At 57.8% G+C, this 53,622-nt stretch carries 65 protein-coding genes, 4 tRNA genes and 1 rRNA gene; 55 read left to right on the forward strand and 15 right to left on the reverse strand.

Annotation, left to right across the window (positions count from 1 at the left end):
- Positions 1-161: 161 nt before the first annotated feature.
- Positions 162-277 (forward strand): 5S ribosomal RNA (gene rrf, locus BM155_RS14960).
- Positions 278-737: 460 nt separating this feature from the next.
- Positions 738-1,640 (forward strand): aldo/keto reductase, encoded by a 903-nt coding sequence (locus tag BM155_RS14965; protein WP_074904005.1) that lies wholly within the window; start codon positions 738-740, stop codon positions 1,638-1,640.
- A 105-nt stretch (positions 1,641-1,745) separates the two neighbouring features.
- On the opposite strand, the gene BM155_RS14970 is transcribed toward BM155_RS14965, so the two are convergent.
- On the reverse strand, positions 1,746-2,693 hold the full coding sequence (locus BM155_RS14970; RefSeq protein WP_067150947.1) for a hypothetical protein: 948 nt from the start codon (positions 2,691-2,693) through the stop codon (positions 1,746-1,748).
- Between the two features lie 149 nt (positions 2,694-2,842).
- Here BM155_RS14970 and BM155_RS14975 point away from each other — a divergent pair, with 149 nt between their 5' ends.
- The 12 genes from BM155_RS14975 (at position 2,843) to tuf (ending at position 11,895) form a co-directional block, all read left to right on the forward strand.
- Complete coding sequence (locus BM155_RS14975; RefSeq protein WP_083421224.1) at positions 2,843-4,291, forward strand: alpha/beta hydrolase; 1,449 nt, start codon at positions 2,843-2,845, stop codon at positions 4,289-4,291.
- Entirely contained in the window at positions 4,288-5,040 is a 753-nt protein-coding gene (locus BM155_RS14980; RefSeq protein ID WP_067150949.1) for an ABC transporter ATP-binding protein, read from the forward strand. The genes BM155_RS14975 and BM155_RS14980 overlap by 4 nt, the downstream gene beginning before the upstream one ends.
- Positions 5,041-5,075: 35 nt before the next feature.
- Positions 5,076-6,221: an ABC transporter permease gene (locus BM155_RS14985; RefSeq protein ID WP_254773209.1), complete on the forward strand. Its 1,146-nt coding sequence runs from the start codon at positions 5,076-5,078 to the stop codon at positions 6,219-6,221.
- A gap of 22 nt (positions 6,222-6,243) precedes the next feature.
- Entirely contained in the window at positions 6,244-7,359 is a 1,116-nt protein-coding gene (gene alr, locus BM155_RS14990; protein WP_254773210.1) for an alanine racemase, read from the forward strand.
- A 2-nt stretch (positions 7,360-7,361) separates the two neighbouring features.
- Positions 7,362-8,372 carry a bifunctional biotin--[acetyl-CoA-carboxylase] ligase/biotin operon repressor BirA gene (gene birA, locus BM155_RS14995; RefSeq protein ID WP_083421225.1) on the forward strand — a complete coding sequence of 337 codons (1,011 nt, stop codon included), beginning with the start codon at positions 7,362-7,364 and terminating at the stop codon, positions 8,370-8,372.
- A complete protein-coding gene (locus BM155_RS15000) occupies positions 8,362-9,099 on the forward strand; it encodes a type III pantothenate kinase (RefSeq protein ID WP_074904008.1) in 738 nt (245 codons plus the stop codon). The genes birA and BM155_RS15000 overlap by 11 nt, the downstream gene beginning before the upstream one ends.
- A 42-nt stretch (positions 9,100-9,141) precedes the next feature.
- Positions 9,142-9,843: an SPOR domain-containing protein gene (locus tag BM155_RS15005; RefSeq protein ID WP_067150960.1), complete on the forward strand. Its 702-nt coding sequence runs from the start codon at positions 9,142-9,144 to the stop codon at positions 9,841-9,843.
- A 162-nt stretch (positions 9,844-10,005) separates the two neighbouring features.
- Positions 10,006-10,081: transfer RNA gene (locus BM155_RS15010), tRNA-Thr, on the forward strand.
- 110 nt (positions 10,082-10,191) lie between these two features.
- Positions 10,192-10,275 (forward strand) — tRNA-Tyr (locus BM155_RS15015).
- 78 nt (positions 10,276-10,353) lie between these two features.
- Positions 10,354-10,427: transfer RNA gene (locus BM155_RS15020), tRNA-Gly, on the forward strand.
- A gap of 61 nt (positions 10,428-10,488) precedes the next feature.
- A tRNA-Thr gene (locus BM155_RS15025) sits at positions 10,489-10,563 on the forward strand.
- Positions 10,564-10,701: 138 nt separating this feature from the next.
- On the forward strand, positions 10,702-11,895 hold the full coding sequence (gene tuf, locus BM155_RS15030; protein ID WP_067150963.1) for an elongation factor Tu: 1,194 nt from the start codon (positions 10,702-10,704) through the stop codon (positions 11,893-11,895).
- 89 nt (positions 11,896-11,984) lie between these two features.
- Here tuf and BM155_RS15035 read toward each other — a convergent pair whose 3' ends face one another.
- A complete protein-coding gene (locus BM155_RS15035; protein ID WP_074904010.1) occupies positions 11,985-12,461 on the reverse strand; it encodes an aminoacyl-tRNA deacylase in 477 nt (158 codons plus the stop codon).
- A 197-nt stretch (positions 12,462-12,658) separates the two neighbouring features.
- Here BM155_RS15035 and rpsJ point away from each other — a divergent pair, with 197 nt between their 5' ends.
- The 30 genes from rpsJ (at position 12,659) to BM155_RS15185 (ending at position 27,879) form a co-directional block, all read left to right on the forward strand.
- Positions 12,659-12,970, forward strand: coding sequence for a 30S ribosomal protein S10 (gene rpsJ, locus BM155_RS15040; protein WP_010133849.1), 312 nt, complete (start codon positions 12,659-12,661; stop codon positions 12,968-12,970).
- 111 nt (positions 12,971-13,081) lie between these two features.
- Positions 13,082-13,717: a 50S ribosomal protein L3 gene (rplC, locus tag BM155_RS15045; protein WP_067151003.1), complete on the forward strand. Its 636-nt coding sequence runs from the start codon at positions 13,082-13,084 to the stop codon at positions 13,715-13,717.
- An 18-nt stretch (positions 13,718-13,735) separates the two neighbouring features.
- The gene (gene rplD / locus BM155_RS15050) at positions 13,736-14,350 is read left to right on the forward strand and encodes a 50S ribosomal protein L4 (RefSeq protein WP_067151006.1); all 615 of its coding nucleotides are present in this window, start codon (positions 13,736-13,738) and stop codon (positions 14,348-14,350) included.
- Entirely contained in the window at positions 14,347-14,643 is a 297-nt protein-coding gene (gene rplW / locus BM155_RS15055) for a 50S ribosomal protein L23 (RefSeq protein ID WP_067151009.1), read from the forward strand. The genes rplD and rplW overlap by 4 nt, the downstream gene beginning before the upstream one ends.
- Before the next feature lie 13 nt (positions 14,644-14,656).
- A complete protein-coding gene (rplB, locus tag BM155_RS15060) occupies positions 14,657-15,481 on the forward strand; it encodes a 50S ribosomal protein L2 (protein ID WP_067151012.1) in 825 nt (274 codons plus the stop codon).
- A gap of 37 nt (positions 15,482-15,518) precedes the next feature.
- Complete coding sequence (rpsS, locus tag BM155_RS15065; protein ID WP_067151015.1) at positions 15,519-15,797, forward strand: 30S ribosomal protein S19; 279 nt, start codon at positions 15,519-15,521, stop codon at positions 15,795-15,797.
- 15 nt (positions 15,798-15,812) lie between these two features.
- The gene (rplV, locus tag BM155_RS15070) at positions 15,813-16,145 is read left to right on the forward strand and encodes a 50S ribosomal protein L22 (RefSeq protein WP_067151018.1); all 333 of its coding nucleotides are present in this window, start codon (positions 15,813-15,815) and stop codon (positions 16,143-16,145) included.
- A 19-nt stretch (positions 16,146-16,164) separates the two neighbouring features.
- Positions 16,165-16,845 (forward strand): 30S ribosomal protein S3, encoded by a 681-nt coding sequence (gene rpsC / locus BM155_RS15075; protein WP_067151021.1) that lies wholly within the window; start codon positions 16,165-16,167, stop codon positions 16,843-16,845.
- Positions 16,846-16,856: 11 nt separating this feature from the next.
- Positions 16,857-17,270 carry a 50S ribosomal protein L16 gene (gene rplP, locus BM155_RS15080; RefSeq protein ID WP_067151024.1) on the forward strand — a complete coding sequence of 138 codons (414 nt, stop codon included), beginning with the start codon at positions 16,857-16,859 and terminating at the stop codon, positions 17,268-17,270.
- The gene (gene rpmC, locus BM155_RS15085; RefSeq protein WP_067151026.1) at positions 17,270-17,476 is read left to right on the forward strand and encodes a 50S ribosomal protein L29; all 207 of its coding nucleotides are present in this window, start codon (positions 17,270-17,272) and stop codon (positions 17,474-17,476) included. The genes rplP and rpmC overlap by 1 nt, the downstream gene beginning before the upstream one ends.
- 2 nt (positions 17,477-17,478) lie before the next feature.
- Positions 17,479-17,742 (forward strand): 30S ribosomal protein S17, encoded by a 264-nt coding sequence (rpsQ, locus tag BM155_RS15090; protein WP_067151029.1) that lies wholly within the window; start codon positions 17,479-17,481, stop codon positions 17,740-17,742.
- Between the two features lie 46 nt (positions 17,743-17,788).
- A complete protein-coding gene (rplN, locus tag BM155_RS15095) occupies positions 17,789-18,157 on the forward strand; it encodes a 50S ribosomal protein L14 (protein WP_067151032.1) in 369 nt (122 codons plus the stop codon).
- A 23-nt stretch (positions 18,158-18,180) separates the two neighbouring features.
- Positions 18,181-18,492 (forward strand): 50S ribosomal protein L24, encoded by a 312-nt coding sequence (rplX, locus tag BM155_RS15100; protein ID WP_067151035.1) that lies wholly within the window; start codon positions 18,181-18,183, stop codon positions 18,490-18,492.
- Positions 18,493-18,523: 31 nt separating this feature from the next.
- Positions 18,524-19,063: a 50S ribosomal protein L5 gene (gene rplE / locus BM155_RS15105; RefSeq protein WP_067151038.1), complete on the forward strand. Its 540-nt coding sequence runs from the start codon at positions 18,524-18,526 to the stop codon at positions 19,061-19,063.
- Positions 19,064-19,072: 9 nt separating this feature from the next.
- Complete coding sequence (rpsN, locus tag BM155_RS15110; protein WP_067151041.1) at positions 19,073-19,378, forward strand: 30S ribosomal protein S14; 306 nt, start codon at positions 19,073-19,075, stop codon at positions 19,376-19,378.
- A gap of 23 nt (positions 19,379-19,401) precedes the next feature.
- Positions 19,402-19,794, forward strand: a complete 393-nt coding sequence (gene rpsH, locus BM155_RS15115; protein WP_067151044.1) for a 30S ribosomal protein S8 — start codon at positions 19,402-19,404, stop codon at positions 19,792-19,794.
- 12 nt (positions 19,795-19,806) lie between these two features.
- On the forward strand, positions 19,807-20,340 hold the full coding sequence (gene rplF / locus BM155_RS15120; protein ID WP_067151046.1) for a 50S ribosomal protein L6: 534 nt from the start codon (positions 19,807-19,809) through the stop codon (positions 20,338-20,340).
- A gap of 13 nt (positions 20,341-20,353) precedes the next feature.
- A complete protein-coding gene (rplR, locus tag BM155_RS15125; protein ID WP_067151049.1) occupies positions 20,354-20,704 on the forward strand; it encodes a 50S ribosomal protein L18 in 351 nt (116 codons plus the stop codon).
- Between the two features lie 10 nt (positions 20,705-20,714).
- Positions 20,715-21,221, forward strand: coding sequence for a 30S ribosomal protein S5 (gene rpsE / locus BM155_RS15130; protein WP_067151052.1), 507 nt, complete (start codon positions 20,715-20,717; stop codon positions 21,219-21,221).
- Positions 21,222-21,259: 38 nt separating this feature from the next.
- A complete protein-coding gene (gene rpmD, locus BM155_RS15135) occupies positions 21,260-21,445 on the forward strand; it encodes a 50S ribosomal protein L30 (RefSeq protein WP_067151055.1) in 186 nt (61 codons plus the stop codon).
- Between the two features lies 1 nt (position 21,446).
- Positions 21,447-21,881: a 50S ribosomal protein L15 gene (gene rplO / locus BM155_RS15140; protein ID WP_067151058.1), complete on the forward strand. Its 435-nt coding sequence runs from the start codon at positions 21,447-21,449 to the stop codon at positions 21,879-21,881.
- 11 nt (positions 21,882-21,892) lie between these two features.
- Positions 21,893-23,239: a preprotein translocase subunit SecY gene (gene secY, locus BM155_RS15145; RefSeq protein ID WP_067151062.1), complete on the forward strand. Its 1,347-nt coding sequence runs from the start codon at positions 21,893-21,895 to the stop codon at positions 23,237-23,239.
- Positions 23,240-23,281: 42 nt separating this feature from the next.
- Positions 23,282-23,398 carry a 50S ribosomal protein L36 gene (gene rpmJ, locus BM155_RS15150; RefSeq protein WP_010133825.1) on the forward strand — a complete coding sequence of 39 codons (117 nt, stop codon included), beginning with the start codon at positions 23,282-23,284 and terminating at the stop codon, positions 23,396-23,398.
- A 407-nt stretch (positions 23,399-23,805) separates the two neighbouring features.
- A complete protein-coding gene (rpsM, locus tag BM155_RS15155) occupies positions 23,806-24,162 on the forward strand; it encodes a 30S ribosomal protein S13 (protein ID WP_067151065.1) in 357 nt (118 codons plus the stop codon).
- Between the two features lie 71 nt (positions 24,163-24,233).
- Complete coding sequence (gene rpsK, locus BM155_RS15160) at positions 24,234-24,623, forward strand: 30S ribosomal protein S11 (RefSeq protein WP_067151067.1); 390 nt, start codon at positions 24,234-24,236, stop codon at positions 24,621-24,623.
- A gap of 14 nt (positions 24,624-24,637) precedes the next feature.
- Complete coding sequence (rpsD, locus tag BM155_RS15165) at positions 24,638-25,258, forward strand: 30S ribosomal protein S4 (RefSeq protein ID WP_067151070.1); 621 nt, start codon at positions 24,638-24,640, stop codon at positions 25,256-25,258.
- Positions 25,259-25,298: 40 nt separating this feature from the next.
- Positions 25,299-26,303 (forward strand): DNA-directed RNA polymerase subunit alpha, encoded by a 1,005-nt coding sequence (locus BM155_RS15170; protein ID WP_067151073.1) that lies wholly within the window; start codon positions 25,299-25,301, stop codon positions 26,301-26,303.
- Positions 26,304-26,400: 97 nt separating this feature from the next.
- Positions 26,401-26,796 (forward strand): 50S ribosomal protein L17, encoded by a 396-nt coding sequence (gene rplQ / locus BM155_RS15175; RefSeq protein WP_067151076.1) that lies wholly within the window; start codon positions 26,401-26,403, stop codon positions 26,794-26,796.
- Between the two features lie 74 nt (positions 26,797-26,870).
- Positions 26,871-27,131, forward strand: coding sequence for a YeaC family protein (locus BM155_RS15180; RefSeq protein WP_067151079.1), 261 nt, complete (start codon positions 26,871-26,873; stop codon positions 27,129-27,131).
- Positions 27,132-27,249: 118 nt separating this feature from the next.
- Positions 27,250-27,879 (forward strand): hypothetical protein, encoded by a 630-nt coding sequence (locus BM155_RS15185; protein WP_074904013.1) that lies wholly within the window; start codon positions 27,250-27,252, stop codon positions 27,877-27,879.
- A gap of 91 nt (positions 27,880-27,970) precedes the next feature.
- Here the strand turns inward: BM155_RS15185 and BM155_RS15190 are convergent, their stop codons facing one another.
- From BM155_RS15190 to uvrA, 5 genes are all read right to left on the reverse strand, one after another.
- Positions 27,971-29,425 carry a pectin acetylesterase-family hydrolase gene (locus BM155_RS15190; RefSeq protein ID WP_074904016.1) on the reverse strand — a complete coding sequence of 485 codons (1,455 nt, stop codon included), beginning with the start codon at positions 29,423-29,425 and terminating at the stop codon, positions 27,971-27,973.
- 273 nt (positions 29,426-29,698) lie between these two features.
- Positions 29,699-30,652, reverse strand: a complete 954-nt coding sequence (locus BM155_RS15195) for a 5-oxoprolinase subunit C family protein (RefSeq protein WP_074904018.1) — start codon at positions 30,650-30,652, stop codon at positions 29,699-29,701.
- On the reverse strand, positions 30,649-31,377 hold the full coding sequence (pxpB, locus tag BM155_RS15200; RefSeq protein ID WP_074904020.1) for a 5-oxoprolinase subunit PxpB: 729 nt from the start codon (positions 31,375-31,377) through the stop codon (positions 30,649-30,651). Before pxpB ends, BM155_RS15195 begins: the two co-directional genes overlap by 4 nt.
- On the reverse strand, positions 31,374-32,126 hold the full coding sequence (locus tag BM155_RS15205; RefSeq protein WP_074904023.1) for a LamB/YcsF family protein: 753 nt from the start codon (positions 32,124-32,126) through the stop codon (positions 31,374-31,376). Before BM155_RS15205 ends, pxpB begins: the two co-directional genes overlap by 4 nt.
- A 40-nt stretch (positions 32,127-32,166) precedes the next feature.
- Entirely contained in the window at positions 32,167-34,992 is a 2,826-nt protein-coding gene (gene uvrA / locus BM155_RS15210; RefSeq protein ID WP_074904026.1) for an excinuclease ABC subunit UvrA, read from the reverse strand.
- A 151-nt stretch (positions 34,993-35,143) separates the two neighbouring features.
- On the opposite strand from uvrA, the gene BM155_RS15215 reads away from it, so the two are divergent.
- The 4 genes from BM155_RS15215 (at position 35,144) to BM155_RS15230 (ending at position 39,375) form a co-directional block, all read left to right on the forward strand.
- Positions 35,144-36,550, forward strand: a complete 1,407-nt coding sequence (locus tag BM155_RS15215) for a mannose-1-phosphate guanylyltransferase/mannose-6-phosphate isomerase (protein WP_067151100.1) — start codon at positions 35,144-35,146, stop codon at positions 36,548-36,550.
- Between the two features lie 138 nt (positions 36,551-36,688).
- Positions 36,689-37,858 carry an MFS transporter gene (locus tag BM155_RS15220; protein ID WP_067151103.1) on the forward strand — a complete coding sequence of 390 codons (1,170 nt, stop codon included), beginning with the start codon at positions 36,689-36,691 and terminating at the stop codon, positions 37,856-37,858.
- 104 nt (positions 37,859-37,962) lie between these two features.
- Positions 37,963-38,505: a single-stranded DNA-binding protein gene (gene ssb / locus BM155_RS15225; protein WP_067151105.1), complete on the forward strand. Its 543-nt coding sequence runs from the start codon at positions 37,963-37,965 to the stop codon at positions 38,503-38,505.
- 15 nt (positions 38,506-38,520) lie between these two features.
- On the forward strand, positions 38,521-39,375 hold the full coding sequence (locus tag BM155_RS15230; RefSeq protein WP_067151108.1) for a sugar nucleotide-binding protein: 855 nt from the start codon (positions 38,521-38,523) through the stop codon (positions 39,373-39,375).
- A gap of 76 nt (positions 39,376-39,451) precedes the next feature.
- On the opposite strand, the gene fabB is transcribed toward BM155_RS15230, so the two are convergent.
- Both fabB and fabA read right to left on the reverse strand, forming a co-directional pair.
- Positions 39,452-40,678: a beta-ketoacyl-ACP synthase I gene (gene fabB / locus BM155_RS15235; RefSeq protein WP_074904029.1), complete on the reverse strand. Its 1,227-nt coding sequence runs from the start codon at positions 40,676-40,678 to the stop codon at positions 39,452-39,454.
- Positions 40,679-40,760: 82 nt separating this feature from the next.
- Positions 40,761-41,285, reverse strand: a complete 525-nt coding sequence (gene fabA / locus BM155_RS15240) for a 3-hydroxyacyl-[acyl-carrier-protein] dehydratase FabA (RefSeq protein WP_067157329.1) — start codon at positions 41,283-41,285, stop codon at positions 40,761-40,763.
- A 280-nt stretch (positions 41,286-41,565) separates the two neighbouring features.
- Between fabA and galU the strand changes: the two genes are divergently transcribed.
- Both galU and BM155_RS15250 read left to right on the forward strand, forming a co-directional pair.
- Positions 41,566-42,423 carry a UTP--glucose-1-phosphate uridylyltransferase GalU gene (gene galU / locus BM155_RS15245; protein ID WP_067151114.1) on the forward strand — a complete coding sequence of 286 codons (858 nt, stop codon included), beginning with the start codon at positions 41,566-41,568 and terminating at the stop codon, positions 42,421-42,423.
- Complete coding sequence (locus BM155_RS15250; protein ID WP_067151117.1) at positions 42,424-43,773, forward strand: phosphohexomutase domain-containing protein; 1,350 nt, start codon at positions 42,424-42,426, stop codon at positions 43,771-43,773. It begins immediately after the preceding gene.
- A 54-nt stretch (positions 43,774-43,827) separates the two neighbouring features.
- Here BM155_RS15250 and ispB read toward each other — a convergent pair whose 3' ends face one another.
- A complete protein-coding gene (ispB, locus tag BM155_RS15255; protein ID WP_067151120.1) occupies positions 43,828-44,790 on the reverse strand; it encodes an octaprenyl diphosphate synthase in 963 nt (320 codons plus the stop codon).
- 229 nt (positions 44,791-45,019) lie between these two features.
- On the opposite strand from ispB, the gene rplU reads away from it, so the two are divergent.
- The 5 genes from rplU to BM155_RS15280 all read left to right on the forward strand — a co-directional run bounded on the left by rplU (position 45,020) and on the right by BM155_RS15280 (position 48,925).
- Positions 45,020-45,331 (forward strand): 50S ribosomal protein L21, encoded by a 312-nt coding sequence (rplU, locus tag BM155_RS15260; RefSeq protein ID WP_067151123.1) that lies wholly within the window; start codon positions 45,020-45,022, stop codon positions 45,329-45,331.
- A gap of 17 nt (positions 45,332-45,348) precedes the next feature.
- Positions 45,349-45,606: a 50S ribosomal protein L27 gene (gene rpmA / locus BM155_RS15265; RefSeq protein ID WP_067151126.1), complete on the forward strand. Its 258-nt coding sequence runs from the start codon at positions 45,349-45,351 to the stop codon at positions 45,604-45,606.
- Positions 45,607-45,777: 171 nt separating this feature from the next.
- The gene (gene cgtA / locus BM155_RS15270; RefSeq protein WP_074904032.1) at positions 45,778-46,974 is read left to right on the forward strand and encodes an Obg family GTPase CgtA; all 1,197 of its coding nucleotides are present in this window, start codon (positions 45,778-45,780) and stop codon (positions 46,972-46,974) included.
- Positions 46,975-47,095: 121 nt separating this feature from the next.
- On the forward strand, positions 47,096-48,229 hold the full coding sequence (proB, locus tag BM155_RS15275; protein ID WP_074904035.1) for a glutamate 5-kinase: 1,134 nt from the start codon (positions 47,096-47,098) through the stop codon (positions 48,227-48,229).
- A gap of 84 nt (positions 48,230-48,313) precedes the next feature.
- Positions 48,314-48,925, forward strand: coding sequence for a hypothetical protein (locus BM155_RS15280; protein ID WP_067151135.1), 612 nt, complete (start codon positions 48,314-48,316; stop codon positions 48,923-48,925).
- A gap of 92 nt (positions 48,926-49,017) precedes the next feature.
- Here the strand turns inward: BM155_RS15280 and rpsT are convergent, their stop codons facing one another.
- The 5 genes from rpsT to BM155_RS17335 form a co-directional block, all read right to left on the reverse strand.
- A complete protein-coding gene (gene rpsT, locus BM155_RS15285; protein WP_067151139.1) occupies positions 49,018-49,284 on the reverse strand; it encodes a 30S ribosomal protein S20 in 267 nt (88 codons plus the stop codon).
- 128 nt (positions 49,285-49,412) lie between these two features.
- Positions 49,413-51,437: an ATP-binding protein gene (locus BM155_RS15290; protein WP_067151142.1), complete on the reverse strand. Its 2,025-nt coding sequence runs from the start codon at positions 51,435-51,437 to the stop codon at positions 49,413-49,415.
- A gap of 154 nt (positions 51,438-51,591) precedes the next feature.
- The gene (pdsR, locus tag BM155_RS15295) at positions 51,592-52,281 is read right to left on the reverse strand and encodes a proteobacterial dedicated sortase system response regulator (protein ID WP_067151145.1); all 690 of its coding nucleotides are present in this window, start codon (positions 52,279-52,281) and stop codon (positions 51,592-51,594) included.
- Between the two features lie 262 nt (positions 52,282-52,543).
- Positions 52,544-53,242, reverse strand: a complete 699-nt coding sequence (locus tag BM155_RS15300) for an OmpA family protein (protein ID WP_067151147.1) — start codon at positions 53,240-53,242, stop codon at positions 52,544-52,546.
- A gap of 156 nt (positions 53,243-53,398) precedes the next feature.
- Positions 53,399-53,566, reverse strand: coding sequence for a hypothetical protein (locus BM155_RS17335; RefSeq protein ID WP_156481411.1), 168 nt, complete (start codon positions 53,564-53,566; stop codon positions 53,399-53,401).
- Between the last annotated feature and the right edge of the window lie 56 nt (positions 53,567-53,622).

Below are 53,622 nucleotides of genomic sequence, written 5' to 3' on the forward strand. Positions count from 1 at the left end.
GTGTGAAGAGACGCACAGAGACTTGCGGTGTATTACTACAGTTTGTTTCACCGACTTATTTGGGTTGGCTGTCAGCGCTGAGAGATCAGCGAGGCAAACGGACAGTCAAACGGCAAGGCAGAGCAAAAGCTCATAAGACCGGAGCCACCCAAGCCAGTTTGCCTGACGACAATAGAGTTGTGGAACCACCTGATCCCATGCCGAACTCAGAAGTGAAACGCAACATCGCCGATGGTAGTGTGGGGCTTCCCCATGTGAGAGTAGGTCATCGTCAGGCGCCAAATCGAAAGGCCACCCAACTGGGTGGCCTTTTTTTATGCCCGAAATCCACAGCCTTAACAAACCTGCAAAAATCTGCACGGCCTGTTTGATAACCTCCTGCACAAACCGCCCTTACCTCCCGCAGGCGCGAGCAAAAAACCACCGCTGCTTTTTTATGCGCCTCCTGGGAAGTGGCGTAACGCCTTGATTTAACGGGGATATCCAGTAGTTATACACAAGTCTGTCCATGTCTTCTGTTAGTAACCGGGATGTCATGGAGCAGTTGTGGGTGGAGAGGACAGGGGGCGATGTTTTTTTACGCGCTTAGTGACTGGCGGCATAAAATCGGGGGCTGGGGACAACTATCCCATAGTTATACACAGCTCTGTCCATGGTTTTTGTGAGTAACAGAGATTGTGGCGAATAGTTGGCCTGCGCCATCAACAGGAAAATTCAACTCAGCGATCTATACACATATGCAGCGTATCAACTCTTCTATAGACCAAACCTTTTCTATGTCCCGGATCGCCATGGGACTCTGGCGGCTTGCTGACTGGAACTACACCCCGCAGCAGACCGTAGAATTACTTGAGCGGGTGCTCGAACTGGGTATTACAACCTTTGACTTGGCGGATATCTATTGTGATTACCGCTGCGAACAGCTGTTTGGAGAGGCGCTTAAGCTCAAACCGCAACTGCGCGGGGAGATGGAAATTGTTTCCAAGTGCGGCATTAAGCTGATGGGTGAAAACAATAACTATGCGCTAAATCACTACGACACCAGTGCGGCTCATGTCACTGCCGCTGCTGAGTCCAGCCTGAGCAAGATGGGAATAGAGTGCTTGGACTTGCTGCTCATTCACCGTCCGGATCCGCTAATGGATGCCGAGGTGCTGGCAGAGGCCCTGGACAAGCTGATTACCGAAGGTAAGGTGCGTGCCGTGGGTGTTTCCAATTTTTTGCCCCACCAGACACAGTTGTTGCAATCACGCTTGTCAGCGCCCCTGTTGGTCAATCAGATAGAGGTGTCACTATTACACAGCACGCCCATGTTTGATGGCCTGCTGGATTACTGTCAGCGTGAGCGTGTGATCCCCATGGCGTGGTCTCCTTTCGCAGGTGGTGCACTGTTTACCGGCGATTCTGAGGCCGCCCGGCGGGTTCAGACCTGTCTGGAGGAATTGTCACAAGAGCTGGGGATGGAGGCACAGCAGCTGGCGCTTGCGTGGCTGCTGAGACACCCGGCAAATCTCGTTCCAGTTCTGGGGAGCGGTAAAATTGACCGCCTGCGGATGTCCGTTGCTGCATTGGGAATGGAAATACCGAGGGAGGCGTGGTTCCGCTTGTTGCGTGCTGCCCGCGGCCGGGACGTGGACTAACCGTTATATCCTACCGGTCCCTAACCTACATCTGGGGGACTACAGGGATGTGATTTGTGCCCGGGGCGAAATTTAACCCCCGGGCGCTTGTAAATTACAGGGGCGTCAATAGGCGTTTTCAGGCATCAGGTCATAGTTTTCCCCCTGCAGCTCAAACTCTTCCAGGGGCGCTAGGTGTGACGGCACCAGATAGCGGCGCAGGAGCCGCTCACCGCGCCAATCCATCACGTCCAATGTATCCCCTTGCATCTCCCGCAGAAGTGTTTCGAACTCAGTCATTGCGGTGCTGATCAGGGGCTGATAGTCCAACTGCTCGCCGAGCTTGATAAACCGGTACTCCTCCCCGGCTTGCTCGATACGCAGCCAGGCTTCGCCGCTGAGTTTTTCCACCTCGCCGATAATCAAAGGGCCTTGCTGGTCGTGGAACAACGGCACCAAGTCGGTAAGGCACTCCATTTCGACCGGTCTGCCTACCCATACCCAGCCGGAAAGGCCGATGCGACTCAGTTTCCATTCACTCAGCCACACGGTCTGCTCGTCGTCGATGCGGAATTCGCTGTATTCCTTTTGGCCGGAGCGGTTGTCAAAAGTAATTTCCGCGTTGGGGTTATCCTTGCGGAAGTTGTGCAACTGTTGAGTCATCTCGTAATTGACTTCCCAGTGCTTCTTCAGTCTCCATTGAATCGGATACTGGCCCCACTCGACGATGTACTCCTCCCGTTCCCGCACTGTTTCTGCCACGCGCCAGAATGCGCCATCAATCAGAATGCATGTGTCCCCGGGCTTGCTACCGGGAGCGATGATGCTGCACTCGGGGGAGGGATCTGAGGCGTTGACCACGTGCTCTCCGCGCCCTTCGATCACCTCATACCAGGGGAAGCCATGGCGGAGAGGCGGCGGGAATGCCAGCGGCGGCCGGCCATCCAGCAGGCGGCGGAAGAGCACCGATTTCTCAATTTCCAGGTCCGACAGGGTATAGCCTTCTTTATGGGTGATCTGCCCCCAAGTAAAAGCTGCGCGGATAAGTTGTTTTTCTCTGTCTGAAAAGCTCATGGGTGCTAGCGATGCAAGATCGTAAAGCAAAACCTTACCACTGCAAGCCCCGCTGTGCGAATGGTGTTGGGGGGGCTGCGACCTGTGGCGACAGAAACGGCCCAAATTGGATAGACTGCGCTCCTTCAGAAGGCTCAGAGGGAGAGAGTATGCTGCTATGGAAACGATGTTTGTTTAAGGCAGCCCAGTTACTGTTTGCTTTTGGGTTGTCGGCTCTGGCCTGGGCCGAGGCCGATTCCCCTTTCCAGACCTGTTACCTGGATGGTTGGAGCAATTCACTGCGCTGCTATCTGGTGGCCGTCGGAGAAGGGGAAAGCGGGAGTGAGCTGGCCGTAATGGTAGCGCCCGCTGTTAACGAAGTGGGACGGGAGCCGCTTTATTTACTCGCAGGGGGGCCGGGGCAGGCTGCCAGTGATCTGGCCCCCCTGTTGAATGTGTTTCGCAAGGTCAACCGCGAACGGGCAATTGTGATGGTAGATCGCCGCGGCGCGGGACGCTCCGGTGCTTTCAGTTGCGGCTTAAAAAGAGATATGCCCGCAGACTTGCAACAATTCTCCCGGCGTTTGGCGGACTGTTATCTCGAGCGCGCTGAATTTGCTAATTCGCTCAGCAGCCGACAGACCGTGGAGGACCTGGAGCGGGTGAGAAGCTATCTTGGGCACGGGCGCATCGCTCTGTGGGGCGGCTCTTGGGGCACGAGGACAGCGCTGCTGTATCAGCAGTGGTATCCAGATTCCCTGAGCGCGTTGGTGCTCGATGCTGTAGCGCCGATCGAGACCAAGGTTTTTCTGACCGCGACGGCTGCCGAGCGCGCTTTGCGTCAGCTGGAAAAAGACTGTGAACGGGACCGGGTGTGTGCCGGGTTCGGTGACTGGCGCGGGGCTCTCGATAGGTTGTTGGACAACTGGGGGGAGTTGGAAGCGACACATTTTCCTGATCCGCTCACGGGTGCACCGCTGGAAACACCCCTTACCCGTTGGATGCTCGCCAACGCCATCCGCACGGCGCTCTATCAGCCCACCGCCGCCGCACAGCTGCCCTATGCACTTTACCAGGCGGAGCGCGGTAATCTGTTGCCACTATCCGGTGTCGCCGGGCAATTTCTCGACAATGCAGACTCCATGTCGATGGGCCTCACTTTCTCCGTGGCCTGTGCCGAAGAGTTGAGCCGTATCACGACCGATGAAGTGGCCGCGGACAGTGCGGATTCCTTTCTGGGTACGGCTTTTTACGATTTGTTCGCGACCGGGTGTGAAGCATGGCCGGTGGATTCCAAGCCCTATGAAAAGCCCCAAGTGCGCGAGCAACCAGTATTGTTGATTTCCGGTGAGGCGGACCCGATAACACCCCCCTATTACGCAGAGCGACAACTCGATTACCTGGTCAACAAGCAGCATTTGGTTGTTGCCGGCGGCGGTCATATCAATACGCCCCGCGGATGTATTCCGGACTTGATTGCACAGTTTCTCGATGCACCCTTCGAGCCATTGGCGCAGGACTGTGTAGCCGAAATCCGGCGGCCGCCATTTATGGCCGGTGCTTTTGGGCCGGCACTGGGAGTTATCGGCGGGCAGGAACCGCGGGGAGGGCAGTTGTGATTGAAGTAAATGCTGTCAGTAAAGATTTCGGCGGCCGCAAGATTTTGCGTGACCTTAGTTTCACCGTTCCTGACGGGCGGATCACCGCGCTCCTCGGTGCCAATGGTGCGGGAAAAACGACCTGCCTGCGCATTATTGGTGGCCTGCTGCGGGCGGACTCGGGAGATGTGCGGCTGGGCGGCATTGATGTGGGACGCGATCCGATGGCCGCGCGCCGGCAGTTGGGTGTGGTCGGCGATCGCGAAGGGCTCTATGAGCGGCTCACCGTTGCCGAGTATCTGTCGTTGTTCGCCACGATACAGGGACTTTCCGGTGGAGTGCGCGATAAAGCGTTACAGGCGGTGCGGGAAGAGCTGGAATTGGATGATTTGTGGCATAGGCGCACGCGCGGTTTTTCCCAGGGCGAGCGCATGAAAGTTTCTCTGGCGCGGGCAATGGTCCATCAGCCCCAGCATTTGATATTGGATGAACCCACACGCGGTTTGGATGTATTGGCGGCGCGCTTACTGAGAAAAACCTTGCTCCAGCTGCGCGACCGCGGTACCACCATCCTGTTCTCCAGCCACGTGATGTCCGAAGTATCCGAACTTTCAGACCAAGTATTGGTGATGAGTGCCGGGAGAATCGTCGGCGGCGGTACCCCTGCGGAATTATTGGCGCAAACCGGCTGCGGCAACTTGGAAGATACTTTTGTCACCCTGGCCTATGGCACCGCTGGCGGGCAGAAGGAGGGCGCTCCCGCATGTTGAGAGGGGCTTGGTTTTCGTCCCCGATGGGGGCATTGGTGCGCAAAGAATTTCTGGAGACATGGCGCGACAAACGCGCCCTGTGGATGGCGGTGAGCTTTTCGCTGATTTTTCCGGTAATGCTATTTGCTTTCACCACCTACATGGTGAAACAAAGCACGGAGGAGCCGACCCGTATGGCTTTTCTGGGGGGAGACAGGGTGCCGTTACTGGCCGAGCGGCTCAGTGATGACCAATTCCAGGTTGAGGTATTGTCGGAAGGGAAGCCACGTGAGCTGCTTGAGAGCGGTTATGATCTGGTGCTGGAGCTGAGCGAAGATTTTGTTGAAGACTATGTGTCCCTCCGCTCAGCAAAAGTATATCTATACCTGGACAGCGCCGATATTGCCTCCGGGCGCGCCCAGGGCCGCTTGCAGGAGCGGCTGGGGAAACTGCAACAGTTGGTGGTCAGCCAGCGCTTGTCTGCCCGCGGCGTGGCGCAGCAGCTCCTCAGCCCCTGGAATCTGCAGGTGCGCGACGTGAGTACTCCGTCCAGTCGCGGTGCCATTATCCTGGCGGCGGTGCCGGGGCTTTTGATCCTCACGCTGTTCGTGGCCAGCCTCGCCACTTCAGTGGACACTTCGGCCGGTGAGCGCGAACGGTTGAGCCTGGAAACATTGCTTTTGCAGCCACTGCCCGGTTGGCAGCTGGTGGCGGCCAAGGTGCTGGCGGTAGCGAGCATGGGGTGGATGGGTGCGCTACTGGCGCTGGCGGCACTGGTCTCATTGATGCCGATGATGCCGTTGGCGGAGTTGGGAATACAGCAGGCGGCCACCGTCGGCTCCGCCCTTGGCATGGGGTTGCTGCTTTTGCCGCTGGCACTGTTGGTGGCGGTGGTGCAAATACTTCTGGCATTGCGCTCCAATTCCTTTAAAGATGCCCAGACCCAGCTCTCCATACTGCAAATAGCCCCAGCCATGTTGTTGGTGGTGCTGGACGTCTCCGGTGTGCAGCTGGAGAGCGGGGTATGGCAGCTTGTACCGCTGGTGGCCCAGCAACAATGGCTCAAGGCGCTCTTGGTGGGAGATCCGATTTCCCTGCCCTTGGTACTGGCGGGATCACTGGTGAGTCTGCTGATGGCAGTGTTTGCTGTCGCTTTAGGCGCTCGGGCGCTGAGGCGGGAGCGTTTGTTGAATACGGGGTGAAGAGATGAATGCGGAATGCAGTTTGGGAACCGACGCGCGCGAGGGGGTGTTGACGATCGATTTGCGGGCGATCGGCGACAACTACCTGCATCTCCGCGACAGTCTGGCCCCCGGTAGCCGCTGCGGCGCCGTGGTTAAGGCCGATGCTTACGGCCTGGGTATGGTGGAAGTGGCGCCGGAGCTCTACCGGCAGGGCTGCCGGGACTTTTTTGTCGCTACCCAGACCGAGGGAGAGGTTTTGGGCAAATGTCTGGGGGATGATGTCAATATCGTGGTGCTGACTGGTGTCCGCCCCGGCTGCGAAGCGGCCTGTGCCCGGGCAAGACTGATCCCCGTCCTTTTCACTGTGCAGCAGCTGCGGGATTGGGTGGCAGTCTCTGAGCGGATTGGTGTGGCCGCGCCCTGCGCGCTCAAGTTTGATTCCGGAATGACCCGGCTGGGAATGACCGAAGAGGAATTCGAACAGCTGCTTGAGGAGCGCGAACTTTTGCAGACGGCGGATATTCGTCTTGTGCTCAGCCACTTGGCATGTGCCGATGACCCGGATCATCCACAAAATGCACTGCAGTTACGCCGATTCAAAATGGCTGCCGAGCGGCTGCGGACGCTGTGCCCGGATGTACGCCTGAGCCTCGCCAATTCCTCGGGCATTTTCCTCGGCGACGCCTATCACTTCGATATTGCCCGCCCCGGTTGCGCACTCTATGGCGTCAACCCGCTTCCGGGTTCGCCCAATCCGATGCGGCCCGTGGTGACCTTGCAGCTGCCGGTGTTGCAGAAGCGTCATCTGAGCAGTACGTGCCAAGTTGGCTACGGCGCTACGCAGCAAGCGGTGGCTGGAAGCTGTCTGGCTGTGGCGCGCGGCGGCTATGCCGACGGTATACTGCGGGCACAAAGCGGGCGCGGTTGCGGCTGGGCCTGCGGTCGACGCCTGCCGATGATCGGGCGGGTGTCTATGGATTCCACCATTTTCGATATCAGCGCGCTGAGCGAAAACGAGCGGGACTCCCTGCAATATATCGAAGTGTTGAACAAGCGGTTGACTGTCGATGAAGTGGCCGGCTATGCCGGCACCATTGGCTACGAGATTCTGACCAGCCTCGGCAGCCGCTACCATCGCCGTTACCTGAGAAGCTAACATTGGCCAATTCAAATCTAAAAACTCCTCTGCAACAGTTGCGCCCGGTGCTCAATTTGCTCGCCGATGGTGAGGTGCACTCCGGTGAAAGTCTCGGTGCCGCTTTGGGCGTGAGCCGTGCCGCGGTGTGGAAACAACTGCAAAAACTGACCCATTACGGCTTGTCACTGGAATCGGTCAAGGGGCGCGGTTACCGCTTGCCGGGGGGCTTGGATCTGCTGTCCCCAGAGGCTATTGAAGCCGGATTGGATAGCGCTACCCGCAACCTGCTGAGGGAGCTGCTCGTGCGGGACGAAGTGGATTCCACCAACGCCCGGTTGCTCGCGCGGCTGGAGGAGAATAGAGGGCACGGTGTGGCGATGTTCGCGGAGCGTCAGACCGCCGGGCGGGGACGCCGTGGACGCAGCTGGATCAGTCCATTTGGCGGCGGTATCACTCTTTCTGTCGGCTGGCAGTTCAGTGGCGGAGTGCAGCAGCTGGAAGGACTGAGTTTGGCGGTGGGGGTCGCCCTGGCGCGGGCATTGGGGGAATTCAATGTGCCGGATGTGCGCCTGAAATGGCCAAATGATGTCTGGTGCCGCGGGCGCAAACTGGCCGGCGTATTGTTGGAGTTGTCCGGCGATCTCACTGACCGATGTGCAGTGGTGGTGGGGGTGGGACTGAATGTCGGGTTACGCGCGGAAAACGTCGAGGCAATCGACCAGCCGTGGATAGATTTAAACAGTGTTTGTCCCGGTGTGGATCGCAACCGTCTTGCGGCGGTGATGCTGAACCATCTGTTGCCTTTGCTGCACACCTATCCCGAGCGGGGATTTGCTGCCTACAGGAATGAGTGGTTGGCGCTGGATCAGTTCGCCGGTCAACCGGTACGGCTTGTTTCCGCCAGCCGCGACTGGTGTGGAACAGCTGCTGGTGTTGACGAAACTGGTGCGCTGGTGCTGGAGGTGGATGGTGAGCGACGCTCTTTCCATGGCGGTGAAGTTTCCCTGCGGCGGGAAAGGCATGATACTTGAGGTGGATCTCGGCAATACCCGAGGCAAGTGGCGGCTGATTTCTGACGGTGAAGTGGAGGCTCGCGGAACTTTGTCCACCGCCGACTTGTGTCGCGGCCGTCTACCGGAAGGGTGGCGGGCGCTGCACCCAAAGCGCGTACGCGCTGCCAATGTCGCCGGTGCCAGAGCGGCAGAATCTCTTGCACAAGGTGTGCGCCAGCTTTTCGGGTTGCCGGTGGAATTCGCCCGTGTCGAGACCCACTGCGCCGGTGTTACTTGCGGTTACCGGGATGTCCGGCGACTGGGGGTGGATCGCTGGCTGGCGGTGCTCGCTGCCCACGAGAAAGACCCGCGTGCCGCGCTGATTGTGGACTGCGGCAGCGCCGTGACCCTGGATTTGCTGGATAATGGCGGCCGTCATCTCGGCGGTTATATCGTCCCGGGCCTTAAATTGATGCGCCGTGCACTGTACAAGGATACAGACGCGGTCAAGGTTCCGGAAATGCCGGTTCAGGATCTGCCACTGGCACCGGGGCAGGATACACAAGAGGCGGTCAACCGCGGTCTGCTTCTGATGGTACTGGGCACGGTAGAACTGGCGCTGTGTGAATTGCGCCGCATATGCGGGCAAGAGCCTTTGTTGTGGCTGACTGGTGGCGATGGCCAGCTATTGTCCCCTTTGTGTCAGAAAGAGCACCGGCTGGTGCCTGAGCTGGTGCTCGATGGCTTGTCTCTTACCAACCCCTAATCCGTCCATAAGGAAAGGGGTCGACTGCGAATACAGAAGTTTATGCGCTGGATAGTTCTCGCTTTGTTGTTCGCCAATATCGGCCTTTACGCCTGGTTCCAGATGGCTGCCAACTCTGCCTCAAAACCGGTCGGCTCAGATCGGCAGTCTGTGCAGACACAGGGGGCGCCTATTCAGCTTGTCCGCGAGGTAGCCACTGATCAGCTAAAGCCCATAAGGGAAAAGCGGAAGCCTGAACGAAAGGGGGCGCCGCCGGCTTCTGAGGGTACGCTCTGCACACTGCTCGGACCCTTTACAGAAGAGTATCAGGGGCTGAATATTGTCGAGCGCCTTGCAGCTTTGCAGGTGGACGGTCGTCTGCGGGAAATCGAAATGCAGGGGCAGATGCGTTATTGGGTATTCCTTGCCCCGCTCGGATCCAAGCGCGAAGCCTTCAACAAGCTGCGAGAACTTCAGGCGGCCGGAGTGGACAGTTATGTGATCCCTAAGGGATCGCTGACAAACGGCATCTCCTTTGGAATTTTCTCCGAGCGCGCGCGTGCAGAGTCACTGAAGCGCAAGCTGCGCCAACAGGGAATCGACGCACAGAGCCGCGAGGAGCCTGAAACTTACCTGGAGCGCTGGGTAGTGCTATCTCCGGGCGCGGCTGCGGGACTGGCAGAAAGCTTCTGGGCGCAACTGCAATCGGAATACCCGGAACTGGACCGGCGCCAAAACTTATGCAGTGAGGTAATTGACGACTGATATCCGGCTCGGTGCTGTAGTCCGATCGCCGCTCTACGCCTTGAAATTCTGTCGCGTTTCTTTTCGTTGCCAATTTAGTGTTGCTTGTCGGCAAAACATCCCCTAGAATCCCGCCTCCATCTGAGGGGCGACTATAAAGTTGTCTTCTCGGTGAGGAACAAAGCTGGCGTAGCTCAGTTGGTAGAGCAGCTGACTTGTAATCAGCCGGTCGGGGGTTCGACTCCTCTCGCCAGCTCCAATTTTGTTCTAAGTGCTGCAGCACTTTAAATTTTGCGGGTAAGTCCGTGAATTTGAAGGAAAAATTGTTGACAGCACCGAGAGGCGTGTAGAGAATACACGCCGCCTTAAGCAGGGGTTCCCGAGTGGCCAAAGGGATCAGACTGTAAATCTGACGCGCAAGCTTCGGTGGTTCGAATCCACCCCCCTGCACCATATTTTGATGCTCTGGAGCTTTGGTTTCGGGGTGTCGCCAGCGGAAGGCTGCGGCCTTTTGCATGGGGTTTCCCGCATGCGGGCATAGTTCAATGGTAGAACCTCAGCCTTCCAAGCTGATGATGCGGGTTCGATTCCCGCTGCCCGCTCCACTTTAGTGTGGGACGCTTTTCCGCTGGGTCGGGCCGAATGGTTCGAGTGTGTTGATGATAAGCTCATGTAGCTCAGGGGTAGAGCACACCCTTGGTAAGGGTGAGGTCGGCGGTTCAAATCCGCCCATGAGCTCCATTTTTTATGTGGCCGCAGGGGCAGGTGTCTCTGCGGCTATTTGTATCCGGGTTTTGTATCCTTTGCTGGGTCGTCCCCGGGTGCGCCTGTTCTTTAGGTAGGTGTGCTGGTTTTGTCCGCCTATATTGGGAGGCTGCAATGGCAAAAGAAAAGTTTGAACGTTCCAAGCCCCACGTAAACGTGGGCACCATCGGTCACGTTGACCACGGTAAAACCACCCTGACCGCGGCGCTGACCCGCGTGTGCTCTGAAGTGTGGGGCGGCCAGGCGGTAGCCTTCGACGGTATCGATAACGCACCGGAAGAGCGCGAGCGCGGTATCACCATTGCCACCTCTCACGTGGAATACGAGTCCCCGACCCGTCACTACGCCCACGTTGACTGCCCGGGACACGCCGACTACGTGAAAAACATGATTACCGGTGCTGCGCAGATGGACGGCGCCATCCTGGTTTGCTCTGCAGCTGACGGCCCCATGCCGCAGACTCGTGAGCACATCCTGCTGTCCCGTCAGGTAGGCGTACCCTACATCGTGGTATTCCTGAACAAAGCCGACATGGTCGACGACGAAGAGCTGCTGGAACTGGTGGAAATGGAAGTTCGCGAGCTTCTGGACCAGTACGAGTTCCCGGGAGACGACACTCCGATCATCGTTGGTTCCGCTCTGATGGCGTTGAACGGCGAAGACGACAACGGCCTGGGCACCAGCGCTGTGAAGAAACTGGTGGAAACTCTGGACGAATACATTCCGGAGCCGGAGCGCGCTGTTGATCAACCGTTCCTGATGCCGATCGAAGACGTGTTCTCCATCTCTGGCCGCGGTACCGTGGTAACTGGTCGTGTAGAGCGCGGTGTTCTGAAAACTGGCGACGAAATCGAAATCGTCGGTATCCGCGAAACCACTTCCACCACCTGTACTGGTGTTGAAATGTTCCGCAAGCTGCTGGACGAAGGTCGTGCTGGTGAGAACATTGGCGCCCTGCTGCGCGGCACCAAGCGTGACGAGGTAGAGCGTGGTCAAGTACTGGCCAAGCCGGGCTCCATCACTCCGCACACCAAATTCCAAGCGGAAGTGTACGTGCTGTCCAAAGACGAAGGTGGTCGTCACACTCCCTTCTTCAAAGGCTACCGTCCGCAGTTCTACTTCCGTACCACAGACGTAACTGGTGCGGTAGAGCTGCCGGAAGGCACCGAGATGGTAATGCCGGGTGACAACGTTCAAATGACCGTTACCCTGATCGCGCCGATTGCGATGGAAGAAGGTCTGCGCTTCGCGATCCGCGAAGGTGGCCGTACCGTTGGTGCCGGCGTTGTATCCAAGATCATCGAGTAATTTCTCGCTTTTGATCTGAATAAAAAGCCGCAGCGGAAACGCTGCGGCTTTTTTGTTGCTTTTTCGATGCGCTCGCTAGGACTAAGGTGCTAGGGCCAGTCTTTACTCAGATCACAACTGCGGCAGTCGGAGAACAATCTGGCAAAGTGTGCTCCATCCATTTCGACCAATTCCTCGTGGTCACCGGCTTCAAAGTAGACGGTGTCGCAGTGACGCAGGCTGCTGTCGAGCAGTGTAGTGATGCCGTATGCCTGTCCCAGCGGCGGTAGTGCGCCCAATTCACAGTCCGGGAAAGCGCGCCCAAGCTCTGCTTCCGGTACCATCTCCAGGTGTGGGCGACCAGTTTCCTCGTGGAGGGCGCGCATATCGAGGCTGCTGCTCGCGGGAATCACGGCCAATACGTAACCTTGTTCGTCCTTGAGTAATATGGCCTTGGCTACCTGTTCTTCCCTTACGTGTGCGGCGTGTGCGCTTTCGCGGCTAGTGCGGCTGTGGGGATGTTGGATTAGTTGATAGTCGACTAATTGGTCGCGTAGAAACTGACTGACTTTGGCTGCTATGGTCATAACACTGGCCCTCGCTCCGCTACTGCTGTCTGTGCACAATAAAGTGTAGTTTGGCGTCGTCCGCATTCCGTAATCACAAAAACAGGCACGCCTGTTGACAGCTCTCTGTTCCACCCGTACAATCCGCGCTCCTTTTCGCCCGCCCTCGGGGCTGCGTAAAAGGACGTTCTTTAGTTTTAACGTTGGAGTTTGATTCCATGCAGGGTCAACGCATCCGAATTCGCCTGAAAGCGTTCGATCACAAGCTGATCGATGCGTCTACCCAGGAGATTGTCGAGACGGCCAAGCGTACCGGTGCTCAGGTCCGCGGTCCCATTCCGCTGCCGACTCGCAAAGAAAAGTACACTGTGCTGATTTCTCCGCACGTCAACAAAGATGCGCGTGATCAGTACGAAATTCGTACCCACAAGCGTTTGCTGGACATTGTTGAGCCGACCGAGAAAACCGTCGACGCGCTGATGAAGCTCGATTTGGCGGCTGGTGTAGAGGTTCAGATCAGTCTCGGCTGACTTTTTATAACTAACCACCGAATCCCGAGCGAAAAAGGTTCGGGTAGTGTAACGCTCTGAAACTGGGCGGCCGCAGTGGGTTAAAGCCCCGTGCACTGAGAGGTTGAAAAGATGACTATAGGTATTGTCGGCCGCAAAAGCGGCATGACTCGCATCTTCACTGAGGATGGCGTTTCGATTCCGGTTACCGTGATTGAGGTAACTCCGAATCGCGTCACTCAAGTGAAAACCGTGGAAACTGATGGCTATGCTGCTGTTCAGGTGGCAGTTGGTAGTCGCAAGGCTTCCCGTGTCTCCAAGCCCCAGGCGGGCCACTTCGCCAAAGCCAATGTAGAGGCTGGCGCTGCACTCTTCGAGCTGCGTATTGATGGTTCTGAAGAGTCCTTCGAAATCGGTTCCGAGATCACACTCTCCGGCTTTGAAGCTGGTCAGAAAATTGACGTGACCGGCACTTCCAAAGGTAAAGGTTTTCAGGGCGCCGTTAAGCGCTGGAATTTCCGTACCCAAGACGCAAGCCACGGCAACTCTCTGTCACACCGTGCTCCCGGCTCTATCGGTCAGTGTCAGACCCCGGGTCGTGTGTGGAAAGGTAAGAAGATGGCTGGCCATCTGGGTAACGAGCGCGTCACCGTGCAGAATCTGGAAGTGGTTCGCGTTGATGCGGAGCGCAACCTGCTGCTGGTTAAAGGTGCTGTCCCTGGTGCGCCGGGTGGCAATGTTATTGTTCGTCCGGCAGTAAAAGCCTAAGTCTGAGGGGAATTAGATATGGAACTGAATATCGCTACTCCCGAAGGCGCTAAAGGCACTGTAGCTGTCTCTGAAGTGACTTTCGGGCGTGAGTTTAATCAGGATCTGGTGCACCAGGCGGTGGTGGCTTTCATGGCCGGTGCTCGTCAGGGCACTAAGGCGCAAAAGAATCGCTCCAGTGTGTCTGGTGGCGGCAAGAAGCCCTGGCGCCAAAAAGGTACTGGTCGCGCCCGTGCCGGTACTATCCGCAGTCCGCTGTGGCGTTCCGGTGGTGTGACCTTTGCCGCCGAGCCGCGCGATCACAGCGTTAAGCTGAACAAAAAGATGTACCGCGCGGCACTGCGCTGCATTCTGTCCGAGCTGGCCCGCCAGGAGCGCCTGGTTGTGGTTGAATCTTTTGATGTGGACGCGCCTAAAACCAAACAACTGGTGGCGAAACTCGCTCAGTTCGATCTGTCCGACGCTTTGATCGTGACTGAAGAAGTGAGTGAAAACCTCTACCTGGCTGCGCGCAATCTGCACAAGATCGACGTTCGCGATGTGCAGGGCATCGATCCGGTAAGCCTGATTCGCTTTGATAAAGTCGTGGTTACCGTTTCTGCGCTGAAGAAAATTGAAGAGGTGCTGGGATGAACCAAGAGCGACTCTACAAAGTATTGCTGGGCCCGGTAATTTCCGAAAAGGCTGCTGTATTGGCGGATGCCGCCAACCAGGTGGTTTTCAAGGTGAGCACCGATTCCACCAAAGCCGAGATCAAGGCCGCGGTAGAAAAACTGTTCAATGTTTCCGTTGAGCAGATTCGCACCGTGAACGTTAAGGGCAAAACCAAGCGTACCCGCTACGGCATCGGTCGTCGCAACGATTGGAAGAAAGCCTACGTTCGTCTGGCCGAAGGCAGCGATATCAACTTTGAAGCTGCTGAGTAAGGGGGACAGTTAGATGGCAATTGTAAAAGCAAAGCCGACCTCTGCCGGCCGTCGTCACCTGGTCAAGGTAGTCAATGCGGAGCTGCACAAAGGTGCGCCTTATGCACCTCTGGTAGAGAGCAAGAGTAAAACTGGCGGGCGCAATAACGCCGGTCGTATTACCACTCGTCATATCGGCGGTGGGCACAAGCACCACTACCGTGTTATCGATTTCAAGCGCAACAAGGACGGGGTTCCGGCCAAAGTTGAGCGCCTGGAATACGATCCGAACCGCAGTGCGCACATCGCCCTCATCTGCTACGCAGATGGTGAGCGCCGCTACATTATTGCGCCGAAAGGTTTGAAAGCTGGCGCTACCGTGCAGTCAGGTGACGCCGCGCCAATTTCTGTAGGCAACACCTTGCCGCTGCGCAACATTCCGGTTGGTTCTGTGATTCACGCTGTTGAGCTGAAGCCGGGTAAGGGCGCTCAGTTGGCCCGTTCCGCCGGTGCTTCCGTGCAGCTGGTTGCGCGTGAAGGTCAGTACGCGACCATCCGTCTGCGCTCTGGTGAGATGCGTAAAGTGTTGGCCGAGTGTCGGGCGACATTGGGTGAAGTGAGCAACTCCGAGCACAGCTTGCGCAAGTTGGGTAAAGCCGGTGCCAAACGTTGGCGCGGTGTTCGTCCTACCGTGCGCGGTGTGGCGATGAACCCGGTGGATCACCCGCACGGTGGTGGTGAAGGCCGCACTTCCGGTGGTCGCCATCCTGTGACCCCGTGGGGTGTTCCCACCAAGGGCAAGAAAACGCGCAAGAACAAGCGCACCGATAAGATGATTGTACGTCGCCGCGGCAAGTAAGCCGCGCGATGTCTGAGCAGCTAGAGAGGAATCGACAGTGCCACGCTCATTAAAGAAAGGTCCCTTCATTGATCTGCATTTGATCAAGAAGGTGGAGGCGGCGATTGAGTCCAATGATCGTCGACCGATTAAAACCTGGTCCCGCCGTTCCATGATTATGCCGGAAATGGTTGGGCTAACGATTGCCGTGCACAACGGTCGTCAACACGTCCCGGTACTGATCAACGAAGAAATGGTTGGTCACAAGCTGGGTGAGTTCGCCGCTACCCGCACTTACCGCGGTCACGCTGCGGACAAAAAAGCGAAGAAGCGCTAAGCCGAGGTTAGTGAGATGGAAGTAGCAGCAAAATTACGCGGTGCTCGTCTGTCCGCACAGAAAGCGCGCCTGGTTGCCGACCAGATTCGCGGTAAAGGAGTCGAAGAGGCCCTGGATATTCTGGCGTTCAGCAACAAAAAGGGCGCGGCGATTGTCAAGAAAGTATTGGAATCGGCCATTGCCAACGCCGAGCACAATGAAGGTGCTGACGTTGATGAGCTGAAGGTGTCCACGATCTTTGTGGATGAAGGTATGACCATGAAGCGCATCAAGCCGCGCGCAAAAGGCCGTGCCGACCGTATTCTTAAGCGTACTTGTCACATCACTGTGAAAGTGGCCGAGAAATAAGAGAGCAGGCGAGAAAACCATGGGACAAAAAGTACATCCTACCGGCATTCGTCTGGGTATCGTTAAAAAGCATACCTCTGTCTGGTATGCCGGCAGTGACGAGTACGCAGACAAGCTGTACACGGATCTGAAAGTTCGCGAATACATTCGCAAAAAGCTGGCCCACGCTTCTGTGAGCCGTATCGAGATCGAGCGTCCGGCGAACACCGCACGTGTGACAATTCACACAGCACGCCCGGGTATTGTGATCGGTAAAAAAGGTGAAGACGTGGAGCGTCTGCGCAACGAAGTAAGCGCGCAGATGGGGGTTCCGGTTCACATCGACATCGAAGAAGTGCGCAAGCCAGACCTGGACGCAGCTCTGGTTGCCCAGAACGTCGCCCAACAGCTGGAGCGCCGTGTAATGTTCCGTCGTGCTATGAAGCGCGCGGTACAAAACGCCATGCGCCAAGGTGCCGAAGGTATCAAAATTCAGGTAAGTGGCCGTCTCGGTGGTGCGGAAATTGCCCGTACTGAGTGGTATCGCGAAGGCCGTGTGCCGCTGCACACCCTGCGTGCAAACATCGACTACGCCACTGCCGAAGCGATGACTACCTACGGCATCATCGGTATTAAGGTTTGGATCTTCAAAGGTGAAGTTATCGGCGATGAAATTCCCGATGAAAAGCCGGCGAAGACCCGTAAGAAAGCTTCTAAATAAGGGGTACGCAGATGCTGCAACCGAAGCGTACAAAATTCCGCAAGGTTCAGAAAGGTCGCAATCGCGGTCTTTCTCAGCGCGGCTCCAAAGTGAGCTTTGGTGAGTTTGGGCTCAAGGCTGTCGACCGCGGTCGTATTACTGCGCGTCAGATTGAGGCGGCTCGCCGCGCAATGACCCGTCACGTCAAACGTGGCGGAAAAATCTGGATTCGCGTGTTTCCGGACAAGCCCATTACCGAGAAGCCCCTCGAAGTGCGTATGGGTAAAGGTAAAGGTGGCGTTGAGTATTGGGTGGCTCAGATCCAGCCGGGCAAGGTTCTCTATGAAATGGAGGGTGTGTCCGAAGAGCTGGCTCGCGAAGCTTTCGCTCTGGCCGCGGCCAAGCTGCCTATTAAGACAACTTTCGTTAAGCGTTCGGTGATGTAATGAAGACTGCAGATCTACGCGAAAAGTCAGTTGAAGAGCTGAACCAGGAACTGTTGAACCAGCTCGAGGCTCAGTTCAAGCTTCGCATGCAAAAGTCCACCGGCCAGCTGACACAGACTCATCTGCTGAAGCAGACTCGTCGCGACATTGCTCGCATTAAGACTGTGTTGACCCAAAAGGCAGCACAAGAGAGGGCAGGTAACTAATCATGGCAGAAGCAAAATTAAAGCGTACTCTGACCGGTAAGGTTGTGAGTGACAAGATGGATAAAACCATCACCGTTTTGATCGAGCGCCGTGTTAAGCACCCGATCTACGGCAAAATTGTGAGCAAGTCCACAAAGCTCAAGGCGCACGACGAGAACAATGAGTGCAACATCGGTGATGTTGTAACCATCGAAGAGTCCCGTCCGCTGTCCAAGACCAAGTCCTGGGCCTTGCAGAAGATTGTAGAGCGTGCGGCGAAGGTTTAACCCCTAGCGCATTGACTGCCGAATTTTAAAGTTTCGGAGAGAGACAATGATTCAAGCGGAATCCTACTTAGAAGTAGCAGACAACAGTGGGGCTCGCCGCGTCATGTGCATCAAGGTGCTGGGCGGCTCCCATCGTCGTTATGCAGGCGTGGGTGATATCATCAAGGTTACCGTAAAGGAAGCCATTCCCCGCGGTAAAGTGAAGAAAGGTCAGGTAATGAACGCTGTTGTGGTTCGCACCAAAAAAGGGGTGCGTCGCGCAGATGGCTCACTGATCAAGTTTGACGACAATGCAGCGGTGCTGCTGAACCAGCAACTTGCTCCGGTCGGCACCCGTATTTTTGGCCCGGTAACTCGCGAGCTGCGCGGTGAGAAGTTCATGAAGATCATCTCGCTGGCACCAGAAGTTATCTAAGCCCAAAGCGGAGAGACAGAGTTATGCGCAAGATCAAGCGTGACGACGAAGTGATCGTTATCGCCGGTCGCGACAAAGGCAAGCGCGGTACCGTACGCAAAGTACTGCGGGATGGCCGTCTGATTGTTGCTGGCGTGCAGATGATCAAAAAACATCAGAAGCCCAATCCCCAGCTGGGTATTGCCGGAGGTATAGTGGAAAAGGAAGCACCGATTGATGCTTCCAACGTGGCTATCTTCAATCCCAATACCCAAAAAGCTGATCGGGTAGGCTTTAAAGTACTGGAAGACGGCTCTAAGATTCGCGTCTTCAAATCCAGCGGTGAAGCCATCTAAGGCTTTAGGCGCAGAAGCAGGTTAGTAGATCATGGCAAAGCTTAAAGAGCTCTACACGAAAGAACTCGCGCCCAAGCTGAAAGAAGAGCTGGGGCTCGACAATGTGATGGCAGTGCCGCGCATCACCAAGATCACCATCAATATGGGTGTTGGTGAAGCTGTTGGTGATAAGAAAGTGCTGGAGCACGCCGTCAATGATATGACGGCTATTGCCGGCCAGAAGCCCATTATCACCAAGGCGCGCAAATCTATCGCGGGCTTTAAAATCCGCGACGGTTGGCCGATCGGCTGTAAGGTAACTCTGCGCGGAGAGCGCATGTATGAGTTCCTGGAGCGCCTGATTGATATCGCCATTCCGCGTATCCGCGACTTCCGGGGAATCAGCCCGAAGCAGTTTGACGGTCGCGGTAATTTTTCCATGGGCGTTAGCGAACAAATCATCTTCCCGGAAATTGACTACGACAAAGTGGACAAACTCCGTGGACTGGATATTTGTATTACCACGACAGCGGCTAATGACGACCACGGTCGCGCGCTGCTGAAAGCATTTAATTTCCCCTTCAAGGGTTAAGAGGATTCCATGGCGAAGAAATCCATGATTGCGCGCGAAGTGAAGCGCGCTCGAACCGCAGCTAAGTTCGCGCAAAAGCGCGCAGAGCTGAAGGCGATCATCGCCAGTGCCACTGCTTCCGATGAGGAAAAGTGGGAGGCTCAACTCAAGCTGCAGAAACTGCCGCGCGATGCAAGCCCGGTGCGCCAGCAACGCCGCTGCCGCATTACTGGTCGCCCCCACGCTGTTTACCGCAAGTTCGGCCTGTGCCGTAACAAGCTGCGCGAAGCGGCTATGCGTGGTGATGTTCCCGGCCTGGTCAAATCCAGCTGGTAAAAAGGCTTGAGGAGTCGTAACAAATGAGTATGCAAGACCCGTTGGCAGATATGCTGACCCGCATCCGCAATGCCCTGGCTCGCGGAAAGGCGGACGTCACTCTGCCTTCATCGAAGTTGAAAGTTGCCGTGGCCAAGGTCCTGAAGGATGAAGGCTACATCACTGACTACGCCGTAAGCGAAGGCGCAAAGGCAGAACTGACCATTACCCTGAAATATTTCCAGGGCAAACCGGTTATTGCCGAGCTCGACCGTGTTTCCCGCCCGGGCCTGCGCGCTTACTCTGGCAAGAAATCTCTGCCGACCGTACGCGGTGGCCTTGGCATCGCGATTGTCTCCACCTCCAAAGGTGTAATGACAGATCGTGCCGCTCGTCAGGCCGGCGTCGGTGGCGAAGTGCTTTGCACTGTATTCTAAGCGGGGGTTGATATGTCTCGAGTAGCAAATAATCCGGTTGTTATCCCCGCTGGTGTGACCGTCAATCTGTCGGGTCAGGATATCGCTGTAAAAGGCGGTAATGGAAACCTGAGCATGCAGATTCACCAGGACGTAGAAGTGAATCAAGCTGACAATCAGCTGACTTTCGCTGCGCGCAGCGGCTCTAAGCAGGCCAAAGCGCTGGCGGGTACCACTCGTGCTCTGGTCAACAATATGGTTGTCGGTGTCAGCCAAGGGTTTGAGAAGAAGCTGCAGCTGATCGGCGTCGGTTACCGTGCAAAGGCGTCTGGTAAAACCCTGAATCTTGTTCTCGGTTTTTCCCACCCGATCGACTATCAGTTGCCTGAAGGTGTGACCGCTGAAACTCCGAGCCAGACTGAAATAGTACTCAAGAGCAGCAACAAACAGTTGCTGGGGCAAGTGGCTGCAGAGATCCGCGCTTTCCGTCCGCCGGAGCCTTACAAAGGTAAGGGTGTCCGCTATGCTGACGAGCGCGTGTATCGCAAAGAGGCCAAGAAGAAGTAAGTAGGGCATAGATATGAACGTTAAGAAAGCATCTCGCTTGCGTCGTGCACGTCGTGCCCGCGCTAAAATCCGCGAGCTGGGCGCCGTTCGCCTGACCGTGAACCGCACCCCGCGCCACATTTATGCACAGATCCTGTCTGCTGAAGGCAACAAGGTACTGGCCACCGCCTCTACCCTCGACAAGGAGCTGCGCGCAGGTAAAACCGGCAACGTTGAAGCTGCGACCGCGGTTGGCAAGCTGATTGCCGAGCGTGCCAAGGCTGTCGGTGTAGAAAAGGTCGCCTTCGATCGCAGTGGCTTTAAATACCACGGTCGCGTCAAGGCTCTGGCTGATGCGGCCCGCGAAGCCGGTTTGAAATTCTAAGGGTTGAGTTATGGCTAGAGAGAAAGACAAAAGCAACGACGAAGGCCTGCAGGAAAAGCTGGTCCAGGTCAATCGTGTTGCCAAGACTGTTAAGGGTGGTCGGATCTTTGCCTTCACCGCACTGACCGTGGTTGGTGATGGTAATGGACGGGTCGGTTTCGGCCGCGGAAAGGCTCGTGAGGTTCCGGTTGCTATTCAGAAGGCAATGGAAGCTGCGCGCCGCAATATGATCCAAGTGGAATTGAATGGTGACACTATTCAATACGCCACCAATGGTCGCCACGGCGGTTCCAAGGTATACATGCAGCCGGCCTCTCAGGGTACCGGTGTTATCGCCGGCGGTGCCATGCGCTCCGTTTTAGAAATGGCCGGTGTTCACAACGTGTTGGCCAAGTGCTACGGCTCTACCAACCCGGTGAACGTGGTTCGCGCAACTTTCAGTGCTCTGGCGCAGATGCAGAGCCCGGAAGATGTTGCTGCCAAGCGCGGAAAATCAGTCGAAGAGATCCTGGGCTAATAGCGGCTCAGACCATAGGTTATTAGTGGGTTGAGACCATGGCTAAGAAGACCATTAAAGTCACCCAGACCAAGAGTGTGCACGGACGCCTGAAAAACCATCAGGCGTGTGTCGCAGGTCTGGGACTGCGCCGCATCGGTCACACTGTGGAGGTGGAAGACACCCCCGCTGTGCGCGGCATGATTAACAAAGTAAGTTATATGGTTAAGGTTGAGGAGGCATAAGATGCGTCTAAATGAACTGTCTCCTGCAGAAGGCCACAAACAGAGTGCCAAGCGCGTTGGCCGCGGAATTGGCAGCGGTCTGGGTAAAACCGGCGGCCGTGGCCACAAGGGTCAAAAGTCGCGCTCCGGCGGAAAAGTGCGTCCGGGCTTTGAAGGCGGTCAAATGCCGTTGCAGAAGCGCCTGCCGAAGTATGGTTTCACCGCGCGGGTTTCCCGTTACACTGCGGAAGTCCGCCTAGCGGAGCTCGCCAAGGTGGATGCGGATGTAATCGATTTGGCAGCACTGAAGAATGCCGATATTATCGGCCACCATATCAAACGCGCCAAAGTGTTCCTTTCCGGCGAGCTGACCAAGGCAGTTACTGTCAAGGGTCTGAGCGTCACCAAAGGTGCAAAAGCGGCCATCGAAGCCGCTGGCGGTAAAGTAGAAGACTAATCGAGGCCCCAATGGCAAGACCAGGATCCGGTGTAAATCCCCTGGGCAACAGCAAGGGATTGGGCGAGCTTTGGGCTCGCCTTCGTTTTCTGTTCCTCGCGATACTCGTTTATCGTGTTGGTACACATATTCCGGTCCCCGGTATTGACCCGGAAAAGCTGTCGAATTTGTTTAATCAGAACCAGGGCACTATTCTGGGTCTGTTTAACATGTTCTCCGGTGGTGCATTGGAACGGATGAGTATACTGGCACTGGGTATCATGCCGTATATCTCTGCCTCCATTATCATGCAGCTGATGACCGCGGTGACGCCTTCTCTGGAAGCACTGAAAAAAGAGGGGGACGCGGGAAGACGCAAAATCAACCAATACACTCGCTATCTGACAGTGGTGTTGGCTCTGATTCAGGGGATCGGTATGACGTTTGGTCTTGCCGGTCAAAACCTGGCGTATTCTGCGGAACCGGCATTTGGCTTCTATTTTGTCGCAGTGACATCGCTGGTCACCGGCGCCGTCTTTATGATGTGGCTTGGTGAGCAGATTACCGAGCGCGGCGTCGGCAACGGTATTTCCATGTTGATCTTTGCCGGTATCGTTGCCGGACTGCCGAGTGCGATTGGTCAGGCCTTCGAGCAGGCCCGTCAAGGCGAGTTGCACATCCTGTTGTTGTTGGCCATCGGTTTTGTTGCTGTGGCGGTAGTGTACTTTGTCGTGGTGATGGAGCGCGGTCAGCGCCGTATTACGATCAACCACGCCCGCCGCCAAGCCGGTCGTTACTCTGCCGCACCAGCTGCTCAGTCCAGCCACCTGCCGCTTAAGGTGAATATGGCCGGCGTGATTCCGGTTATCTTTGCCAGCAGTATTCTGTTATTCCCGGCGACCCTGGCACAGTGGTTCGGGCAAGGGGGTGAAGGTCTCGGTGCCGAGATCCTCCAATGGATGGCGTTGCAGCTCGGGCCTGGGCAGCCGCTGAACATTATTCTGTTCGCGCTGTTGATTGGCTTCTTCTGTTTCTTCTACACGGCGTTGATGTTTAACCCGAGTGAAGTGGCAGATAACCTGAAGAAATCCGGTGCCTATGTACCCGGTATTCGCCCCGGTGAGCAAACGGCACGCTATATCGATAGCGTTCTGACTCGCCTTACTTTGGTGGGTGCCGTATATATCGCGCTGGTTTCCCTGCTGCCGCAGTTTTTGGTGGTGGGTCTGAATGTTCCCTTCTACTTGGGGGGTACATCACTGCTGATCGTTGTCGTCGTAGTGATGGACTTTATGGCACAGGTTCAGTCGCACCTGCTGTCGCACCAATACGAAGGATTGATGAAGAAAGCAAATCTGCAGAGTTACGGTCGTCGCTGATCGCGTCATCCGTCCGCAGCTTTATTGGATTGAGGTAAGGTCATGAAAGTACGTGCGTCTGTTAAAAAGATCTGCCGTAACTGCAAAATTGTACGTCGCAAGGGTGTTCTGCGCGTTATCTGCAGCGCTGAGCCGCGTCATAAGCAGCGTCAAGGCTAATCGTGGGCGGGCTTTCCCGCTCGCTTCTTTATAGGGCTGTGCTGCGTTCTTTACTGTGGGTGCAGTCCAGATGGTATGTTACAGGTGTTCACCAAGATGGCATGCCGGCAGTAAAATAGGCCGATATCGCGGTTTCGCGGTATCGGCAAACCTCCCTTTTTAAGGGCGGGTTGGGGCAGGGTAAATATGAACTCTGCCCCTATCAGGGGGCGTTGACTGTCGTCTGTATCCTCTTCGGGGATCCCGAAGAGGGTGCGGGCTATTGCAATTTGGTGTCTGAAAAGCTATTCTTGCGCGCCTTTTTGGGGTGGCGCAGCCGGTTTTTTAGTCGCTGTCAGCGCCGAATCTAAAGCTGAGTCACGCACTTATTCACAGTAAGTGGCTCCCAATACGTGGAGTATGCCTCTATGGCACGTATTGCTGGTGTCAATGTACCAGACCACAAGCATGCCGTGATTTCCCTAACCCATATTTACGGGGTTGGTCGTACCACGGCGAAGTCTATTTTGGCAGCGGTAGGTATCGCTGAATCCACCAAAATCCGCGATCTGTCTGAAGAGCAGCTCGAGTCTATCCGCGGTGAAGTCGCAAAGCTTACCGTTGAAGGTGACCTGCGACGCGAAGTGTCCATGAACATCAAGCGTTTGATGGACCTGGGTTGTTACCGTGGCCTGCGCCACCGTCGGAACCTGCCGGTCCGCGGCCAGCGCTCCAAGACTAATGCCCGTACCCGCAAGGGGCCGCGCAAGCCGATTCGCAAGTAAGCGCGATATCGCGGTTTAACACGCCTCCTTTTTGAGTAGAGGCGACTTGATACAGGATTTAGGATACTGGTATGGCTAAGCCAAAAACTACTGTTCGCAAAAAGGTCAAAAAGACCGTTGTCGACGGTGTTGCCCACATCCACGCATCGTTCAACAACACGATCGTGACAATCACTGATCGCCAGGGTAACACTTTGAGCTGGGCCACTGCAGGTGGCTCCGGTTTCCGCGGCTCTCGTAAGAGCACCCCGTTTGCAGCCCAGGTTGCCGCCGAGCGCGCAGGTACTGCGGCTCAGGAATACGGCCTGAAAAACCTCGACGTCGAAGTGAAGGGCCCTGGCCCCGGCCGCGAATCCGCTGTTCGCGCGCTGAACAACTGCGGCTTCAAGATCACCAATATCACCGACGTGACGCCGATCCCGCACAATGGTTGTCGTCCGCCCAAGAAGCGTCGCGTGTAAGAGGGGGCTGACAAATGGCACGTTATATTGGACCGAAATGTAAGCTTTCCCGCCGGGAAGGTACCGACCTGCAGCTGAAAAGCGGCGTTCGCCCGCATGACTCCAAATGTCGTGCGGAATCCAAACCGGGTCAGCATGGCGCCGGCCGTGGCCGCCTGTCTGATTACGGTGTGCAGCTGCGTGAAAAGCAAAAAGTGCGCCGTATTTATGGTGTATTGGAAAAGCAGTTCCGCAACTACTATAAGGAAGCGGCCCGTTTGAAAGGTGCAACTGGTGAGAACCTGCTGCAGCTGCTGGAAAAGCGCCTTGACAACGTCGTTTACCGCATGGGCTTTGGTTCCACTCGGGCCGAAGCGCGTCAGCTGGTTTCCCACAAGGCGATTCTGGTGAATGGCCGTACAGTGAATATCCCCTCCTACCAAGTACAGGCGGGCGATGTCATCTCTGTACGCGAAAAAGCTAAGAAACAGCTGCGCATCCAGAATTCCGTTTCTCTCGCCGCCCAACGTGGTGACGTCGAGTGGGTGGACGTTAACGCGAGCAAGCTGGAAGGCACTTTCAAGCGCGTTCCGGATCGTGTTGATCTGCCGGCAGAAATTAACGAAAACCTTATTGTGGAACTTTACTCCAAGTAATCCTCCACTTTAAGGAAAGCAACTGTAAACAGGTATGGCTATGCAGACTGCTGTCAACGAGTTTTTGACACCGCGTCGTATTGACGTCACCGAGTACTCTCCTAACCATGCAAAGGTGGTTTTGGAGCCCCTGGAGCGTGGCTTCGGCCACACTCTAGGTAACGCACTGCGTCGCATCCTGCTGTCCTCCATGCCGGGCTGCGCTGTCACCGAAGTAGAAATTGACGGTGTCGAGCACGAGTACAGCGCGATTGAAGGGGTGCAGGAGGATGTGATTGAAATCCTGCTCAACCTGAAAGAAATCGCCGTTGTCATGCACGGTAAGGATCAGGCGGTGCTGAGCCTGAGCAAAAAGGGCCCGGGTGCGGTGACTGCCGGAGATATCCAGGTTGATCACGATATCGAAATCGTAAACCCCGAGCACGTGATCGCCAATATCACTGGTGATGTGGAACTCAGCTTGCGTCTCACGGTGGCTCGCGGCCGTGGCTATCAGCCCGCCGATGCCCGCCGGGATGATGAGGAAGAGACTCGTGCAATCGGTCGTCTGCAGCTGGATGCCTCCTACAGCCCCGTTCGCCGCGTTGCCTACAGCGTGGAGTCGGCCCGTGTCGAGCAGCGTACCGACCTGGACAAACTCGTACTGGATCTTGAGACCAATGGTACTTTGGATCCGGAAGAGGCTATCCGACGCGCCGCTACCATTCTCCAGCAGCAGTTGGCGGTGTTTGTGGATCTCGAGGGCGAGAAGGAAGCGCAACCCAAGTCCGAGGAGCCAGAGGTGGATCCGGTGCTGTTGCGCCCGGTTGACGACCTCGAACTGACCGTGCGTTCGGCCAACTGTCTGAAGGCAGAGAACATCTACTATATCGGTGATCTGATTCAGCGCACTGAAGTAGAACTGCTCAAGACGCCGAACCTGGGCAAGAAGTCCCTGACAGAGATCAAGGACGTTCTCGCCTCCCGCGGTTTGTCCCTCGGTATGCGTCTGGAGAACTGGCCGCCGGCCAGCCTCAAGGGTGACAGTAAGCTGAGCCCCCTGTAAGCAGAGTTAATAATCAACCCGAGCGGTGCCACGGCTACGCGACACCGCTCCAGCACGACTTGCTGTGACAGCAACAAAGGTCGTAAGGAATTGAGTCATGCGTCATCGCTATAGTGGCCGTAAATTCAGCCGTACCAGCGCTCACCGCAAGGCCATGTTCAAGAACATGACCGCTTCACTGGTGGAGCACGAACTGATCAAAACCACACTGCCAAAAGCCAAGGAGCTGCGCCGCGTTGCGGAGCCGCTGATCACACTGGCGAAGAAAGACAGTGTTGCGAACCGCCGTTTGGCTTTCGCACGTATCCGCGATAAGGATGCCGTGCGCAAGCTGTTCGAAGAGCTGGGTCCTCGTTATGAGTCCCGTCCGGGCGGCTATATCCGCATTCTCAAATGCGGTTTCCGCGCGGGGGACAAAGCGCCGATGGCCTACGTCGAGCTGGTGGATCGCCCTCAGGTAGAGGAAGACGCTGCAGAAGCTGCTGAGGGTTAATTCCCTCAGGTGGTTTCGCGCCAAGGAGGCCGGTCTGTGACCGGCCTTTTTTGTATGTCAGTGAGGTACCGCTTATGTCCTTTGAAGAGTTGCTCAACAATCTCAATCCGGAGATTATCGGCAGTCTCAAGCGCGCTATAGAGCTGGGCAAGTGGCCCAATGGCGTTGTGTTGACCGAGGAGCAGCGCAAGCTGTGTGTGGAGGCCGTTGTGACATGGGAACGGGGCAACCTGCCGCCTGAGGCCCAGGTTGGTTACGTCCCTCCTAAGGATTCCCCATGCGGTGACAAGGATGAAGCACAGACATTACAGTGGATTTCGGTGACTTCGGATTAGTAACAGAGTGTCGTAGCGTCCCCGAGGCGTTGGTTTTTCCCCTCCAAGTAAAAGATTGGTTGCCTGCTTGAGCCCACGGAGTACACTGTTCGCGCCATACTGAAGCGGGAACAAGACAATGCATAAGAAAGTCCGGCTGTATGTAGGTTTCGTCTTTATCTTATTGTTGATCGCTGTTGCCTGGCGATACTTTTCTTTTTCTCAGATTTTTTCCTCTGTTGTAGTCGCTGAGTCGAATGGTGCGGCCCCCCGTGACAACATTCGGTCCGAATTCGCGGCGCCCGAGCGGGATGCGCTACTGAGGCTTTTGTCTGATCCTCGGATTCAAACCTATTTTCAGCGTCAAGAAGATAAGTTGAGATTATCGGCGTATTTTCTCTCTGAAGAGGGAAGTCCCACTGATGAGGAGGCTTGGCGGCTGATTGAGTCGATAGAGCAGGACGGGCGGATTCTTGCCTACGAGGCCATGGCGTTGAAACTAGCTTGGCTCGAGCGTAACAGCAAGAACAAGACAGAGTTTGATGCCGCGGCCGAGGCAATGGTGAAGGAGTATCGGCAGAAAGCAATGCAAAGCGCGGAAGAATACGATCCCTATAAGGACGTACCGGGTTTTGCCGAGTATAAGGAGGCGGAGCGGCGCATAGTGCAGGAGGTGCAACAAATGACCTCATTTCCGAATGGTATGAGTCGGCACGAATATTTGCGCCATAGGCTGCAGGAGGCGCGGGAGGAAGCCTATGGTCGTTGAATTGTGTGTCAAAATCTATGGCAGTGGTATTCGAGCTCCATCAATGACTCAGAAAAAAAGCGCGGCAAATGCCGCGCTTTTTGTTTACGGCTTATAAGAGACCGTCTACCAAGTCGTAGAACCAACTGTGATTGTTTTCAAAATCCGATACTTTATCGGTTTCATAGGCGCGTATCATGGCGCCGCCCTGATAGTTGACAATGTTATTGAGAAAATCACGCAGAACTAGACCGTGCTCGGCAATCTCACCATACTCGAGATCGAGGATGGTAGTGCAGTGACTTTCGTTAAAATCCCTAAACATCGGGAAGTAGTAGCCCCAGTTGCTTGTTTGATCCAAAAGTGGAATCAGGTTGTTGTGAGTGTCCCACTGCCACTTTTCCCTTAATTTATTCAGGCGGGATTCCCCATTTGGATCGCTGTAAATATCTTCGTGGAAGCGTTCGTAAGAATAGGATGAAAAGTTACCATCGGCGAGAAAATGTGTGATTCCCAGCCGATCTTCGGGGAACTTGTCTGACAGAGCCTTATAGAGTGAGGCCAGTTCGTTACTGTTAAAACCGGGTGTAATACTGCTGAGAAAATTAATCGGATTTGTTTCTCTGGGATCACCTCCGGCGGTGTAGGTAGTCCAGGACCGCAATACTTCCTTGTGCAGGGGTACGGAGGGGTAGGACGCAATATCATCACTGTTTAACGGTGCGTGGAACAACGGGCCTGAATCATCGATCAGGTAGCCGTAGGTCGCATCCATATCTGCGCGCAACTTAGAATAGTTGAGCAAAGCGCCAATACTGCCCGCGCTGCAGCCTGCCGCCAATACTTGCTCAGGTTTTTGCAAATTGTTTTTTACCCAGGAAACGACTGCCTGCACATTGCGAAGACCGTTATGGTGCCATATGAGATCTGGGTTTTGGCCTGTGGGATCTTGGTAAATTTCCGTCTTGTCTCCCACATAGATGTCACCGGTGCAATAGGGAACATACACTAGGTTCCACTCTCCGGTTTTGAACTGATTGTAGGGGTGGTGAGTGTAGATCAGGGGGGAGACTGCCGCAGTGGCCAGGTTGGCGGTATTCTGAAAATCCAGCAGATTGATGTTTTGCACATAGTTGTCTGGGATTCCATTGGGATTGCGTGCGCCGCGAATACCCGCTTGCCCTGAGCAACTTTCATAGTCCCAGCAGGCGCCGCCGCCCTCAAAGTAAAAAATGGTATTGCTGGTATCCGGGACCCGGTAGACAAAAAATTTATAGGGCGAGCCGTTGCCGCACATTGCGCCGGTGCTGATTGGAACATCGACTTTTTGCCAGTTGTCATAGTCGCCCGGGTCGAAGCCGTCGTCGAAATCCGGGTCGTGCAGGCTCAACGGATACATGCCCTGTGCTTGCTCCGGTGTCACTGGGGCATTGGCTTTAGGTGGGTTAAACAGATTGCCCAGTGTGGTCCAAAAACCATAATCCCCGGGTTCGGCCAGGGCATGTGCGGACAGAATCAGTGAGCTGGCGGCCAGTGCCAGCGACGACGGACGGAGAATTTTTATCATTATTGATCCCCTTCGGTTGGTTGACATTATTTTTCTGGACTTTGTCCAATTGATAATGCTGCGTCGTACCACTGGGACAATAAAAATCACCCTCGACTAATTCAATCGTGGACGCGGTCCAAACTCTTTTTTGGGTGAAACGCACAGAGGGTAGTGAAGCGGCTGCGGCGGGTCCAGCAATTTTCGCGCAGGAACCATTTGGTCATCGTAGACTTAGCAGTCCGCTGTTTGCTGGGTGAACTGTGTCACAAAAGTTGTTTGACGCGCGGTGAATTAATCCGAAGCGCTATGACATGAGTATTCGGCAGTCAACTGGTTGAGCAACGCGGATTTGCCCGCGAGAATCTCGTGCGCCCGGGCCAGGGAAACCTTTTCAAAGCTGATCCGGTCATTGGCTTTAAGTTGGCCGAGCAGATGTTGGTCGGCACTGATGACATGGGCGATACGCGGATAGCCACCTATGGTCTGACCTTCGACAAAGGCAATAATCGGGTCGCCATCTGGCGGAACCTGTATTGTACCCGGGCACAGCCCGGAGGAGATTATTTGGGTCCTGGCTGCGCAGTGCAGGGGTTCTCCGGTCAGGCGAATACCCATGCGATTGCTTTGCGGGGTGACCCTGAAAGCCTGCGTGTAAAAGCGTTCCAAGGTCTCTCCGGAGAACAGCGTTTCCTCAGCGCCGGCGACGACGCGCAGCCGGGGATGGCCGGTGTATCTGAGCCGGTGTTCTTCCCGCAGCTGACGGTCGGCGACAGTGCGGGTTTCTTCAAAACGGATCAAATCTCCCTTTTTCAGGGGCTGTCCTCCGCAGCCGCCGAAGCCCGACTGGAGGTGTGTGGAGAAACTGTCGAATATCCGTGTCAGTGCCATCTGGCCGGCAAAAGCGATATAGGCCCGGGTACCGCTGAGGAGTTGTCCGAAGTTGAGGACACTGCCGCGCCGGGCTTGGATCACCTGATCGTTTTCGACGCTCTCACCGTCGAGGGTTAGTGTGAAGCGGGCACCGGTAACCACCAGGGATATATCGCATTGAAACTCGAGACGGGGGCCGATCAGGGTGACTTCCAACACCGGGTTGTGTGGCGGATTGCCCAGCAGCAGATTGCCCAGGCGAGCCGCCAATGGATCCGCGGCGCCGCCCTGAGAAACCCCGTAGCGCATCATGCCTGTGCGGCCGAGGTCCTGCACACTGGTTTGCAGCCCCGCATCGATAAACCGAATACTCACGCCGCAGGCTCCTGTGGCCGGGTTGAAAAAGTGTCTGGGTCGAAGCGCTCGAACGCTTCGCTGTCGATGGGGTAGAACTCAATTCTGTCGAGTGGTTCGGCAACGAAAGGCCGGTTGTGTCCGGGGCGGAAAAGCGCAACTGGGGTGCGGCCGATAATTTGCCACCCTCCCGGAGTGGCCTGGGGATAAATCCCGGTCTGGCTACCGCCGATGCCGACAGAACCAGCGGGCACACGAAGCTCCGGTGTGGCCTTACGCGGACAGTGCAACAGCGGATCCAGTCCTCCCAGATACAGGAATCCCGGCGTAAAACCCAGCATATGCACCAGGTATCGCGGCGCTGTGTGCCGCGCGATTATCTGCTCTGCGGACAGCCCGGTGTGCGCGCTGACCGCTTGCATATCCGGTGCAAACTCAGGCGCGTAGCAGACGGGGATACGTATCAGGCGTGACTGATCCGACTTTGATGCCGACACTTCGGGATGACGGTTGGCTAAGATTTCAAGCCGCGCCGAAAGTTGTGGACTGTCGCATAACAGGGGATCGTAGCACACGGTCAGGCACTGGTAAGCGGGGATCAGCTCCCGGACACCCTGCCATTGCTGTGCCTCTATTGCTTGTGCGAGAGCTGTGATGTGCCTGCTGAGCGCTTCACTTGGTTCCGCGTCAAAGCGGATGTCCAGAGCGCTGTCGCCATTGGTGACAATGGAAAAAGCGGCCTTCACTGGCGCACCTCTATTCCCCGTGAGCGCAAAAATTGCAACAGCGCCAGCGCTATTTCGGGCGCCTTGGGGTGATCACCGTGCAGACAGATACTGTCTACCGGAAACTGCAGCGGTGCCTGCCGGTAGGATTCAAAGGGCAACCCCCGGGCCAGGCGCAGAGCCTGCTCCAGGCATTGATCCAGGTCTGCAATCACGGCGTTTTCCAGGTGCCGCGGCGCCAATCTGCGTTTGTCCAGGTAGCGGCGGTCGAGAAACCCCTCGCGAATAAAGGGATGCCCGTGTCTGAGCGCGGCAGCTTCCATTTCTGCGTTGGCAAGTCCCATGATTTTCAATGCGGGAAATTCGCGCGCGATAAAATCCGTCAAGTGCTCGGACAGCTCGGCATCGGTCTCCACGTCATTGTAGAGGGCACCGTGCAGCTTGATATGGTCCAGTACAACGCCCACCTCTGCAGCGACATTGAGTAGCCGGTTAACCTGTTCGCCGATGGATTCGAGCAGCTCATCCACTTCCATGGCCAGGGATACGCGGCCGAAGCGCGCCGGGTCTGGATATCCGGGGTGGGCACCAGCGGTGACACCGTGCTTGCGCGCGTTGTCGAGGGACTGACGCATAGTGAGCAGGTTGCCGGCGTGCGCGCCGCAGGCGATATTGCAGCGGGAGATATACGGCATTATCCGTGCGTCCCGATCGCAATCAGCACTGGACGTGCCTTCGCCCAAGTCACTGTTGATATCGATTCTTTCCATAAGCCTGTACCCGAAGGCGGACTGAAAGCTGCGCTCGCCGTCAGACGAGCATTTGCTTCAGGAAGCGCCCCGTGTGGGAGTTCTTATTTTCCGCGACGTCTTCCGGTGAGCCTGTGGCGATAATCTGCCCACCGCCGGAACCACCCTCCGGGCCCAGATCCACTATCCAGTCAGCCGTCTTGATCACGTCCAAATTGTGTTCGATCACCACAATGGTGTTGCCGTGGTCGCGCAACCGGTGCAGAACGTCCAGCAGTAACTGGATATCTGCGAAATGCAGGCCGGTGGTAGGCTCATCGAGAATATAGAGTGTTTTGCCAGTATCGCGCTTTGACAGTTCGCGGGAGAGTTTTACTCGCTGCGCCTCACCGCCGGACAAAGTGGTGGCGGCTTGTCCCAGCTTGATGTAGGACAGGCCGACATCAATCAGCGTTTGCAGCTTTTTGGCGATGGCCGGCACAGGGTCAAAAAACTCCCGCGCATCCTCCACGGTCATCTCCAGCACTTCGTGAATATTTTTACCCTTGTAGTGCACTTCCAGGGTTTCACGGTTGTAGCGCTTGCCCTTGCAAGTATCACAGGGGACGTAAATATCCGGCAGAAAGTGCATTTCTACCTTGATGACACCGTCGCCCTGGCAGGCCTCGCAGCGGCCGCCCTTAACGTTGAAACTAAAGCGGCCGGGTTTATAGCCGCGGGAGCGGGCTTCCTGGGTGCCGGCGAAGAGCTCGCGGATTGGAGTGAAAATACCGGTGTAGGTGGCCGGATTGGAGCGGGGCGTGCGTCCGATGGGACTTTGGTCGATGTCGACGCATTTGTCGAAGTGCTCCAGTCCGGACACGGCCTTGTAGGGGGCCGCCTTAAGACTCGTGGCCTTGTTCAGGGCAGTGGCCGCGAGTGGATAGAGGGTGTTGTTGATCAGCGTCGACTTGCCGGAACCGGAGACGCCAGTGACGCAGGTGAAGAGCCCCACGGGAATTTCCAGATCGACATTTTTCAGGTTATTGCCACTGGCGCCCTCAATGCGCAACATATATTCCGGATCCGCCACGTAGCGCTCTTCGGGCACGGCAATTTTCTTTTTGCCGGAGAGATACTGGCCGGTAAGGGAGTGCGCACAGGCGGTCACCTCCTCGTGTGTGCCGGCCACTACTACTTCACCGCCGTGTACCCCTGCTCCCGGGCCGATATCGACGATAAAGTCCGCGCTGCGAATGGCGTCTTCGTCGTGCTCGACCACAATCACCGTATTGCCGATATCCCGCAGGTGCGTCAGGGTTTTTAGCAATCGCTCATTGTCGCGCTGGTGCAGGCCGATTGAGGGCTCGTCGAGAATGTACATCACGCCGACCAGTCCGGCGCCGATCTGGCTCGCCAGGCGGATACGCTGGGCCTCGCCGCCGGAGAGGGTTTCGGCGCTGCGGTTCAGGGTCAGATAATTCAGCCCCACATCCACCAGAAAACGGAAGCGGTCGCGCAGCTCTTTTAGTATTTTTTCTGCAATTTCTTTTTGCGCGCCTTCGAATTTCAGTTGGTGGGAAAAATAATCATAGGCGTCGCCCACCGGCATTTCGGTGATCTGAGCCAGTGTACGGTTGTCGATAAAGACGTGGCGGGCCTCGCGGCGCAGGCGCGCCCCTCCGCAGTCGGGGCATTTTTGGGTGCTCAGATACTTGGCCAGTTCCTCGCGCACGGATTGGGATTCGGTATCGCGATAACGGCGCTGGAAGTTGGGAATAATGCCCTCGAAGGCGTGGCGGCGCACGGTGACATCACCGCGGTCGTTCACATAGCTGAAATCAATCTGGGTGGAGCCGCTGCCGTAAAGGATGACCTCGCGGTGCGCCTTGCGCAGCTTCTTCCAGGGTTTGTCCAGATCGAAACCGTAGTGCTCGGCCAGGGAGCTGAGCATGTGGTAGTAGTAGACATTGCGCCTGTCCCAGCCGCGGATAGCACCCTCGGAAATACTGCTGCTCGGGTCCAGAATGACTTTTTCTTCGTCGAAGAACTGCTTTACCCCCAAACCATCGCAGGCGGGGCAGGCACCGGCGGGATTGTTGAAAGAAAAAAGGCGCGGCTCCAGCTCGTCGAGGGAGTAGTCGCACACAGGGCAGGCGTGGCGGGCGGAGAACAGCCGCTCTTCCTGGGCGCCCTCCATAAAAGCGATGGAGGCGATGCCTCCGGTCAGGGCGAGTGCCGTTTCGAAGGATTCCGCCAGGCGCAATTGCAGGTCGGCGCGCACTTTGAAGCGGTCTACCACAACCTCGATTGTGTGTTTCCTGCGCTTGTCCAGTTTCGGTGTGTCATCCAAGTCGCAGACCAGGCCGTCGATGCGGGCGCGTACGAAGCCGTCGCGGCGCAGCTGTTCGAAGACGTGCAGGTGTTCGCCCTTGCGGTCGCGCACCACCGGCGCCAGCAGCATCAGCTTGGTGCCTTCCGGCAGCGCCAGCACCTGATCCACCATCTGGCTTACTGTCTGCGCCTGCAGCGGTTCATCGTGGTCCGGGCAGCGCGGCTCGCCGACGCGGGCGAACAGCAAACGCAGATAGTCGTAGATTTCTGTGATGGTGCCGACAGTGGAACGGGGGTTGTGGGAGGTGGATTTCTGCTCGATAGAGATCGCCGGGGACAGGCCCTCGACTGTGTCCACATCCGGCTTTTCCATCATCGATAAAAATTGCCGCGCGTAGGTGGAAAGGGATTCCACATAGCGCCGCTGCCCTTCTGCGTAGAGCGTGTCGAATGCCAGCGAGGACTTGCCGGAGCCAGATAGCCCGGTGATCACAATCAACTTATCGCGGGGAATATCCAGGTCAATATTTTTGAGGTTGTGGGTGCGCGCACCCCTTACATAAATCGTGTCCACACTCTACCTGCCTGTCTGTTTGCGACCTGGGGCGAAAACCCGGGGCTTCGCGCCTGGTTTCTGCGGCGCGGGAAAACAGCCAAGTATAATCCTGCTACTAAGTGTGCCAAAATTCCCCGCTCCGAAAAGACCAGCAAAAGATTGACAACGCATGATCCCCGTCATTCTCTGCGGCGGCACAGGCTCGCGGCTTTGGCCTCTGTCCCGGGAAGCCTACCCAAAACAGTTTTTATCTCTGACCGGCAGCGACACCATGTTACAGGCCACGGCTCTGCGTCTCGATGGTATCGAAGAGGTGCAGGCCCCCATAGTGGTGTGTAACGAGGAGCACCGTTTTGCCGCCGCTGAACAGCTGCAAGAAATTGGCCACAAGGCGCAGGCAATACTGCTCGAGCCCTGTGCCCGGAATACAGCGCCAGCAATCGCTCTGGCTGCGCTCGCGGCATTGGAGACCGGGGCAGATCCTCTGCTGTTGGTATTGCCGGCGGATCATATGGTGGCTGATGTGGCCGCCTTCCAGAGGGCCGTGGCCGAAGCGTCTGCGCTGGCGGAGGCGGGCCACCTGGTGACTTTTGGGATAGTGCCCACTCGTGCGGAGACGGGTTACGGTTACATCCGCCGGGGCGAAGCTGTCGGCGAAGGGGGCTGGAAGGTAGCGGAGTTTGTAGAGAAGCCGGATGCAGCCACCGCCGAGCGCTACCTGGCCGACGGCGGTTACGCCTGGAACAGCGGTATCTTCCTTTTCCGGGCCGCACGCTATATCGAAGAGCTGGGCCAGCACCAGCCGGAAATACTCGATGCCTGCCGCGCCGCCTTTGCCGGAGCGGCGCGGGATTTGGACTTTACCCGGGTGGATGCGGAAGCTTTTTCTTCCTGCCCCGAGGATTCGGTGGACTACGCAGTGATGGAAAAGACCGAATCCGCGGCGGTGGTGCCGATGGATGCCGGATGGAGCGACGTGGGCTCCTGGTCTGCGCTCTGGGAACTGTCGGAACGGGACGATGACGATAATCTGTTGCACGGCGACGCGCTGGCGGAGGACAGCAGCGGCTGTCTGGTGCGCGCCGACAGCCGGCTGGTGGGATTACTCGGCGTGCGCGACCTGGTTGTGGTGGACACTGACGATGCCCTGCTGATCGCCGATAAGCAGCGGGTGCAGGAGGTAAAGAGGCTGGTGCAGCGTTTGAACGCCGCATCGCGCAGTGAGACCCGGCGACACCGCAAGGTCTACCGTCCCTGGGGTTACTATGACTCCATCGATGCGGGGCCGCGCTTTCAGGTCAAGCGCATCGTGGTAAAACCCGGACGGCAACTGTCCCTGCAAATGCATCACCACCGCGCCGAGCACTGGATAGTGGTGCGCGGTACAGCGAAGGTGACGCGAGGCGATGAAGAGCTATTAGTCACCGAGAATCAATCCACATACATCCCCCTGGGGGTGGTACACCGATTGGAGAATCCCGGCACCATCCCGCTGGAGTTGATCGAGGTGCAGTCCGGCAGTTATTTGGGAGAGGATGATATCGTCCGCTTCGATGACAGCTATGGCCGCGTGTAGGAGGGCTCTTTCCTCGGCGCGGAAGCGGGGCCCACAGCTTGCTGAGGTTTGTCAATACTCCGCCAGTGGTGGGTCTTCGGTCGCGCTGCCTAACGCTGTTACAATGCGCGCCTTGTTTACAGCTGTACCGGAAATCCGATGAACGCCTCCGAACGCCGCGCCCTCGCCGGTCTCGCTTCCCTCTATGTCTTCCGTATGCTCGGTCTGTTTATGGTGCTGCCGGTGATGACGGTTTACGGGGCCGATTACCGCGGCAGCACGCCGGCGTTGTTGGGGATGGCCCTTGGTGTTTACGGTCTCAGTCAGGCACTGCTGCAAATTCCGCTGGGCATGCTGTCGGACCGCTGGGGGCGCAAACCGGTGATGTACGCAGGCCTCGCTCTGTTCGCTTGCGGCAGTCTGGTCGCGGCTTTGACCGACTCTGTATACGGGCTTATCGCCGGCCGTATGCTGCAGGGCGCCGGGGCCATAGCCGCGGCCACTATGGCGTTGGTGGCGGATCTGACCCGCGATGAAAATCGGGGTATCGCCATGGCGGTAATCGGCGCGGCTATCGGGGTGGCTTTTATGCTCGCCGCGGTGCTGGGGCCGCTCCTCGCCGGTGCGGGCGGGCTGTCGGCCATCTTTTGGGTGACTATGGCGCTGGCACTTGTGGGCATGTTGCTATTGTGGCGCCTGGTGCCCACTCCGGAGTCTCCGCGGCGGCCAGCGGTTGTTCGCGGCGGGCTGGGTGCGGTTCTGGGCAATGGCTCTGTCTGGCGCCTGGCTAGTGGAGCCTTCTTCCTTCACTTGCTGTTGACGGCGCTCTTCGTGCCGCTGCCGCTGGTGCTGGTAGAAACTCTGGGGCTGCCGGCTGGCTCGCACTGGAAAATATATGGCCCGATTATGCTGGGAGCCTTTGTCGTTATGTTGCCGCTGATGCGCTTGGCGGAGCGCAGGGGGCGAGTGCGTGAGGCCATGCTGGCGGCTCTGTTTGCACTGGGTGCCGGCGCGGGTGCGCTCCGGGTGGAGTCCGGTTTTCCACTGTTGGCTTTGCTGTCGGTTTTCTTTATCGCCTTCAATCTGCTGGAGGCATTGATGCCAGCGCAATTGACCCGGGAAGCGCCCGCGGAGGCCCGCGGCGCCGCATCCGGGCTCTATGCCACTGTGCAGTTCCTCGGTGTCTTCACCGGTGGGGTGTGCGGGGGTTGGTTGTTTAATTTCGGCGGCGCCGGAGCAGTAGTGGTGATGATTTTCACAGTCTTACTGTTGTGGGCGTTGCTATGGTGTTTATTGCTTTGGCGCGGCAGAACTGCTGGCACTTGCTAACCGGTTGCGCCTGTTGTGTGCCGCTGGATAAATATCCATAATTTGCAAAGTTTATTTTCGGAATCCGTACTGGACCGGTTCCACAGCTACGAGAGGAGAGGCCCATGGCCAGCAGGGGTATCAACAAAGTTATTCTGATCGGTAATCTGGGGTCAGACCCGGAAACCCGCTATATGCCCAGCGGCGGCGCCGTGACCAATGTCAGCTTGGCGACGTCAGAGTCCTGGAAAGACAAGCAGACCGGGCAGCCCCAGGAGCGCACAGAGTGGCATCGGGTGGTCTTTTTTAACCGCCTGGCCGAGATCGCCGGTGAGTATCTGCGCAAGGGCTCCAAAGTCTATGTAGAGGGGCGCCTGCAGACCCGCAAGTGGCAGGATCAGAACGGCCAGGACCGCTATACCACGGAAATTGTGGCCAACGAGATGCAGATGCTCGACAGCCGCGGTGAGCAGGGCGGTTTTAATCAGGGTATGGGCGGCGGCCAGGGCGGCTATCAGCAGCAGGGCGGAGGTCAGGCTGACCCCTATGCCCAAGGCCGATCAGCGCCCTCGCCGATGGCGCCTTCCACCAATCCGTCGGGACAGCAGCCGAACCAGGCGCCCTCTGGTGGTTTCGACAACAGTTTCGATGACGATATTCCCTTCTAAGGTCCCGTCAGTCCCGTGCAGGAGCATCACACCGGTTATCAGCCGGATTCCGTCGCGGTAATCGGCGTTGGCAGCGCCCTGGACGCCGCGCTGCAGAAACGCCTGCAGCGCGCCGGGTTTCGCGTGCAGCTGTTGGCCGCGGCAGAGTTGGGTGAGTTGCGTCCGGGATCCATTGTGATCAATGCCTCTGCTTGCGGGGGACGTCGGGGCATGTCCACCGCACTGGATGTGTGCGAGCAGCTCGCGCAGATAAATAGCGGCAATCTGATCCACCTGTCCTCTTGTCAAGTATTCAGGGGCGGCGAGCGCAAAGTTTACGATGAGGAGGCTCTGCCGCAGCCGGACTGCGAAGCCGGGTGCGAGTGGCTGGCCTGTGAAGCGGCGCTGGGCGGGTGCGAAAACCTGATCACATTGCGTTTCGGCTGGATGGTGGACCTCGATGAAGATGCCTTGCTGGGGCGTATCTTGCGGAGTCTGGTGGCGGGTCGGCCTGTGTCCCTGGACGATCAGAGTCGCGGCAGTCCGGTGACTGTGTCGGACATGGCCAGGGTCACGGTGGCTGTGGCGCAGCAGCTGGCCAGTGGCGCCCCCTCATCCGGCATCTACCACTACGGTTCCGCGGATAGTTGCACGGCCATGGAGTTTGCGCGGGAAGTGGTGGAGCGCGCCCAGTCTTTTTGTGACGAGGACCTATCTGCAGCGCTCAGCCCGTTGGAGGAAGGGGAAGCCCGCAGTGTAGTCCTGGCCTGCGGAAAATTGCGCGATGTGTTTGGAATACAGCAGCGCAGCTGGCGCCAGGGGCTGACCCGGCAGGTGGAGTTGTGGCTGGAGCGGCTGGGAAAAATGCGGCGCGACGAATTCGCGCTTTGAGGCTGTGCAGGTCCCTGGCCAGTCGCGCGGCATAGTAGGCGGGAAGGTGCGGAAGCTCTGTTCCGCACCCGGCGAATTACTCGACCTTGTCGAATATTAGGCAGGCGTTGGTACCGCCGAAGCCAAAGCTGTTGGACATGGCGCGACCGATCTCTTGTTCCCGCATCTGAGTCACCAAGTCCATACCTTCGGCGGCGGGATCCAGATTGTCCACGTTGGCCGAAGCGGCGATAAAGCCGTTCTGCATCATCAGCAGGCAGTAAATGGCCTCTTGCACACCGGCGGCGCCCAGAGAGTGGCCGGTCAGGGACTTGGTGGAGGCGAACGCTGGCACCTTGTCGCTGAAGACCTCGCGCATAGCCTTGAGTTCCGCCACGTCACCGACTGGTGTCGAGGTGCCGTGGGTATTGATGTAGTCCACCCCGCCTTCCAATCCTTTGCCGTCCATCCCGCCCAGTGCCTGCTGCATGCAGCGCACGGCGCCTTCCCCGCTGGGGGCCACCATGTCGTAGCCGTCGGAGGTGGCGCCGTAACCAACGAGCTCCGCGTAGATTTTGGCGCCGCGAGCCCTGGCGTGTTCCATTTCCTCCAGTACAAGGCAGCCGCCGCCACCGGCGATTACGAAGCCGTCCCGGTCCGCGTCGTAGGGGCGGGAGGCGCGGGTGGGCTCATCGTTGTATTTAGTGGAGAGGGCGCCCATGGCATCAAACAGATGAGTCAGGCTCCAGGCCAGTTCTTCGCCGCCACCAGCAAAGACGATATCCTGCTTGCCCATTTGGATCAGCTCAGCACCATTGCCGATACAGTGCGCGCTGGTGGCGCAGGCGGAGGAGATGCTGTAGTTGACGCCCTTGATTTTGAAAGGGGTGGCCAGGCAGGCCGATACAGTGCTGCCCATCACCTGAGGCACCCGGTAGGCGCCGACGCGGCGTACGCCCTTTTCCTTCAGAGTCTGCGCAGCGTCGATGATCTCGCGGGTGGCGGTGCCGCCGGAGCCCATTACTATGCCGGTGCGGGGATTGGAAATATCGCTTTCCTCCAGGCCGGACATGGCGACGGCTTCTTTCATCGCGATGTATGCGTAAGCGGCGGAGTCCCCCATAAAGCGCAGCACCTTGCGGTCGATATGCTCCTTGAAATCGATATCCACCGGGCAGGCGACCTGACTGCGCAGGCCCAGTTCGCGGTACTCCTCCATAAAGCGGATGCCGCTGCGTCCCGCTTTTAGGGAAGCGGTCACTTCCTCTGTATTGGTACCGATGCAGGAAGTGATGCCCATTCCGGTAATAGCAACCCGGCGCATAGTGATCTCCAGTAAGACTTTTCGACAGTGTACCTAGTTATTCTTGTCAGAATAAGTTTGCGGCGAACGTGTCGGGTCGGACTCAAAAATTATCGGTGCGGGTAAACAGGCCCACACGCAGGTCTTTTGCCGTATAGATCTCGCGGCCGTCCACGGAGACAGTGCCGTCGCCGATACCCATGACCAGTTTCCGCTCCACTAGGCGACTCATCTGGATGTGGTAGGTGACCTTTTTGCTTGTCGGCAGTATTTGACCGGTGAACTTCACTTCGCCGCAACCGAGCGCGCGGCCGCGACCGGGGTTGCCCTTCCAGGCCAGGAAGTAGCCAAGCAGCTGCCACATGGCATCCAGTCCCAGACAGCCCGGCATCACCGGATCGCCGGGGAAATGGCATTCGAAGAACCAGAGGTCCGGGTGTATATCCAGTTCGGCGATCAATTCGCCCTTGCCGTAGGCCCCACCGTCTTTAGAAATGTGGGTGATGCGGTCGAGCATCAGCATATTGGGGGCGGGCAACTGGGCGTTGCCGGGACCGAACATCTCACCGCGTGAGCAAGCCAGCAGTTCTTCTTTGCTGTAGCTGCTTTTTTGAACAAAATTACTCATTTTCTCCCCGTCTTTGGGTGTTTGCGCCATCGACCTTGGGCGCTTTTGCAAGAGCGGGCATTCTAAGGTTTGAGGATAGCTTGTCCAGTCGGTCATGATCCTATCTGTGACCAATATGGGGCTGTCTGCCACAAAGCTGTAACATTTGCCCGCAAGGGGGAGCGCCAGGTGGGCGGCGATTTATGGCATCCCATGTGCATGATTTGTGTAACAAAATTGTGATAAGTTTCGTCGTTTGACGCGGGATGGCGCTGCGAAACAGAGAGAGCAGAGGATAAGAATGCTGAAAAAATGTCTATTCCCGGTTGCCGGCTACGGCACCCGGTTCCTGCCGGCCACCAAGGCCATGCCCAAAGAGATGCTGCCCCTGGTGAACAAGCCGCTGGTGCAATATGGGGTAGAGGAGGCGATTGAGGCCGGGCTCACCGAAATTGGCTTTGTGACCGGTCGCGGTAAGCGCGCCATCGAGGACCATTTCGATACCAATTTCGAGCTGGAGCAACAGATTGCCGGCACCAGCAAGGAGAAATATCTCGAGTGCATTCGCCGTGTTATCAGTGACGCCAGCTTCTCCTATACGCGCCAGGGGGAAATGCGCGGCCTTGGCGACGCGATATTACAAGGCCGGCGCCTGATCGGTGATGAGCCTTTCGCCGTCGTGCTGGCGGATGACCTGTGCCTGAACGAAGAGCTGGGTGTTCTGGGGCAGATGGTACAGCTATACAAGCAGTTCCGCTGCAGCATTGTGGCTGTGGAAGAAGTGCCCAGGGAACAGATCCATAAATTTGGTGTTATCGCCGGCAATGAGATCAAGCCGGGTCTCTATCAGGTCACCGACATGGTGGAGAAGCCGCCCGCCGAGGAGGCGCCCAGTAATATGGCCATTATCGGCCGCTATATTCTCACTCCGGACATCTTCGAACTCATCCGCGAGACGCCACCGGGCAAGAACGGAGAAGTGCAGATAACTGATGCCTTGCTGGCGCAGGCGCAGCGCGGCTGTGTATTGGCCTATGCGTTTAAGGGACGCCGCTTCGACTGCGGCTCCGTGGATGGCTTTATCGAAGCCACCAACTACGTCTACGAAAATGTCTATCTGCCGGAGCAAGCCCGAATCGACGCCGCGGAGAAAAAGTAAATGACCGAGCTGACCTGCTTCAAGGCCTACGACCTGCGCGGGCGGGTGCCCGATGAGTTGAACGCCGATATCGCTTATCGCGTCGGCCGCGCTTTCGCTCAGTTCCTGGGCGCAAAACGCGTGGTTGTAGGGCACGATATCCGCCTGACGAGCGGCGAGTTGACCGATGCCCTGGCGGACGGCTTGCGCGATGCGGGCGCCGACGTATTCCATATCGGTCAGTGCGGTACCGAAGAGGTTTATTTCGCCACCTTTCACGGCGGTTTTGATGGCGGTATCTGCGTGACCGCCAGTCATAATCCGATGGACTACAACGGAATGAAGTTTGTGCGCGCTGGCGCGCGCCCGATCAGCGGTGATACGGGCCTCAAGGATATCAAGCGCTTGGCGGAAGAAAACGATTTCGCAGCGGTGGAAAAACGCGGTGATATCGCCCGCTATGAGCACCGGGCTGACTTTGTTCAACACCTGCTGGGCTATGTGGATGTCGAGGGGCTCAAACCGCTCAAGCTGGTGGTCAATGCCGGCAATGGCGGCGCCGGTAGCGTGGTGGATGCGCTGGCACCCCATTTGCCGTTCGAGTTTGTGCGGATACACCACGAGCCGGACGGCAGCTTTCCCAATGGTATCCCCAATCCCATTCTGCCAGAAAACCGCGGGGCCACCGCGGCGGCGGTGCGCGAGAGCGGTGCTGACTTCGGTATCGCCTGGGATGGGGATTTTGATCGCTGCTTTTTCTTTGATGAGAACGGCGACTTTATTGAAGGCTACTATGTGGTTGGCCTGCTGGCTGAAGCCTTCCTTTCGAAGCACAAGGGTGCAAAAGTCGTTCACGATCCGCGCCTGGTCTGGAATACCCAGGACATCGTCCGTGCCGCTGGCGGTGAAGCTATTCAGAGCAAGACGGGACATGCCTTTATCAAGGAGCGTATGCGCGCGGAAGACGCTATCTATGGCGGGGAAATGAGTGCGCACCACTACTTCCGGGATTTCGCTTATTGCGACAGCGGAATGATTCCCTGGCTGCTGGTGGCCGAGCTGGTCAGTCGCAGTGGCAAGCCGTTGTCCCAGTTGGTGGGTGAGCGTATGGCCGCTTTCCCCTGCTCCGGTGAAATCAACTCCAAGGTGGCAGATCCGGCCACTTTGCTGAAAGTGGTGGAAGAGAAGTATGGTCCCGCTGCCGAAAGCGTAGAGCACGTGGATGGCCTCAGCGTCGCCTTCGCTGATTGGCGCTTCAACGTGCGCATGTCCAATACCGAGCCGGTGGTGCGCCTGAATGTAGAGTCCCGCGGGGATAAAGTGCTGATGAAAGAGAAGACCGAGGAGCTGCTGCGTTTGATTCGCGGCTGATAGGAACTTTCACGGGCCAAGGGGCGGGCTCAAATCCGCCCCCTCAAAAAAACGTCAGGTGGACCTTTCCACGGCAAAACTCGCCAGTTGCAGCAAAGCGGTCTTCTGATCCCCCTCCGGCAGAAACGCCAGCCGATTTTTCGCCTCGTCCGCAGCCGCTCGCGCCCGCTCCATGGTGTATTCCAGGGCGCCACAGGACTCGATTGCCTCGACAATTTCCGCCAGCTTTGCACTGCTGCGCTGCTCAATTGCTTCGCGGACCAGGGCCGCCTGCGCTTTTGAGCCGTTGGCCATGGTGTAGATCAACGGCAGGGTCGGCTTGCCTTCCGCCAAGTCGTCTCCGACATTTTTGCCCAGCTCTTCGGGGTTACCGCGGTAGTCGAGGGCGTCATCCACTAACTGGAAAGCCAGGCCGAGGGCGCGGCCGTAGTGCTTTAGCGCTTCCCGCTGCTGTGGCGGGCACCCGGCCAGTACCGCAGCGGTTTCACAGGCGGCCTCGAACAGGGCGCCTGTTTTCTTGTGGATCACGGTAAAGTAATTTTCCTCGCTCACCGCCGGATCCCCGGCATTGACCAGCTGCTGAACTTCGCCTTCGGCAATGGTGTTAGTGGTTTCCGAGAGGATGGCCATGATCTTCATATTTTGCAGCGCGACCATCATCTGAAAAGCGCGTGAGTAGAGGAAGTCGCCCACCAGCACGGCGGGGGCGTTACCCCATTTGGCGTTGGCGGTCAGGCGGCCGCGGCGCCTGTCGGAGGTGTCCACCACGTCGTCGTGCAGCAGGGTGGCTGTGTGGATAAACTCGATAATCGCTGCCAGGTCAATGTGGTCGGCGCCCTTGTAGCCGACGGCGCGGGCGCACAGGAGTACCAGCAGCGGGCGGAGACGCTTGCCGCCAGCTTCAACCAGGTAGTGGCCGATGTTTTCCACCAGGGGAACGTCGGAGTGCAGTTGGTCTAGGATGCGCTGGTTGACCGCGGCAAAGTCATCGGCGGCGGCCCGGTGAAAAGGCAGCATGCGAGGGTTCCTTGTACTACTTGAGCGTGATTTGCCGGGGTGTCCGGCTGGCGAAAGGCGCTATTGTATCAACCGGATGAATTGATTAGAATCTGCGCCCCGCTTAAACCGGGCCTTGGGTTCGGTGGCGGTTCGAGTGAAATAACACGGCGCAAGCTCCCAAAATGCGGATAATGGCTCACTGCTAGGGCCTGCCGCTGCTTCGTGTCGTCCGTATCGGAGCATAGATATGTACGCTGTAATTGAGAGCGGTGGCAAGCAGCACCGCGTGGAAGAGGGCGAGGTTCTTCGCCTGGAAAAGCTGGAAGTAGCCACCGGCGAAACCATTGATTTCGACAAGGTGCTGATGGTTGTTGATGGCGACAAGATCAACATCGGTGCCCCCGTTGTAGACGGCGCTAAAGTGACTGCCGAAGTGGTCAGCCACGGTCGCGGCGAGAAGGTGAAAATCATCAAGTTCCGCCGTCGCAAGCACTCCATGAAGCGTCAGGGCCACCGCCAGTGGTATACCGAAGTGAAAATCACTGGTATCAAGGCATAACAGAGGAGTAACGACTCATGGCACACAAGAAAGCTGGCGGTAGTACGCGCAACGGTCGCGATTCCGAAAGTAAACGCCTGGGCGTGAAGCGCTTTGGCGGCCAGTCTGTAGTGGCAGGCAATATCATCGTGCGTCAGCGCGGCACCAAGTTCCACGCCGGCGTCAACGTAGGCATGGGCAAGGACCACACCCTGTTCGCCACTGCGGATGGTGTTGTGAAGTTCGAGGTGAAGGGTCCTCACAAGCGCAAGTTTGTTTCTATTGAAACTGCCTGAGCGGCTCTGTACCCGATGTTCACAAAAAGCCCCGCTTGAGCGGGGCTTTTTGTTGTCTGGAGGGCTTAGAATGTCCGTGGCGCCGGCAGTTCGCTGGCAATTGGCGGGGTTGAAGGCCGAGCAGATTACACTGCGGTAGAGGAAAACAAGCGCTACAGCGGCGGAGTGAGCATGAAATTTGTCGATGAGGCCTCTATTCACGTCCAGGCCGGAAAGGGGGGTAACGGTTGCCTGAGCTTTCGGCGGGAAAAGTTTGTCGAGAAGGGTGGTCCGGATGGCGGTGACGGCGGCGATGGCGGTTCCGTCTACCTAGTTGCCGATGACGCCATGAATACACTGGTGGATTACCGCTACCAGACCCGTTATGCGGCCGGCAGCGGCGAGCCCGGCCGCGGCCGCAACTGCACTGGAGCCAAGGGCGAGGATCTGATTTTAAAGGTGCCGGTAGGTACCACAGTGATCGATGTGGATACCGGGGAGACGCTCGGCGACATGACCGAGGTCGGCGAGCGCCTGCTGGTGGCCCAGGGCGGCTTTCACGGTCTCGGTAACACGCGTTTTAAATCCAGCACCAACCGCGCGCCGCGCCAGACTACCAATGGTACCCCGGGTGAAGAGCGCAACCTGAAGCTTGAGCTGAAAGTGCTGGCGGACGTGGGCATGCTCGGACTGCCGAACGCCGGCAAGTCCACTTTTATCCGCGCTGTGTCCGCGGCCAAACCCAAGGTGGCCAACTATCCGTTTACTACGCTGGTGCCCAACCTGGGTGTGGTCCAGGTGCAGAAGCATCGCAGCTTTGTGATTGCCGATATCCCCGGTCTGATCGAGGGGGCTGCTGAGGGGGCCGGCCTGGGTATCCGCTTCCTCAAGCATCTGACTCGCTGTCGGGTGCTGTTGCACTTGGTGGACCTGGCTCCGTTCGACGATTCGGACCCGGTGGAAAACGCCCGTGTTATTGAGCGGGAGTTGGCCGCTTTTAGTCCCACTCTGGCCGGGCGTGAGCGCTGGTTGGTGCTGAGTAAAACCGACTTGGTGCCGGCCGCAGAGCTCGATCAGCGCTGTGATGCGATCGTCGAGGCCCTGGATTGGAAGGGGCCGGTGTTCCGGGTGGCAGCCATCCGCGGCGAGGGTACGGACTTGCTTGCGGGGCGCCTGATGGACTACCTGGAGGAGCGCAGGGCCGAAGAGGTTGCCGATCCCGAAGCGGCCGCCGCGGAGCTTGAGTCCCAGCATCAGATGCAGCGCGAGGCTCGTGTGCGTATTGAGGAGTTGAGGGAAATTCAGCGTGCCAAACGCCGTGCAGCCAAAGGGCTGGACGACGATGATGAGGACGACGATTACGATGTCGAGATAGAATACCGGCACTAATGCGGTATTCGGAGCCGCCCTGCGCGGCCTGCGATTTTTTTCTCCTCTCCCGCTTGCGGGGCAGGTCGAGGGGGCAACTTGAGCGCCAGTGGCGCCTATCAAAGGGGTTGGGAGCGGGAAAATGGACTCCGGTTCGTCTCGTCAGCGGCTTGCATCAGGCAAGCGCTGGGTTATCAAAATCGGCAGTGCTCTACTAACCGATAATGGAAGAGGGGTAAACCGCGCGGCCATTTTAAACTGGGCGGGGCAGATAGCGGCGCTGCGCGATCGCGGAATAGAGGTAATTCTTGTTTCCTCCGGCGCCGTTGCGGCGGGTATGGACCGCCTCGGCTGGCGCCGGCGCCCCGAATCTATTCATCAGTTGCAGGCGGCCGCCGCCATAGGTCAGAGCCGCTTGGTGCAGGTGTACGAACACGCCTTCGGTCAATTCGATTGCCGTGTGGCGCAGATATTGCTCGACCACGACGATCTTTCCAACCGCACCCGCTATCTGAATGCGCGCAGTACTCTGCGGACGCTGTTGTCTCTTGGTGCCGTACCCATCGTCAATGAAAACGATACGGTGACTACTGACGAGATCCGGTTTGGCGACAACGATACTCTGGCGGCACTAGTGGCCAATCTGGTTGAGGCGAATGCGCTGCTGATCCTAACGGATGCCGACGGCCTCTTCTCCCAGGACCCCCGCGACAATCCCCAGGCGGAGTTGATTGGAGAGGCGTCGGCTGCGGATCCGAAGCTGTTAACCATGGCGGGGGGTTCCCGCAGTGGCCTCGGTCGCGGTGGTATGGCTACCAAGGTGCGCGCCGCGCAGCTGGCGGCTCGGTCTGGTGCCTGCACTGTAATCGCTGGTGGCGCGCGGGAGAGCGTAATTGAGAGGGTCTGTGCCGGCGAGCCGCTGGGGACCATGCTGACGCCCGAGTCTGACCCCTTGACCGCGCGCAAGCGCTGGCTGGCAGGCCAGCTGCAGGTGCGCGGTGCTTTGACCTTGGACAGCGGCGCCGAGTTGGCGTTGCGCACAGGGGGCAAGAGCCTGTTGGCCGTTGGTGTTACCGCTGTGGAGGGGCGCTTTCATCGCGGCGAGCTGGTTTCCTGCCGCAACAGTGCCGGTGAGGAGATAGCTCGAGGCTTGGTCAATTACGATAGTGGTGAGGCGGCGAAGATACTCCGCCAGCCGTCGGAGAAGTTTGTGGAACTGCTCGGTTACCGCGACGACGATGAGTTGATCCATCGCGACAACCTGATACTGTTGTAGGCGAATTAGCTTTTTGTTTTCTCTTCGCCGATTGTGGGGGAGGGGAGGTGCAGCCGTTTCGGGCGATGAAGGCGGGGAGAGACGATGAGATTGGGTTTCTTTCGGGCGGATGTGCGCCGCCTGCTGCTGGATACTCTGGTGGTTCTGATCGGTGTTCTGGCGGCGCTGCTGGTGAATAATATCCGCGAAGAGATGGTGGCGAAGCAGGCCGCGCGCGAGGCGACGGACCGGCTGCTGCAGGAAATGGCGCTCAACGCCGAAGAGTTGCGCAGCTTTCGCGAGATGGTTGATGTGCGGCTGTCGGCGCTGCTCGATCTGCGCCAGGAGTTGCCGGCAGACAAGAGTCTGCGGGAGCTTATTGGGCGTTTCCACGGTTATCGGATTTTGGATTTGGATGACTCCTCCTGGGAGTACCTGTCCCACAATGCCTTGGCGAGCTCGGTCGACCCTGAATTGCTGCACGAGGCTTTTGCTTTGTACAGTGTTAATGCCCAGTTTGAGGAGTTGAACGGGCGGATTCACGATATTGTTTATTCGGAGCTCTTTGTGTCTCCGGACAAGGTGTTGATGGCCATTGATATCTCGGAGGCCGTCATGAGGCAGCAGTTGCGGTGGGCGGATGAGCTCCTGCCCAAGTACGAGCGCTTTTTGGATCGCTATTCTGGTGAGGAAGGTGAAGGTAAGGCTCGCGGTTAGCTTTGGGGCAGTTTCAGATTACCCACAAAAAAGCCCCGCCGTTGGCGGGGCTTTTTTGTGGGTAACTTCAGGGGGTTCCCCTGCGTAGCTACTTAAGCAGCCAGCTTCTTGATTTGCGCGTTCAGGCGGCTCTTGTGACGGGCGGCCTTATTCTTGTGAATAATGCCTTTGTCCGCTATGCGGTCGATCACTGGTACCGCTTCTGCGTAGGCTGCTTTGGCTTTTTCCGCGTCGCCTGCATTGATGGCCGCAACTACCTTCTTGATGTAGGTGCGCACCATGGAGCGCAGACTGGCGTTGTGCTTGCGGCGCTTGTCGTTTTGGCGCGCGCGTTTCTTCGCTTGAGGTGAGTTGGCCACCGGTTGCTCCTGTCTGGAATCTTAATAAATCTCTAACTAACAGGCCCCGTGGGCCCGATCGGGACGCGACATTATCCCCACCGCTGGTTGTTTGTCAACCGCTGGGGAGGGTTGTGCGCGGCGCTGGTCTAGCGGGGCAGTTCGAGAGTGAAGATCACCCCGCTGCCGTCTTCGCGGTTGGTCGCCGTCAGGCGCCCGCGGTGGAAATCGGCGATTAGCCGGGCGATATGCAGGCCCAGGCCCAGGTGGCCCGCTTTGCCCCCGTCGTCGCGTATTGAGACAAGGGAGTCGAACAGCTTTTGTGTATAGCCTTCCGGCAGCAATGGGCCGTCGTTTTCCACCGACAGCCGGTACCAGTCCGCCGACGGCTGCAGCGAGACCCGAATCTCACTGCCGGCGGGCGCGAAACTGCAGGCGTTATCCACCAGCTTGTCCAGCAGCTGGGCCAGTAGTTCCGGAGCGCCGCAAAGCGGCATTGTGCCGTAGGGTTTCTCCAGAGTGAATTTGTGCCCTGGCTGGGCGTCCGCGTAGCTTTGTATCAGCACTTCCAGCAGGTCCGCCAAATCGAAGTCTTCCCTTTCCGCCTGTTGGATGCTGGCTTCTAGATGGCTGGCGGCGGCCAGACTGTTGAGAATGCCGGAAAGGCGGGCGCTGCCCTCCATGGCCCGCTCGGCGTAGCGGCGGTTCTGTTCGTCGAGCGTCCCGGCGGCCAAGTTGTCGAGGGACGAACGTACGACGGCCAGGGGGGTGCGCAATTCGTGGGACAGTTTGCTCGCCAGGGTACGCAAATACTGGTGGTACTGATCCAGCTCGGCGAGCAGGCTGGCGAAGGCTCGATTCAGCGCGCCCAGTTCGTCGTCCATGCGCGAGCGGGGGAAGTTGCCGCGCAATTTCCCGCTGGCATCTACGGCATTTTGCGCCGCGCGATGCAGGCGGCGGATGCGCCAGGACAGCCAGCTGGCGTAACCCAGCAGAAGTAACAGCGCAGTACCGGCAGCGACACAACTGATCAGCCACAGGCGATGGGCGGCGGACTCTGTCAGGGACTGTAGTACCTGGCCGGATTGCAGAGCGATAACCCGGCCCAGCAAGGGGCGCTCGACGACATCGTCGGCGCGGGTGACGACTGGCACGCTGACGGCGCCGATGCGGCTCGCGAAAGGGCCGCGGAACCATTGCCGGGCGGTGACGCGGTTTTGGGTCAGGGTTGAGGGCAGAGTGTCCTCTGGCATGGGGGACTGGGGCTCTCCGCTCAGCAGTCGGCGGTAGATCCAGCTGCGCAGCCAGAATTGCGATTCTTTTTCATAAGCCGCTTCTATCTGTCCGCTGCCGGCGAGCAGGAAGCCCTCGCTGTCCACAACAGCCAAATGCAGTTGGGGGCGCGCGAAATGATCCAGTTCCGCCTGCAGTTGGGGCAGGGGCCGCACCAGCTTGCCGGGGCGGCCGTCCGCAGGCAGGGTGCCGGCGTTGCGCCGGGGCTGGCCGCCATCGCTGTCGGCGCGGTCGGCGATCTCCAGCGCCAGCTCTCCGCCCGTCAAGGAAAGGGGGATGGCCATTTCCAGCTGATAGCCGCTGGCGGAGGAAGTCCAGCGGCCGCGCAGACGCAGTTCCCTTTCATCTGTGCCGCGGGAGGGGTTGTGCCAGAGGGCGTGGACTGGCCCCTGGCTAGCGACCGGCAGGGTGTAGTGGTGGTCAGCGGTGTGGATTGCGACTGCGTCGCCGCTGGCCAAAAGGCCTGTGCGCGGATCGTGGTGGGCGGGGGTGCGGTCGGCCACGGTCAACAACAGATAGACGTGATTGTCGAACTGGCCCAGGGTCACCTGCGCGAAGGGGCTGCCGTCCGTGTCTGGCAGTTGTCGTGCCGGCAACCGCCACTGGCGCCATTCATCGCCGTAGCCGTCGAGCAGCGGTGCCTGGGGCAGGGGGTGCAAATAGAGTTGTGCGCCCGGCGGTCGGGCGTGGCGTTCGGGGTCCGGGGCTATCAGTTGCGGCGCGCTGGCAAGCCTCGCTGCCACAGCGCTGGCGGTGGCCTCCAGGGCTTGGATCTGCCCTTGGGCCAGCGCTTGCTCCACTTGGCGCAAGTATTGGCAGCCGGCCCAGGGCAGTGCCAGGGCGACCAGGCTGACGAGTAGTAGCTGGCGGCGCAGTTTCACGCTGTCATCCTATGCAGTGACAAACGGGTTGGGAAGGCGGGGCGCCCATAGCGCGACTGTCCCGGCCGCAGCTGAGACTTTTCCGTGGCGGTGTGGAGAGGGAAGTGGGACGCGTCTTTTGTGGTCATGACCTGCACCGTCAGGGTGCCTTCCCTCAGGCTCGCCATCGGTAGCCCATACCGTAGGCAGTGGCGATCGCGTTGAATTCGGCATCCAGGGCCTGGAATTTGCGCCGGATGCGCTTTACGTGGGAGGTGATAGTGTTGTCATCCAATACCACACGCGCCGCTTCCATCAGCTGGCTGCGGGACTTTACATGGCCGGGACGTTTGGCCAGGGCGTGCACTATCCAGAATTCGGTCACTGTCAGGTCTACGCGCTCGCCGTTCCAGTGGCAGTGCAGGCGAGAAATGTCCAGCTCCAGCTTGCCTTGAGTGAGGGTTTCACTGTCGTCGCTCTGATCCCGCAGTACGCTGACACGGCGCAGCAGGGCGTTGATGCGCGCCTGCATATGGGGCAGGGAGATATCTTTGGTCAGGTAGTCGTCGGCGCCGAGGCGCAGGCCCGAGATGATGTCCAGCTCCGAGTCGCGTGCGGTTAGAAAAAGGATCGGCAGGGTGGGCGCCATGGCGCGCAGTTCGCGGCACAGTTCGAAACCGCCCTCCACTTCGGCGCCCAATCCCACATCGATCACGGCCAAGTCAGGGAGTCTCTGCCGAAAGGCATCCAGTGCCGCGGGGCGAGATTCGTAGAGTTCGACCCGGTAGCCGCTGCGGCGCAGGGCGTCGCGGTAGTTTTCAGCGATGGCGCGTTCGTCTTCAACAATGGCGATGGTGGCGGTCATAGGTAAAGGCGCGAGTGTTCTGGTACAAAGTTGGAATCCGTTCTGACGCCCTCCGGCGGTGCGGTGCGGCGATGTCGCAGGATGATGCCTTATTGGCGCGAAATCAAAAAGGCGGACGGCAGGCGCCCGCAAGTACATCAAGTACAACAGGGGTTCGCACTGGAGGGGTATAAGCGGGCCGGTGCGCTGCCTGGATTTTCGGTCCGGGCAAGGCCGTGCGGCCCATAGTTCTTACGCGGATGAGTCAGAGGTTGCGCGGCACTCAGAAGTTACCGGCCATGGATTCCGGCAAGTTGAAGTGGATGTCAACGCGGCGCTCCATTGCGTAGGCGTCGGCATCGCCGCGCGGGGCCTTGGAATGGGTGGCGCCCAGTGCCTGGCGGCTGATGCGGGTGGCATCGACGCCGTAGCTTTCCAGTGCCCGTTGGACGGAAAGAGCGCGTTGGTCGGACAGCACATTGTTATAACCGTCGCTGCCGCGGGGATCGGCCCGTCCTTCAAGGCGCACGTGTAACTGGGGGTGGCGGTTGAGAAAGTTTGCCAGCGCTTCAACCTGGCGCAGCTGGCCTTCTTTCAGCTGGTCATCGCCGGTGGTGAAGAGCAGTTGAAACCGCAGGGAGTCGACGGCGAGCTCGTTGGCGTCGTTGGCCGACAGTCGCGCGGCGTCGAGTTGTTGTGCCAGATCGTTCAGTTCTGCGCGGCTCTCGGTCAATTGTGTCGCCAGCATGTCTGCCTCTTCTGCTTGTTTGATCTGCTCGCCCAGCCAGGCTCCGCCCAGGGCACCGGCGATAAACCCGACCGGACCACCCACTGCGGCGCCGGCTACCGCGGCTCCGGTAAATACAGTGGCCTGCTTGGCCGGTGTGAGCTTCGATCCCTGGAACCCTTCTCGCTGCTCTGTTGCCTGAGCGCCGGTGGCAATGAGGGAACCCAGAGTCGCAACCATCAGTACTTTTTTCATAATCCGTCTCCTTGCGGTATGTCGGTCTTCAGAGGGGCCAACGCTGTTTCCGGCCCGGTTGAGACTTATTTAATAACCGCAAAGAGGCGCTCAAATGGCGCGGCTATGGCGAACTCAAGCGCAATTATGGCGAAATATGGCAACCGCCCCGCGCGCTCACCGATCTTGCTTCCCTTTGGCTGGTCTGCCGCCTTGGCGGTGGTAACGGTTGTCGCGAGGCGCTTCTATGCGCACTCTTATCCGCTGCGGACGCGGGCCGAGTGCCACTGCGACATACAGCACCAATGCCAGTGCCAGAGCAATCATCAGTGTATTGATGGCCATCCATTCTCTCCTTGCGCCACCATTCCTTTGGGACGCACCACTTGCTCATTTCGAGT

The organism is Microbulbifer thermotolerans (assembly GCF_900112305.1).
Lineage (GTDB): Bacteria > Pseudomonadota > Gammaproteobacteria > Pseudomonadales > Cellvibrionaceae > Microbulbifer > Microbulbifer thermotolerans.

What these genes read in the sequence shown, in the direction of transcription:
- BM155_RS14965 (WP_074904005.1), top strand. Translation starts at nt 738, where the DNA reads ATGCAGCGTATCAACTCTTCTATAGACCAAACCTTTTCTATGTCCCGG.
- BM155_RS14970 (WP_067150947.1), bottom strand. Translation starts at nt 2,693, where the DNA reads ATGAGCTTTTCAGACAGAGAAAAACAACTTATCCGCGCAGCTTTTACT.
- BM155_RS14975 (WP_083421224.1), top strand. Translation starts at nt 2,843, where the DNA reads ATGCTGCTATGGAAACGATGTTTGTTTAAGGCAGCCCAGTTACTGTTT.
- BM155_RS15000 (WP_074904008.1), top strand. Translation starts at nt 8,362, where the DNA reads ATGATACTTGAGGTGGATCTCGGCAATACCCGAGGCAAGTGGCGGCTG.
- BM155_RS15005 (WP_067150960.1), top strand. Translation starts at nt 9,142, where the DNA reads ATGCGCTGGATAGTTCTCGCTTTGTTGTTCGCCAATATCGGCCTTTAC.
- tuf (WP_067150963.1), top strand. Translation starts at nt 10,702, where the DNA reads ATGGCAAAAGAAAAGTTTGAACGTTCCAAGCCCCACGTAAACGTGGGC.
- BM155_RS15035 (WP_074904010.1), bottom strand. Translation starts at nt 12,461, where the DNA reads ATGACCATAGCAGCCAAAGTCAGTCAGTTTCTACGCGACCAATTAGTC.
- rpsJ (WP_010133849.1), top strand. Translation starts at nt 12,659, where the DNA reads ATGCAGGGTCAACGCATCCGAATTCGCCTGAAAGCGTTCGATCACAAG.
- rplC (WP_067151003.1), top strand. Translation starts at nt 13,082, where the DNA reads ATGACTATAGGTATTGTCGGCCGCAAAAGCGGCATGACTCGCATCTTC.
- rplD (WP_067151006.1), top strand. Translation starts at nt 13,736, where the DNA reads ATGGAACTGAATATCGCTACTCCCGAAGGCGCTAAAGGCACTGTAGCT.
- rplW (WP_067151009.1), top strand. Translation starts at nt 14,347, where the DNA reads ATGAACCAAGAGCGACTCTACAAAGTATTGCTGGGCCCGGTAATTTCC.
- rplB (WP_067151012.1), top strand. Translation starts at nt 14,657, where the DNA reads ATGGCAATTGTAAAAGCAAAGCCGACCTCTGCCGGCCGTCGTCACCTG.
- rplV (WP_067151018.1), top strand. Translation starts at nt 15,813, where the DNA reads ATGGAAGTAGCAGCAAAATTACGCGGTGCTCGTCTGTCCGCACAGAAA.
- rpsC (WP_067151021.1), top strand. Translation starts at nt 16,165, where the DNA reads ATGGGACAAAAAGTACATCCTACCGGCATTCGTCTGGGTATCGTTAAA.
- rplP (WP_067151024.1), top strand. Translation starts at nt 16,857, where the DNA reads ATGCTGCAACCGAAGCGTACAAAATTCCGCAAGGTTCAGAAAGGTCGC.
- rpmC (WP_067151026.1), top strand. Translation starts at nt 17,270, where the DNA reads ATGAAGACTGCAGATCTACGCGAAAAGTCAGTTGAAGAGCTGAACCAG.
- rpsQ (WP_067151029.1), top strand. Translation starts at nt 17,479, where the DNA reads ATGGCAGAAGCAAAATTAAAGCGTACTCTGACCGGTAAGGTTGTGAGT.
- rplN (WP_067151032.1), top strand. Translation starts at nt 17,789, where the DNA reads ATGATTCAAGCGGAATCCTACTTAGAAGTAGCAGACAACAGTGGGGCT.
- rplX (WP_067151035.1), top strand. Translation starts at nt 18,181, where the DNA reads ATGCGCAAGATCAAGCGTGACGACGAAGTGATCGTTATCGCCGGTCGC.
- rplE (WP_067151038.1), top strand. Translation starts at nt 18,524, where the DNA reads ATGGCAAAGCTTAAAGAGCTCTACACGAAAGAACTCGCGCCCAAGCTG.
- rpsN (WP_067151041.1), top strand. Translation starts at nt 19,073, where the DNA reads ATGGCGAAGAAATCCATGATTGCGCGCGAAGTGAAGCGCGCTCGAACC.
- rpsH (WP_067151044.1), top strand. Translation starts at nt 19,402, where the DNA reads ATGAGTATGCAAGACCCGTTGGCAGATATGCTGACCCGCATCCGCAAT.
- rplF (WP_067151046.1), top strand. Translation starts at nt 19,807, where the DNA reads ATGTCTCGAGTAGCAAATAATCCGGTTGTTATCCCCGCTGGTGTGACC.
- rplR (WP_067151049.1), top strand. Translation starts at nt 20,354, where the DNA reads ATGAACGTTAAGAAAGCATCTCGCTTGCGTCGTGCACGTCGTGCCCGC.
- rpsE (WP_067151052.1), top strand. Translation starts at nt 20,715, where the DNA reads ATGGCTAGAGAGAAAGACAAAAGCAACGACGAAGGCCTGCAGGAAAAG.
- rpmD (WP_067151055.1), top strand. Translation starts at nt 21,260, where the DNA reads ATGGCTAAGAAGACCATTAAAGTCACCCAGACCAAGAGTGTGCACGGA.
- rplO (WP_067151058.1), top strand. Translation starts at nt 21,447, where the DNA reads ATGCGTCTAAATGAACTGTCTCCTGCAGAAGGCCACAAACAGAGTGCC.
- secY (WP_067151062.1), top strand. Translation starts at nt 21,893, where the DNA reads ATGGCAAGACCAGGATCCGGTGTAAATCCCCTGGGCAACAGCAAGGGA.
- rpmJ (WP_010133825.1), top strand. Translation starts at nt 23,282, where the DNA reads ATGAAAGTACGTGCGTCTGTTAAAAAGATCTGCCGTAACTGCAAAATT.
- rpsM (WP_067151065.1), top strand. Translation starts at nt 23,806, where the DNA reads ATGGCACGTATTGCTGGTGTCAATGTACCAGACCACAAGCATGCCGTG.
- rpsK (WP_067151067.1), top strand. Translation starts at nt 24,234, where the DNA reads ATGGCTAAGCCAAAAACTACTGTTCGCAAAAAGGTCAAAAAGACCGTT.
- rpsD (WP_067151070.1), top strand. Translation starts at nt 24,638, where the DNA reads ATGGCACGTTATATTGGACCGAAATGTAAGCTTTCCCGCCGGGAAGGT.
- BM155_RS15170 (WP_067151073.1), top strand. Translation starts at nt 25,299, where the DNA reads ATGCAGACTGCTGTCAACGAGTTTTTGACACCGCGTCGTATTGACGTC.
- rplQ (WP_067151076.1), top strand. Translation starts at nt 26,401, where the DNA reads ATGCGTCATCGCTATAGTGGCCGTAAATTCAGCCGTACCAGCGCTCAC.
- BM155_RS15180 (WP_067151079.1), top strand. Translation starts at nt 26,871, where the DNA reads ATGTCCTTTGAAGAGTTGCTCAACAATCTCAATCCGGAGATTATCGGC.
- BM155_RS15185 (WP_074904013.1), top strand. Translation starts at nt 27,250, where the DNA reads ATGCATAAGAAAGTCCGGCTGTATGTAGGTTTCGTCTTTATCTTATTG.
- BM155_RS15190 (WP_074904016.1), bottom strand. Translation starts at nt 29,425, where the DNA reads ATGATAAAAATTCTCCGTCCGTCGTCGCTGGCACTGGCCGCCAGCTCA.
- BM155_RS15205 (WP_074904023.1), bottom strand. Translation starts at nt 32,126, where the DNA reads ATGGAAAGAATCGATATCAACAGTGACTTGGGCGAAGGCACGTCCAGT.
- BM155_RS15215 (WP_067151100.1), top strand. Translation starts at nt 35,144, where the DNA reads ATGATCCCCGTCATTCTCTGCGGCGGCACAGGCTCGCGGCTTTGGCCT.
- BM155_RS15220 (WP_067151103.1), top strand. Translation starts at nt 36,689, where the DNA reads ATGAACGCCTCCGAACGCCGCGCCCTCGCCGGTCTCGCTTCCCTCTAT.
- ssb (WP_067151105.1), top strand. Translation starts at nt 37,963, where the DNA reads ATGGCCAGCAGGGGTATCAACAAAGTTATTCTGATCGGTAATCTGGGG.
- fabB (WP_074904029.1), bottom strand. Translation starts at nt 40,678, where the DNA reads ATGCGCCGGGTTGCTATTACCGGAATGGGCATCACTTCCTGCATCGGT.
- fabA (WP_067157329.1), bottom strand. Translation starts at nt 41,285, where the DNA reads ATGAGTAATTTTGTTCAAAAAAGCAGCTACAGCAAAGAAGAACTGCTG.
- galU (WP_067151114.1), top strand. Translation starts at nt 41,566, where the DNA reads ATGCTGAAAAAATGTCTATTCCCGGTTGCCGGCTACGGCACCCGGTTC.
- BM155_RS15250 (WP_067151117.1), top strand. Translation starts at nt 42,424, where the DNA reads ATGACCGAGCTGACCTGCTTCAAGGCCTACGACCTGCGCGGGCGGGTG.
- ispB (WP_067151120.1), bottom strand. Translation starts at nt 44,790, where the DNA reads ATGCTGCCTTTTCACCGGGCCGCCGCCGATGACTTTGCCGCGGTCAAC.
- rplU (WP_067151123.1), top strand. Translation starts at nt 45,020, where the DNA reads ATGTACGCTGTAATTGAGAGCGGTGGCAAGCAGCACCGCGTGGAAGAG.
- rpmA (WP_067151126.1), top strand. Translation starts at nt 45,349, where the DNA reads ATGGCACACAAGAAAGCTGGCGGTAGTACGCGCAACGGTCGCGATTCC.
- cgtA (WP_074904032.1), top strand. Translation starts at nt 45,778, where the DNA reads ATGAAATTTGTCGATGAGGCCTCTATTCACGTCCAGGCCGGAAAGGGG.
- proB (WP_074904035.1), top strand. Translation starts at nt 47,096, where the DNA reads ATGGACTCCGGTTCGTCTCGTCAGCGGCTTGCATCAGGCAAGCGCTGG.
- BM155_RS15280 (WP_067151135.1), top strand. Translation starts at nt 48,314, where the DNA reads ATGAGATTGGGTTTCTTTCGGGCGGATGTGCGCCGCCTGCTGCTGGAT.
- pdsR (WP_067151145.1), bottom strand. Translation starts at nt 52,281, where the DNA reads ATGACCGCCACCATCGCCATTGTTGAAGACGAACGCGCCATCGCTGAA.
- BM155_RS15300 (WP_067151147.1), bottom strand. Translation starts at nt 53,242, where the DNA reads ATGAAAAAAGTACTGATGGTTGCGACTCTGGGTTCCCTCATTGCCACC.
- BM155_RS17335 (WP_156481411.1), bottom strand. Translation starts at nt 53,566, where the DNA reads ATGGCCATCAATACACTGATGATTGCTCTGGCACTGGCATTGGTGCTG.